This window comes from Aquibacillus halophilus (genome assembly GCF_009649745.1).
In the GTDB taxonomy this organism is placed as follows: domain Bacteria; phylum Bacillota; class Bacilli; order Bacillales; family Amphibacillaceae; genus Aquibacillus; species Aquibacillus halophilus.
Window position 1 is genome coordinate 576,713 of record NZ_WJNG01000002.1, and the last position, 57,051, is coordinate 633,763.

Sequence of the window (57,051 nt, forward strand, 5' to 3'; positions counted from 1 at the left end):
ATTTTGTAGTTATAAGCTTTCTAATAGTATATTTTTCTATAAATGATTAATGAAGTTACATAATATAACATGTATGAGGAAAACTATTAAAAAAATCCCATATGAAGTGTTGGTGAGGTGAATTAATGAAACTAAAATTAGTACTATTAATGTCTTTTGCTATAGCCTGTGCCGTTTCGATGAGCACAGTAGAGGCCAAGCACGCTGATTTAGACGAGGAAAGTAAGATAACAGTCTATGAAAAGGAAAGACAGTTAAACAAAACTCCGCATAATTGGAAGAAAACAAGTTCTCAATTTGAAATGGTACATGCAGATACACATGAATACACGGTTTGGCACAATTTCATAAAAAAAACTAGAAAATGTGATATCACTCATAGAATGAAAACGGATGTATGGTATTGCGAATTCCATAACCATACAAAATCGGAGACTTCATTAGAAGAGACAATTCATAGTAATAGACACTCTTAATAGTATTGTCTTAAAAAGAGTAGGGGAGAGGTTTAAATAGGTATGTTTTTACTGACATGATTACCTCATAGACTCTTTATTATGATGTCATGAAAATATTCACTGTAGATGTAAATAAGAATGCAAGTAGCATATGTAAAATAAGCTACTTGCATTCTTTTAATTGGCTATGGCTGTAACTACTAATCTTTCCTCATGTGTTCCTTTAAGAGGATTAAAGGTTCCTGTACAGGTAATCAACTGAAGTCTTGTTTTCGAAGTATAACCAAATATTTCTTCAATAGGACCTTGATCATAAGGATAACTTTGTTTTTTAATTACTTTATATACGACTTCTTCTTTTCCATTGGTAATTACAATTTCGTCGTTAGTAGATATTTTGTATAGATTGGAGAATACTCCTGGTCCAAGAAAACCATTTACATGTCCAACTAGAACTGTATTTCCTGTTTGGCCAGGCTTTGATCCATTACTAAACCAACCAACTATTTCAATATCGCTTGGAATTTCAACTGTACCATCATCTTTTAGACCAACAGGAATAGTGCTAGCTTCAATTTCCAAGGCTGGAATTGACAGATTCGATGGTTCAATACCAGGCTCAGGTGTTACAGTAATGGTCTCTAAAGGTTGCTCTTCTTTGACCGCTTTTTCCTGGTTTGTATTATCCTCTTTTACTGATTCAAGTTTAAACTTGTTTGAATCCGTTTTCTCTTCATGTGAGGAAGGCTCTATTTGTTGGCAACCAGTCAACAAAAATAAAAGTAAAGCAATTTTAGGATTGAGATACATTTCTTCTTTTAACAAGAAAGTAAGAAAATCCAATTCCTATAAGTAGGAGAGGCAATAGATAGATTGCTAATCCTGTAATACTTGCATTTCCTGTTTCGGGCATCTCACTAGGCATTGATGTTGATGATGGATCTGCAAGTACAATAACATCTAACGGTGGCTCTCCACTAGCTAATCCAACTGCAAGAACTGAATAAATAGTGTTTTCTTTTAATTTAGTACTCGGTAAAGATAGAACAACATCCTCAGTTCCAGAAACTCTTACTTCTAAGTCTAGAGTAGCTGGATCAAGCTCTGCGTAATCAGTAACATCTTTAAACTCTGCATTTTCAAATAACACATCGCCACCTGTTACGGCTACATCAACTGCGGGTGCATCAGGAGAAAAATGTCCTACACGTATTTTAGCTTTTCCCTCTGTTGTCATCATATCATCAGATAGTACAGATACTTCTAAGTTTTCTAGGTTGTTTATAGCAAGGGCTGTATAAGCTTGGTCTGACTCAACTGATAAAGTGGTGGTTAATACAGGTTCACCATCAGCAACGGTACCGGCAGCATAAATGCTGACCTCATGATCACCAGCAGGAACCATTAAGTAATCTGTTGCGATTTTAAATGTAGCATTCTCTACAACCGTATTTCCGTTTACAGTGATGTCTACTGCAGGTGCATCTGGGGATGCATGAACGATTCGAACTTTAGCCTGGTCGTGATTGTCTGCTAAAGTAGCACTTCCAAACATGGTACAAACTAACGCGAAAATTACTGTTACTACTAATTTTTTCATGTGTACACTCTCCTTTAGTTTTGTATAAGTAATGTATAATTTAATACAATAGTTATACATTACTTATACAAAGGATAACGGAGTAAGAATATTCTGTCAACTTAAAAGTTTGCAATTTATTAATTGCAAAACTCGTTATTAATATAAAAGAGTAAGAGAGGAGGGACGAAATAAAAAACAAATCCTCGATAACCGAGGATTTGTTTTTTTATGCTAAGCATGATAAGTGATTGTTAGTTGCCAATTTCTGAATATGGGGCATTCTTGACAGATCCATATTACCACCGCTTACTATAATACCACAATGGTTCGAATGAATTCTTTCACCATGAGCAAGTAATGCTGCAAAAGCAGCGGCACCAGCACCTTCAATTAATGACTTCTTTCGTTCCAACATGTAGACCATAGCTGAAGCGATATCTTCCTCAGTAACAGTAACCATATCATCCACGTATTTTTCGATTAGTGGAAAAGTTTGAATACCCGTTTTTTTCACGGCAATGCCGTCTGCAATAGTCGAGACGGAAGAAAGGGTTGATGGACCAGTATCATGAAACCGATTATACACCGCGCTAGCGGTGTGAGCTTGCACACCAATAATCTTAATGTTTGGATTAATGAATTTTGCTGCAACAGCGATTCCTGATATTAGTCCACCTCCACCCACAGGAACAATAATCGTATCAAGCCTAGGCCCTTGCTCAAGCATCTCTAAGGCGATTGTTCCTTGCCCTGCCATGACGTCAGGATCATCGAACGGATGGATAAACACACTGTGTGATCGCTTTTGTTCTTCCACAGCAGCCTCATATGCTTCTTGGAAAGAGTCACCTGTTAATACAACTGTTGCTCCGTAATTTCTTGTAGCTTCTATTTTTGCGTCAGGAGTATGTTCGGACATAAAAATTTTCGCTTCAATACCTCGTTTAGCTGCAGCAAGTGCAACCCCTTGAGCATGATTACCTGCAGAAGCGGCAATGACCCCTTTGTATGCCTCTTGGTTTGTTAGTTGTGCTACTTTATAGCTTGCGCCACGTACTTTGAATGCACCTGTCTTCTGTTGGTTTTCCATCTTAAAGTACACATTTTTCTCTGTCATATAATTAATTGCCGATGACGTTGTAAGGGGTGTACGATGAATTATTGGCTTTAAATGTTTCATCGCATCCGTGATTTTTGAACCTGTTAAGCAATTCCCAATGGTTTCACTCTCCTCTAGACTGTTGTAGTTCTGCTTCAAATTGATCAATCTTACTTTTGTGCGTTAGAGTTACTGCAATCTCATCCCAGCCATTTAATAGCATTTCCCTCTGATATTCAGGTATTTCGAAGGAAGCATGAAAATCGTCTGATCCGTTGACAGTTTTTTGTTCTAAATCGATAGAAATAGTGTAGGAGTCTGACTCGGAACGGTCAATCAGTACTTGTGTTTCTTCTTCGGTTAATTGAATGGGCACAATCCCGTTTTTTGTGCAGTTATTATAAAAAATATCGGCAAAGCTTGAGGCTATAATCACCTTAAATCCAAAGTCCTGAAGTGCCCAAGGAGCATGTTCACGAGAGGAACCACAGCCAAAGTTTTCTCCAGCAACAAGGATGGAGGCGTCCTTATATTTTGGGTCATTTAGTGAAAATTCCTTTTTGGGGGTACCTTCACTATCAAATCGCCAGTTAAAAAATAAGAATTGCCCAAAACCTTGTCTAGAGATTCTTTTTAAAAACTGTTTTGGTATAATTTGATCTGTATCAATGTTAGATCGGTTTAGTGGATACACAAGTCCAGTATGTTTACGAATCGGTTCCATCTTTATATACCCTCCTTAGAATTTAATAATCATATTTCACATTGAAAGTTAGCTAGGTGTTGGTTGTGTTAATTTCCTGACATCAACAAAGTGTCCTTCAATAGCAGCAGCTGCAGCCATTTCTGGGCTGACTAAGTGTGTTCTTGCACCCGTTCCTTGACGACCTTCAAAATTACGATTAGAAGTTGATGCACATCGCTCACCTGGTGGTACAACATCGTCATTCATCGCAAGACACATACTACAACCAGCATCTCGCCATTCAAATCCTGCTTGTTTAAAGATTACATCAAGTCCTTCTTTTTCTGCAGAAACCTTGACACTATGAGATCCGGGGACAACAATTGCAGTAACAGAAGGATTAACCTTTTTACCCCTAACAATTTCCGCAGCTCTTTGTAGATCACTTAGCCTTGAATTCGTACAAGATCCGATAAATACATGGTCAATTTTAACTGAAGAAATTGGTTGACCCGCTTCAAGTCCCATGTACTCAAGTGCACGACTGATCTCATCTTTAGCATTGGCAGAGTTTGCCTGGTCTGGACTTGGGATAGAGGCACTTACTGGAATACACATGCCTGGATTTGTTCCCCAGGTTACCTGTGGCTCTACTTCATCAGCATTTATTTCAACCGTTGCATCATAAGTCGCTCCTTGGTCAGTTGCTAGAGCTTTCCAATCTTTAGCAGCCTTTTCAAAGTCACTTCCTTTAGGGGCATGGCGCTTTCCTTTAATGAATTCTATTGTCGTTTCATCTGGGCTAATAAGACCTGCACGCGCACCAGCTTCGATAGACATATTGCAAATTGTCATACGTGCTTCCATTGATAGAGATTGAATTGCTTCACCAGTATATTCAAGGACGTAACCAGTACCAAAGCGAACTCCATATTTAGCAATAATAGCAAGAATAAGGTCTTTCGCAGTAACACCTTTGCCTAGTTGTCCATTTACTTTTACATTTAATGTCTTTGGTCGAGCTTGCCACAATGTTTGTGTAGCAAGTACGTGCTCTACTTCACTTGTTCCAATCCCAAACGCTAAAGCGCCAAAAGCACCGTGAGTTGAGGTATGACTGTCCCCACAAACGATCGTTTTTCCCGGTTGTGTAAGACCTAACTCTGGTCCAATTACGTGAACAATACCTTGATCAGGATGATCGATATCTGCTAAAGGAATGTTAAATTCATCACAGTTTTGTTTTAGCGTGTCCATTTGAGTTTTTGAAACTTGATCCTTAATAATATGGCGATGGATAGTGGGTACGTTATGATCCATGGTTGCAAATGTGCGATCTGGACGACGAACACCTCTAGATTTTAATCGCAACCCCTCAAATGCTTGAGGGGAGGTTACCTCGTGAACTAAATGTAGGTCAATATATAATAGGTCAGGTTTATCCTGTTCTTGATGAACAACATGCTGATCCCAAATTTTTTCGACAATTGTTTTTGGTTTATTCATTTTTTATCACTCCTTACTTATAAAAACTTAAAAAAAGTTAAAATCTAAGGTTGCTATTTATTTATTTTTAGAATCTATATAGTCTACAACAAGTTTGGTCATCTCGGCTGTATTTACTTTATTGCCATTGGTAATTTGTAAATCGGCTGTATGATATCCTTCATCAATGACAGCTTCTACAGCACTTTCTATTAAATTAGCTTCCTCTTCTAATTGAAAAGAATGACGAAGCATAAAAGCAGAAGATAAAATCATTGCTAATGGGTTTGCAATTCCGAGACCAGCGATATCAGGAGCAGATCCATGTGCCGGTTCGAATAAGCCAACTCCATTTTCCGCTAGACTTGCTGAGGGTAACATTCCAAGAGAACCTGTTAATACAGAGGCTTCATCACTTAATATATCTCCAAACATATTCTCAGTAACAATGACGTCAAACTGACTTGGATTCGTGATAAGTTTCATCGCTGCTGCATCGACTAAAACATGATCTACAGTTACATCTGGATAATCTGCTTTTTTCTCTTCAACAACTTCACGCCATAGTTTGCTAGATTCCAAGACGTTAGCCTTATCAACTGATGTCAGCACTTTGCGTCTTAACTGAGCACTTTTGAAACCTTTATCTACGATGCGTTCAATTTCATGTCTTGTATAGGTAAGCGTATCTACTACAGAATTTCCATTATCTCTTCGTTCGCTTGGGGTACCGAAGTATAGACCTCCAGTAAGCTCTCTGACAATAAGTAAATCACTGCCATTAATAATTTCTTCTTTCAAGGGAGAGGCATGGAGAAGCTTCGCATATCCTTTTACAGGTCTTAGATTGGCAAATAAGTCTAGTTCTTTGCGAATCCCTAGTAATCCTCTTTCCGGACGAAGATGGGAGGGGAGTTGATCCCATTTTGGTCCACCAACTGCACCTAGTAATACAGCATCCGCTTTTTTACAAGCATCAATTGTTTGAGGAGGGAGGGGGGAGCCGTGATTGTCAACGGCAATTCCACCTATATCATGAGATTCATAGGAAAATGTATGATTGAATTGTTTAGAAATAGCATCAAGCACAGCTTTTGCAGATTTCATAACTTCTGGACCAATTCCATCGCCAGGAAGTAGTACGATATTCTTTTGCATAGAGGAAATCCTCCCAATTCTCTTATATTTTTGCTTCTTGCTTACTCTCAAAATTTTTGTTGAAAAACACGCGATTTATTGCATTTAAAAATGCTTGCGCTGATGCTTCTAGAACATCTTGAGCAGAGCCACGTCCACTAACGGATTTACCATTCACTGTCATACTAACATGTACCTCCGCAAGGGCATCTCGACCTTTTCCAACCGAATTCAAATTGAAGTCAGTAAGGTGAATCTCTTCTTCAACAAGCTTTTCAATTGTATTGTACAATGCCTCCACACTACCCTGACCAGTACATGCAGTTTCTACACGGATTTCCTCAGGAGTATTTAAAGCAACAGTTGCGGTCGGTAAGTTATGCGACCCGTATTGTACTTGGAAAGACAGTAATTCATATTTTTTTACACCGGAAATGTCTGTTTGAATGTCCATTAAAATTACGAATAAATCATCATCAGTAACTTCTTTTTTTCGATCGGTTAGTAGTTTAAACGCTTTGAATGCTTCAGTAACTTTCTCATCGGTAAGGTCGAAGCCTAATTGAATTATTTTATCCTTAAAAGCATGACGACCGGAGTGCTTCCCAAGGACTAAATTATTGGATTGAATACCAACTAACTCAGGAGTGATAATCTCGTAGGTCAATGTGTTCTTTAATACACCGTCCTGATGAATACCAGATTCGTGAGCGAAAGCGTTTCTGCCAACGACTGCTTTATTTCCTGGAACTGACATGCCGGTAAACTTGCTAACAAGATCACTGGTACGCTTGATTTCTTTTAAAACGAGATTAGTAGTATAAGGATAAAAATCATTGCGAATATTCAAGGCAACTGCGAATTCTTCCAAAGCAGCGTTACCAGCTCGTTCACCAATTCCATTTATTGTACCTTCAATTTGTGTTGCCCCGTTTTCCATTGCTGCAAGTGAGTTTGCTACTGCCATTCCTAAATCATCGTGGCAATGAGCAGATAGAGATGCTTTATCTATATTCGAAACATTTTCACTAATATAACGGAACATTTCACCATATTCTTTAGGTGTTGTATATCCTACTGTATCAGGTAGATTGATTACAGTAGCGCCAGCATCAATTACTTTTTCGATAATGTTTACCAAAAAGTCTAGGTCGGAGCGTGAAGCATCTTCTGCGGACCACTCTACATGTGTGAATTTCTGTTTGGCGTAAGTTACCATCTCTACAGCAGTTTCAATTACTTGTTCAGGTGTTTTTTTGAGTTTGTATTCCATATGAATAGGGGAGGTGGCAATAAAGATATGCAAGCGAGGTTCTTTTGCAGACTTTAATGCTTCCCAGGCAATATCAATATCAGATTTTATAGCACGAGCTAGACCCGTAACAGATACATTTTTAATTGTTTCAGCAATCTTTTTAACTGCTTCAAATTCACCTTTGGAAGAAGCAGGGAACCCTGCTTCCATAATATCTACTCCAAAGCGCTCTAACTGTTTTGCTATTTCAAGTTTTTCTAGTTGGTTAAGATTAACTCCGGGTGATTGCTCACCATCCCGGAGTGTTGTATCAAAAATTTTAATTTGTCTCATTGGAGACCACTTCCTTCTTAGAGTTTGCCCTTTTCTTAACAAATGGCATTAACTCGCGAAGCTCTCTTCCAACCTGTTCGATTTGGTGTTCGTTTTCTTTAGCATTTGTAGCATTGAATTGTGGACGATTTGCTTGGTTTTCTAGGATCCATCCTTTTGCAAATACACCAGTTTGAATGTCTGTTAGAACTTCTTTCATGCGAGCTTTTGTTTCTTCATTAACTACGCGTGGACCGGATACAAAATCTCCCCACTGAGCTGTATCGGAGATAGAGTAGCGCATACCTTCTAGTCCACCTTCATACATCAAATCAACAATTAGTTTCAGTTCATGCATACATTCAAAATAAGCAACTTCGGGTTGGTAGCCTGCTTCTGTTAGTGTTTCAAAACCAGCTTTTACAAGACTAGTTAAACCACCACATAATACAGCTTGCTCACCGAATAGATCTGTTTCTGTTTCTTCTTGGAACGTTGTCTCAAGAATACCAGCACGGCCTGAACCAATTCCTTTTGCATATGCAAGAGCGACATCTTTAGCAGTACCAGTGAAATCTTGATAGATACCATATAATGCAGGAACACCAGCACCTTCTTCAAACGTTCTGCGGACTAGATGACCTGGACCTTTAGGAGCAACTAAGAATACGTCAACATCCTCTGGAGGTACAACTTGGTTAAAATGAATGTTAAAACCATGTGCAAAAGCAAGTACATTACCTGCTTGAAGATTAGGCTTAATGCTTTCTTCATAAATTTTAGGCTGGTACTCATCCGGAAGTAAAACCATTACTACGTCAGCAGCAGCTGTAGCGTTAGCAACAGATTTAACCTCAACACCGTCTTCAACAGCCTTATCCCATGATTTACCTTTTCTTAGACCAACAACTACATCAAAACCACTTTCCTTCAAATTGAGAGCATGTGCGTGCCCCTGTGAGCCATAACCAATTATTGCGATTTTTTTCGATTGTAGAACCTTTTCTTGAATGTCGTTGTGATAAAGTACTTTTGTCATAATGAATACATCCTCTCAAATTGTTTAATATATATAAATTTAGTGGTACATAGTTTAAAGATTCTGAATTATTTATTCAGAGTCCAAGCACCAAATTAGGCGCTTGTGATTATTTTAATAGGGAGTAGGGGGTTAGCTCAGTAACCTGTGGTTGCTGCCCTCTTAAGAAAGCGGTCATTCCAGTTCTGGCTAATTCCTTAATTCCATATGGTCGAAGGAGATCAATTAAAGCTTCGATTTTCTCTGGTTTACCAGTTACCTGAACACTCAGACTATCTTTACTAACATCTATTATCGTCGCGCGAAACGGTTCGATAATACCTTGGATCTCACTACGGAGCTGAGCACTACTAACTATTTTAATTAGTGCCAACTCTCTTGAAACTATTGCTTTATCGGTTATGTCTGAAACTTTCAAGACATCGATTTGTTTATTTAATTGCTTTGTTACTTGCTCCAATTTTTGACTGTCTACGACATCGACAACGAAAGTCATTTTAGAGATACCTTCAACGTCTGTACGTCCAACAGAAATACTTTCAATATTAAACTGTCGTTTTTGGAGCAATCCTGTTATACGGTTTAGTACACCACTTCTGTTTTGTACGGTAGCAGTTATTATACGCTTCATGGTTTCACCCCAATCATCTCGTTTAGTCCTTTTCCAGGTGCAATCATTGGATATACATTCTCTTGTTGTAAAACTCGGCAATCAACAACTACTGGACCTTCATATGCGAAAAGGTCAGGTAGTGAATGAATTAATTCCTCCTGGGTATCAATTCTCATTCCTTTTATTTGATAAGCTTCTGCTAGTTTTACAAAGTCTGGTTGAACATCTAATAACGAATGTGAATATCGTTTTTCATAGAAAGTTTCTTGCCATTGACGAACCATTCCAAGCGCTCCGTTATTGACGATTATCACTTTAACGGGAAGTCCGCGTTCTTGAAGGACCGATAACTCCTGCATGGTCATTTGGAATCCACCGTCACCGACAACCGCTACCACGGTATCCTTTGGAGCAGCCAGTTGTGCACCTATAGCGGCTGGGAATCCAAATCCCATTGTGCCCAGGCCACCAGAGGTTACCCAGCGGTTAGGCTTATTGAACGTGTAATACTGAGCTGCCCACATTTGATGCTGTCCAACGTCTGTAGTAACAATAGCGTTTCCGTCTGTCACTTTATGAATAGATTCTAATAACCATTGAGGTATCATTTCCTCTTTAGGGTTGTTATACCAAAGCGGATAATTGTCTCTGTTTCCATTTATGCCAATCAACCAATCGTCATGATCTGGACCTTCTTTGGCATGAGTTAGTAATGCTTTTATTGCTGCTTTTGAATCTGATACAACAGGGATGTGTGTTGTCACATTTTTCCCGATTTCAGCAGGATCAATATCAATGTGTGCCACCGTTGCATTAGGTGCAAAGTGTTTAAGATTACCAGTTAAACGGTCATCAAAACGTGCTCCAATATTTATTAACAAATCGCATTCATATAACGCTGTGTTCGCAGCGTATGTTCCATGCATACCAGCCATTCCAAGAGCAAGACTATGATTGCCAGGAAAACCGCCTAATCCAAGTAATGTAGTAGTTACTGGTAGTGAGAATTTCTCAGCTAATGCGATTAATTCTTCAGATGCTTTACCTATAATAATTCCAGCACCTGCTAGGATTACAGGTTTCTTTGCCTTAGCTAAAGAATCGGCTAGCTTTTTAATTTGCAAAGGATTTGGTTTTATTGTTGGTTGATAACCAGGAAGGTGAAAACTATCATCATAATTACCATCAGCCGGGTTAGCTGAAATATCCTTTGGAATATCAACAACAACTGGTCCTGGTCTTCCAGTAGAAGCAATATGAAATGCTTCTCTTACGATCCGAGGTAAGTCACTAACAGACTGTACCTGGTAATTGTGCTTTGTGATAGGTGTTGTGATTCCCATTATATCGGCTTCCTGAAATGCGTCAGTTCCAATTACACCACGAGCAACTTGACCTGTGAAAACTACTAAAGGTAACGAGTCCATCATGGCATCTGCAATTCCGGTAACTAAATTAGTTGCACCCGGACCTGAAGTGGCAATAACGACACCAGGCTTACCAGATACGCGTGCGTAACCTTCTGCAGCATGGATTGCTCCTTGCTCATGACGTGTAAGGATGTGGTCAAATGCATCACCAGCCCGATAAAGCGCGTCATAAATTGGTAAGACTGCTCCACCTGGATATCCAAATATTGTTTTAACCTCTTCTTTGATCAAAGACTCTACAAGAAGATCTGCACCTGTTTTTGATTTTGTCCCGGTATGGATTCCCGGTTTTACTTCTGCCCTCATTAGTAATCCCTCCTAAAAAAGAATGTCTAACTTTTAAATTTATTCGATAAAAAAAGGCCATTTTCTCCCATTAAACTGCACATATATAGATATGCAGAATAATCGGGGAGAAAAGACCTTCACTTTTCACGGTACCACCCTAAATTACAGTTCCCTTGCGGAATACTGCCTCATGAGGCTGTATAATAGCCTCTTTTGATAACAGGTGCTCAAAAAGAGCACCCGATTAAGCCTAGTAAGTTATTACCGTTCAGCTTAACACTCAGGGACGATGTCAGAGTAAGGTGTATTTCCGGGCTTCCAGCAACCCCGGCTCTCTGTAAATACATGTTCTTATTCCTTTATTCCCGTCGTCGTTTTTTCGATATATAATTATCATATCACAAAATTATATTTTTATTATTTCGCTAAATTAAAATTGTTTGTGAAATCCTTGATTGACGACAATCATACAACCATTTTTATCTAAGGTCAACAGTTTTATTGAAATTTTCAGACATTTGAGGTAAGGGCCTATAATAGTAAGCGATTACATCAGTAAAACAACAAGGATATTCATTTTAAAAAAATATTTAAGTTTTTTTGAATAGTATCTTCCACTTTATGGGTTTTTATGGTAAATGCTCTATATATTGGAAAATACTACCGATTATGAATTCTTAAAGAACAGTGTATCCGGAATCAAATTTTATTGGAAGTAAGCCTTCTTTAATAAAGGAGATTTTGCTAGAAAAATGGTACGATGATATACAGTCAGGAATTCTAAATAGGTAGGTGAAAAAGATGGGTCAATTATGTATCATTCCCTGTGGAACTAAAAAAATTTGGGATAGACGTGGGGATATTGGACCTGTCCGAGCACAGGAGGCATACATAGGAACATTTCATAATCTTTGTGAACGATATGCGGAAATGTTCTTTAATCAATGGGTAATCTTGTCCGCAAAATATGGATATCTATTGCCTGATGATATTGTCGATGCTAACTATGATGTTACCTTTAATCAAAAAAGTAATGAGATAATATCTACCGAAGAGCTACGAAAACAGGTTCAGAATAAGTTTCTATATAATAATGAAGGGATTGTGGTTTTGACTGGGAAAAAATATATCGACGTCGTCACATCAAGTTTTCAACAAGAAGATATTCAATTTCCTCTTACAAGTTGCAAAGGAATTGGCTATATGCAGCAGAAATTAAAATTTGCCATAGAGCACTCACAACCAATTCATTGTGTTAAATCAGAATGACATTTGTGTATTGTTCATAGTAAATGGGGTACTTACAGGTGAATGTTACCAAAGAAAGTCTATTTGTTGATGAGAAAGAACTTTCATATACACATATTAAGAATGGACAAAGCCAAGTTTGTTTTATGCTTTCAGGTGCTAGTTATACATATGACAAACCTTTATTTTACTACACTACGATGATGATGCTAGAGGAGAATTATGATGTCATCCACATTCATTATTCCTATCAATCTCAATTACTCTCTTTGCCCGTTGAAACACTTACTGAAATTACTAGCGGATGTATTGCCGGTTGTTGATCATGTACTAAGTCAAAATCAGTACCGAGATGTCATTTTTGTAGGTAAATCTTTGGGAACAATCCCTCTTATTAATGGCTTTATAAAAAAAGAAATTTACCCGACATCTAAAATGTATTATTAACACCATTATTAACTTATGATGAGGTTTATTATCATTATTAAATTGTAATAAGGAAGTTCTAATCATAATAGGGGATAGTGATCACCACTACGATGGTCAAAAAGTTGATAGTATAATAGAAAATAAACTAGTTGAGGTTAAGGTAATTACTGATGCGAACCATTCTTTAGATAAAAAACCACATAATACAAAAACATCGATAGCTGTATTGGGAGATATAATAGTTGCAATCATGTCCTATATCGATTAATCCAATTAAGTTATCACTCCTTGTATTAACTTCCTGTATTGATTTGTGAAATTTATTTGACAATTAGAAGGAACATGATATGATGATTACGAAAATTAAATATGAGTTTTAACCCACTAGGGGTGTCTTTCAAAGACTGAGATTAAAGTGACACTTTAAGACCCTTAGAACCTGATCTGGTTTGTACCAGCGTAGGGAAGTGGCGTAGTTGGATTAAGTTGAATTTATTTGATATTTCCAATACAACCACTTTCTTTGCGTGTTTCATAAGAAAGTGGTTTTTTTATGTCCTAAATTACCTAATCAGGTTACTTGGGAGTGTCCTACAACGTATGACCATCCTGAGTAGTGAACGATAAAACTTAAAAAAGAGGAGAGAGATTTATGAGATTTTCAGAGATTGTAAGACAGGAAGCAAACCATATTTGGCAAGCAAGCTTCGAGCATCCTTTTGTTCAAGGAATAGGTGATGGATCACTACCGCTTGAAAACTTTCGGTATTACGTCATGCAGGATTCTTATTACTTATCCCATTTTGCTAAGATTCAATCTATCGGGGCGGCAAAGGCTGATGATTTACATACGACAAGTAAAATGGCCTCTCATGCCCAGGGAACGTATGAAGCTGAACTAAGTTTACATCGAACGTTTTCTAAGCTGTTAGGTATTACAGAGGAAGAAGAGAAGAATTTCAAACCTTCGCCAACTGCATATGCTTACACATCTCACATGTATCGCGCAGCATATAACGGTCATTTAGGAGATATTATTGCAGTCATCCTTCCTTGTTACTGGTTGTACTATGAAATTGGTGAAAGATTACAAGGATGTAAGCCAGATGAACCGATATATCAGGAGTGGATTGGTGCATATGGTGGTGACTGGTTTAGAACACTTGTCGAGGAGCAGATTGATCGATTAGATGAACTTGCAAAGAAAGTAACGGAAGCTGATCGTGACAGGATGAAAGAACATTTTGTGATTAGTAGTCAGTATGAATATAGTTTCTGGGAAATGGCTTATCAATTAGAGAAGTGGCCTGTCGTAAAAAAATAGTAGAAAAGTAGAAGGATGTGGTTGGATTGAAAAAGGGATTAAAATTAACGGATATTTTAGTAACAATAATCATTTCACTTATATTTGGTCTTGTTTATAAACTTTGGGGACCTTTATATGGAGTTGTTTCAACATTTGGTTTACATGTTGAGCAGTTAATCTATGGTATGTGGTTTATTGCCGCTACGGTAGCATTTTTAATTATCAGAAAGCCAGGTGTAGCGCTATTAGCTGAGGTTGCAGCTGCTCATGGAGAATTCATTTTTGGTGGAGAATGGGGTGTAGTAACTCTTATCTTTGGAATTGGTCAAGGATTAGCTGCAGAACTAGTCTTCGCAGCATTTGGATACAAGCGGTTTAATGTATTCGTTGTATCTTTAGCTGGAATTGGTTCCGCATTCGCGTCGATTGCAATTGATTATTATTATGGATACATCGGTGATTTAGCGCTATGGAATCTACTATTAATGTTTGGTGCTAGAATTATTGGAGCGATTGTTATCTCAGGTATTTTTGCCTACCTAATTGTAGCTGCTTTAGAAAAGACAGGAGTTACCAACCTTGTGCGTCCAGCATCTAACAGTGATTATCGAGCATTAGATTAAAAAGGATGATTATATGACAGCTATAACTAGTGTGAAAGATTTACGTTTGAAGTTCCCCGGAGTAGAGTCTTTATTATTTAAAGATTTTTCCCTTTCTATTGAAAAGGGTGAAAAGGTACTGATTGTTGGACCTTCAGGTTCAGGGAAATCAACCCTTTTGCAAGTTTTAACGGGACTAATCCCGAACTCTGTTGAAATACCAATGAAGGCTGATCAAATCAGTATCCCAGATTCATGGGGGTTCTTGTTTCAAGATCCAGATACACAATTTTGTATGCCTTATGTGGATGAAGAACTTGCCTTTGTGTTAGAAAACCTTCAAGTGCCACAAGAAAAAATGAAACATTATATGATCCAATATTTAACTCAAGTCGGACTATCCTTTGATGATATTCACACTAATATCCAAACGCTGTCAGGTGGAATGAAGCAACGTCTGGCAATAGCTTCGGTATTAGCGCTAGAACCAGATGTATTATTTTTAGATGAGCCTACTGCGATGTTGGACCCAGATGGAACACAAGAAGTATGGGAAACAATAAAAGAAATAGGCGAAGATAAAACGCTCATTATTGTAGAACATAAGATTGAGCATATTGTAGATTTTGTTGATCGTGTGATAATTCTAGGTGAAAACGGTAAGATTATTGCTGATGGAACTACTCAGGAAATCTTCAAAAATTATAAAACTACATTAATTGAACAGGGAATTTGGTACCCAACGGTTTGGGAAGATTATCTTAAAGCCATTAATAAACCTACACCAATAGTAAATTCGATTAAGGACGGAAAACCAGCAGTTTCATTGGCCAACTTTTCAGGTTTTAGAAGAAGAGAGAAAAAAATAGATATAAAAGAACAAAATTTTTATCCTGGCGAATGGATTACAATTGTTGGCAAGAATGGAGCAGGAAAGAGCACGCTTCTCCATGCAATGATGAATCTTATAAAAACAAAAGGCAGCTACTATATTTTTAATCAAGATTATAGAAAAATAGATAGCCTGACAGATTATTTAACATTTGTCTTTCAAAACCCAGAATTTCAGTTTGTCACCAATTCTGTTTATGAAGAAGTAGCTTATACGCTTCGAATTGAGAAGTGGAGCGAGAAAAGGATTGATAAACGAGTAGAAGAGTTATTGGGAATATTCAATTTAACCAATGTAAAGCAAAACCATCCATATCAGTTATCCATGGGACAAAAACGTAGATTAAGTGTGGCTGCAGCGATTGTGAAAGAACAGCCCATCCTATTATTAGATGAGCCTACATTTGGTCAAGATGCAAAAAACACCTTTACGGTTTTGGAGCAACTTGAAAATTTAAGGAAATTAGGAACAACCATAATAATGGTAACGCATGACTTACAAATAACGGAACACTTTGCAACTAGGATCATTGAAGTTCATAATGGAAAAATTGTTGAGGATTGTTGTCCATCCGAATATCTATACAAATCAACTGACAAACTTGTCAACGTGAATTAGGGAGGACAAAAAGTGGAATTTAATTTTTCTTTTCAAGAGACTTGGCTGCACAAAACTAATCCTAGTCTAAAATTTATTATCATAGTCTTTTTGTTCATTTGTATGTTATTCGTCCATAATATCAATTTTTTGATTAATTTTATGTTAGGCACATTGTTGTTATATTTATTTTTCACCGGACATCCATGGAAGCGGCTAATTCTAATTTCCATTCCGTTTCTGCTCATCTTTTTGACTTCTTCCACTTCGATGATCTTTTTTGGGAAAGGGGATACTACCTGGTTAAAATGGGGGCTTGTCCATATTACAGAGGAAAGTTTTATCAGGGGGGTGCACCTAGGATTTCGTGGGATTGTGTTTGCGGCCCTCGGTATTATATTTGCCTTAACAACAAGACCTGTTTACTTGTTCTATTCCTTGATGCAACAATTAAAACTAAAACCGAAATATGCCTATAGCTTTATGGCAGCATTCAGGTTAATTCCAATTATGTTGGAAGAGTTACTAACATTACGTTATGCATTAAAGGTTCGTGGTGTAAAAAACCAAAGGGGAGTCAAAGGTTTTTATCAAAAAATAAAACATTATTCAATTCCAATGCTAGCTCAAAGTATTAGAAGAGCACACAGAATTGCTGTAGCGATGGAAGCGAAAAGATTTTCTGTGGCGACAAACCGAACCTTTTACTACCAAATAGGATTTACAAAATATGATTTGCTGTTTATTTTTTACTTCTTAGCTTTGTTCGGCTTATCTTTTGCGACTACTGCATATTTTCCTTACTTGCCAATTGAAGATGTGAGATACAATGGTTAAGAATATATCGACTGGGATATTTTATGTTCTAACTCTTTTATGATAAACTAGTATTAAATCATTAAAACTTAATAACAAAACACTAGGGGAGTCGTCTGACTGAGATGGAACTATTCCAGACCCTTTGAACCTGATCTAGTTAAAACTAGCGTAGGGAAGTGGCTTAGTTAAATCATTAATTTCAATATTTAACAAACCACTCTTTCTACTAAAGGGTGGTTTTTTTGTGTTTGGAGAGTGAAAAATGAGTAACAGAAAACTTCATGTAATTTCGACTGGAAACCAAACACCCGAGAATTTAGCTAAAATTGTTGGGGAAATTCATCCATTTATTGATGCTATCCATATCCGGGAAAAACATAGATCTGCAAGGGATATTTTTAATATTGTGACCCTTCTAGTTAATAGGAGTGTTCCTCTTGCAAAGATAATTGTTAATGACCGAATTGATGTAGCTCATGTAAAGAATGTAAAGGGAGTACAGCTTGGTTATAATTCCCTGTCGCCTGAAATTGTAAAACGAAATTTTCCATCTCTGCAAGTCGGATGTTCTGTTCATACTTTAGAGGAAGCTAGTTTAGCGCAGAAACAAGGGATAGATTACCTTCTGTTTGGACACATATTTCCTACAGATTCCAAGCTAGGATTAGTACCAAAGGGGTTAGAAGAATTAAAGGATATTACGATAGATTTAGAAATTCCAGTTATTGCAATAGGAGGAATTAAACCCCATCATGTTTGCGAAGTAATTGAAGCAGGTGCTGCAGGGATTGCTGTTATGTCAGGTGTGCTAGAAGCAAAAGATCCATTAGAACAAGTAAAATCATATTCTCAAAATCTATTAAACACATAGATAGATTTGAAAGGAGAATTAATTTGTATGAGTGATACGTACGATGCCATTGTTATAGGTGGTGGTGTCAATGGTGGTTCAACAGCTTATAACTTAGCCAAAAGAGGCAAAAAAGTTCTTTTATTGGAAAAGGACCGGTTAGCTAGTAAAGCTTCTGGTGCAGCTGCTGGAATGTTGGCTGCACAAGCTGAATTAGACGAGGACGGCCCCCTCTTCCAGTTAGCAAAAAAAAGTAGAGATTTATTTCAAGGGCTTGCTGGTGAAATCAAAACTCTAAGTGGAATCGATATTGAATTAATCAACAAAGGGATGTATAAGGTAGCCCTAACTAATGAACAAGTGAAAGAGTATAAACAGATCATCTCTATCCAACAAAAGTGCGGAGAGACTGTGCAGTGGCTAACTGGAGATGAAGTTAGGAGTAAGGAGCCTAATCTTTCTGATGCCATACTCGGGGCAATGTATATTGAAAAAGATGGCCAAGTGTCTGCCCCTCAATTAACTTTAGGATTACTGAAGTCAGCTGCAGCAATTGGAGTTGATATAAGGGAGTATATAAGTGTTGATTCGTTTTTATTTGAAAGTGAAAGAGTTTCAGGTGTTGTAACCAATCAGGGCAATTTTTTCAGTGAAAACATTATTGTTACAACTGGAGCTTGGAGCAAACGTTTATTAGAGGATACAGGTTTGCAGTTAGAAACTTATCCAGTAAAAGGAGAGTGCTTTTCCGTTGTAAGCCATCAACCTTTACTATCAGGAACAATATTTTCCCATGGCTGTTATCTTGTACCAAAAAAAGGTGGAAGAATTATTGTTGGCGCAACAGTTAAACCAAATACCTTTAATCAACAGGTAACTGTAGACGGTATTTCAAGCTTAATGGATAAGGCTAAGAAGCTGATGCCCTCGATAGCAGAGGCAGAATGGGAGAAAGCTTGGGCTGGTATTCGGCCCCAAACCTTTGATGGTTTACCTTACTTAGGCGAACATCCAATTTATCAAGGGTTATTCATCGCTACAGGTCATTTTAGGAATGGTATCCTACTAGCCCCCATAACAGGCGAAGTAATGGCAGATTTGGTAGAGAAAAAGCAACCGTCGGTAGATTTAACTCCTTTTCGAATAAATCGAACGCTGAAGACACTAGTCTGAAAAAACGGAGGGAATTGGATGGAATTAGTAATAAATGGCGACAAGGTGGAAGTTCCAAGTACAGTTGAAACGGTAACTAATTTGTTGCAAAATTTCGAAGTGGATCAAAAGGTCGTAATCGTAGAATTAAATGGAACAATTTTGGAAAAAAAGTCTCATCAAGAAAGCAGACTTTCTGATGGGGATAGAATAGAACTTGTACATTTTGTAGGAGGCGGATGATAGTATGTTAAAAATAGGTCCATATCAATTTTCATCAAGATTATTATTAGGTACTGGTAAATATCCAAATTTTGATGTTCAAAAGAAAGCAGTTGACGTGTCAGAAACAGAAATTTTAACGTTTTCTGTTCGACGAATGAACATTTTTGAAGCAAGCCAACCTAATTTTCTAGAAAAACTAGACGTTGAAAAATACACTTTACTTCCAAACACAGCTGGTGCAAAGACAGCCGAAGAAGCAGTCCGTACTGCGAAGTTAGCTAAAGCATCGGGTCTTTGCGATATGATAAAAGTCGAGGTCATTGGTTGTCAAAAGACATTATTACCTGACCCTGTTGAAACGTTAAAGGCTTCAGAGGAACTAATAAAGGAAGGATTTATCGTATTGCCGTACACTTCTGATGATGTTCTATTAGCCAGACGATTAGAAGAATTAGGTTGTCATGCGATTATGCCAGGTGCATCACCAATAGGTTCTGGTCAAGGTATAATTAATCCATTAAATCTGAGTTTTATCATTGAACAATCGAACGTACCCGTTATTGTTGATGCTGGGATTGGTTCACCATCAGACGCTGCGATTGCAATGGAATTAGGAGCGGACGGAGTACTACTTAATACTGCTGTTTCAGGTGCAAAGGATCCAGTTAAAATGGCTGAGGCTATGAAGCTTTCTATCCAAGCAGGTAGATTGGGTTATGAAGCGGGTCGCATACCTAAAAAACGTTATGCAACAGCAAGTAGTCCAGTGGAAGGACTGAGCATTGGGTGAGTGAGCGCTATTCCCGCCAGGAGCTATTCACACCAATTGGGGTGGATGGTCAGGCAAAAATAAGAAGTAAGCACGTGTTAATCATTGGTGCAGGAGCGCTTGGGACCGGAAGTGCTGAAGGTCTAGTACGTGCCGGTGTTGGAAAGCTTACACTGGTCGATCGAGATTACGTGGAATGGAGTAATCTTCAGAGACAGCAGTTATATAGTGAAGCGGATGCAACGAATCGAATTCCTAAAGCTGTTGCAGCAAAGAAACGTTTAGAGGACATTAATTCTGATGCTGAGATTGAATCACATGTGATGGATGTATCAGTAGAAGAGATGGAGCAACTCGTAAATAATGTGGATTTAGTTGTGGATGCTACTGATAATTTTGATATTCGGATGATTATTAATGATATATCACAGAAACATAACGTTCCATGGGTTTATGGAGCATGCGTGGGGAGTTATGGGATTAGTTATACGATAATTCCAAATAAAACTCCTTGTTTAGCCTGCCTACTTGAAAGTGTACCAATTGGAGGATTAACTTGCGATACGGCAGGGATCATTAGTCCTGCAGTGCAAATGGTCGTAGCCTATCAAGTAACAGAAGCATTGAAAATTTTGGTAGAAGATTATGAATCATTACGATCGAAACTCGTCTCGTTTGATTTATGGAAAAACCAACAAACGGGCATTAACGTTGATAAGATGAAGAAAATAAATTGTTTGTCGTGCGGAGATGACCGAACTTATCCGAACCTGGCTTTTTCAAAACGAACCAAAACAGCTGTTCTATGTGGGCGAGATACGGTGCAGATTCGCACTCCAAATCCAATAGAAAGAGACTTGGATAAATTAGCTTCCATTCTTTCTCAGCAGGGAAAAGTTTCACAAAATCCTTATTTACTTTCTTTCACTAAAGGACGTCACAGATTGGTCATGTTTAAAGATGGAAGAGTTTTAATACATGGTACAAAGGATATTGCTGAAGCAAAGACGTTGTATCACAGATATCTAGGGTGATAAACAGCTATTTATATTAATAGCATAAACCCATTAAGCCATCTTTTTGACACAAAATCTATAAACTCCGACGTAACTTTTAATTGTTTTTTTAAATTAACTCTATACGACCGCTTAGGCAGAATACTTCGCTTTCCATGGGCACGGCCTCAGCCTCCTCAGAATCAAAGAACGATTCTTCCGGGGTCTTCGGACACGCGCTGTTCCCATAGGAGTCTACGTATTCTGCCTAAGCTAGTAATAGTGTTCTGATTATCGAAGGGTGAAGCACATAACTCTATGTAGAGAGGATTTTCTCCTCTTGAACACATTTATTTTAAGGAAGGTTTTATATCCATCTTCCTTTCATTATTTTGGCAATAAGCTGGTGATTGGAGCGGTGGGCAGTCGACTCCTACGCGGAAAGCGACTGCCCGGAGCGCAAATCATGATACGCTACGCTGTATTTTATATCAATTACGAAAAGAACCTTTTAAAAAGGCCTTGTTTATTAACTGAAACAAGGTCTTTTATGAAAAATAAGAATTGGTCATATATAGACGGCAAAAATCATCACCTATTCCTCTCCTATTGAATAAATAAGTATAGGGTTAATACCTAGAAGAAAATAGGATGAGGAGTGGGTTATTTGTTTTACCATGTTAAAGAACTTCAATATAGAGCAAAACCAGAAAGACCAGACGCATTATATGCGAAAAAACTACAGGAGATATTAGGCGGGCAATTTGGTGAGATTTCCGTTGCCTTACAGTATTTGTTTCAAGGCTGGGGGGCAAGAGGTGATGGGAAATATAAAGATTTGTTAATGGATACTGGCGCTGAAGAACTTGCACACGTAGAAATGCTTGCCACGATGATTGCTAGATTATTAGAAAATGCACCAGTTGGTGATTTAGAGGTAGCAGCAAAAGACCCAGTACTTTCCGCTGTTTTAGGTGGGATGAACCCACAACATGCAATTGTCTCTGGCCTAGGAGCTTTGCCTGTAGATAGCGTTGGTAATCCATGGACAGCGAGTTATATTAATGCGAGTGGGAACTTATTGGCAGATTTTCGTATGAACTTAACCTATGAATCTCATGGTAGATTACAAGCGGTAAGGTTATATGAACAAACAACCGACCGTGGAGTGAAGGATATGCTTTCATGGTTAATTGCACGCGATACAATGCACCAGAATCAATGGTTAGCAGCAATTGCTGAACTAGAAGCAAAAGAAAACGTTGTTGTCCCGAGCACATTCCCAAGGGAACTTGAAAAACAAGAAGTGTCATACACGTTGTTTAACTATTCGGCAGGTAATGAAAGTGCAAAGGGACGTTGGGCCTATGGAACAAGTATGGATGGATGTGGTGTATTTAATTACGTTGAGAATCCGGTACCATTTGGGAAAAAGCCTAAGCTTAAGCCAGCGCCACCATATATTCATGATACACCACTAAGCGTATTACGTACTAACGTCCATCCAGACCCTGATACAATGTAATAAAAATATTATGCTAACGAGCATTCCCTTGATAAGGAAAGCTCGTTTTTTATCCAGTAAATACTTGGTCACTAGGATATCGTACCTTCGTACTATGTGGTTTAGCTAACAAAAACGCAAAAGTTAATGGACCAAGTCGACCAATAAACATGAGAAAAATAAGTAGTATTTTGCCAACAGAAGTTAAGTCAGGTGTGATCCCCATTGACAAGCCAACAGTACCAAATGCGGATACTGTTTCGAACATTACTTCCATAAATGATGCATCCTCAGTAATAGATAAGAAAAATAAAAATAGGAAAACGATGCTCAGGCTTATAATAATTATGGCTAAAGAACGTATAATCACTTCTCTTTTAATAGTTCTTTTAAAGATAACAGGTTCTGATTTTGAATTTAAGAAAGCGATTGTAGATAGCAGAACAACAATGACAGTGGTCAATTTTATCCCACTGGCTGTTGATGCAGTACCTGCACCAATGAACATTAATAACATTGTATAAAGAAGTGTTGCATCTTCCATAGAACCAATATTAATGGTGTTAAATCCAGCAGTCCTAGGCGATACGCCTTGAAAATAGGATGCTATCAATTTGCTATTCATGGATAATGAACCTAATGTATCTGGATTATTGTACTCTAATAAGAAAATCACGAACATGGAAATAATGTTGATGACAAGTGTACCAGTAATCATTAACTTCGTGTGCAACATTAGTTTTTTCCATCTTTTGTTTGATATTAAGTCAGTAACGACAGTAAAGCCTAATCCACCAATAATAAATAATGTCGTGATTGTAATATTAACAATCGGGTCAGCAACAAACCCGATGAGGTTATTGGACCATGTTGAAAATCCAGCATTATTAAATGCTGATATTGCATGAAATAGACTGTAAAACAATCCATCTTTCCATCCGAATATGGGTACCCAACGAATAGAAAGTATTACAAATGCAATTGTTTCTACAATGAAAACAAAGCAAACCAGTGATTTGACGAGTTTTACGACACCGCCTGATGTCTCTTGGCTAAAGGATGATGATAAATAAACTCGTTGTCTTAACGTAATTTTTCTACCCATAATCAAAAGTGTGAAAATAGCAAAAGTCATTAAACCAATTCCACCAAACTGTATCAGTAACATAATGATTGTCTGGCCAAACATGGTGAAATCGTGCTGTGTATCAAGCACACTTAAGCCTGTTACAGTAGTGGCAGATGTAGCTGTAAACAAAGCATCTATCCATGATACATAAGTTTCTGATGCATATGGAAGTTTCAAAAACAGTGTGCCTATAACGATAACGGTTAGCATACTTACTGCTAGTAAATGTGGTGGTGACATAGCAAGCGCATTTTTTCTAATCAATCAAATTCCTCATTCTCCCTAATTTTGATTATTATTATATACATTTTTAAGAAGAATTCTAGTAATCTTTTAATATTAATTTAAATTAAGTGAAAACTAATAAAAAGTACTGTTACTAGCATTTTTTAATGATCAAAGCTAAACAAATACTATTGTAATTATCTAAATATTAAGATGATTCACAGTAATAAGAGGATATTTTCCGTGATTGTCGAATAATAATATAATGCACAATCATTAAATAAATAGGGGGGACTACTTTGTTTAAACCTTATAAAACGGCACCTTTTTTTGATGAAATGCTAGACGGTGATGGGAAACCAAAATCTCATTATACTAAATTCCATCGTATCCTAACTGGGTTTGATGAAAATGGATTAAAGAAAAAGCATGAAACTGCGCAGCTGTCTTTCTTGAGACAAGGAATTACCTTTACTGTTTATAATGAAAATGAGAGCACGGAACGTACGATGCCTTTTGACTTTATTCCAATTATTATTCCTGATGAAGATTGGCGTAAAATCGAAAAAGGAATGATTCAGCGAACAGAGGCTTTAAACTTATTTTTAGAAGACATTTATCATGAACAGAATATACTAAAGGACGGTATCATTCCAAGAGAATTGGTAGAAGATAATCCATACTTTTATAATAAACAAGTTCACGGCATCAATATTCCCCTGAAAAATCATATTTTTCTAGCGGGAATAGATTTGATTCGAGATGAGAATGGTGAGTACCTCGTATTAGAAGATAATTTACGGAACCCATCTGGCATGTCCTATGTCTATCAGAATCGGTATGTTATGCGTCAGGTGTACCCGGAGTTTTTCTCAAAACATTCTCTTTTTACTTTAGAACATCAAATCTCTCACTTACACGATGCTGTCTTATCTCATGTTCCTTCAACACTTAAAAAGGGAGCTGATCCAAGAGCGGTTCTACTAACGCCAGGTATGTTTAATTCAGCTTACTATGACCATTTATTTTTAGCCCAACAGATGGGGCTTGAATTAGTGGAAGGACGTGACTTACTCGTCAGAAATGACAAAGTTTACATGAAAACCATTAAAGGCTTAGAACAGGTAGATATTATTTATCGAAGAATCGATGATGATTTTCTCGATCCTGAAGCTTTTCGTGAGGATTCAACACTTGGTGTTCCAGGTCTTCTTCAGGCTTTTAGAAAAGGAAATGTTTCAATTCTAAATGGAATTGGCAATGGTGTTGCTGATGATAAAGCTATGTATGCTTATGTTCCAGATATCATCCGTTACTATTTAAATGAAGAGCCTATTATCGCTAACGTAGATACCTATCGATTACGAGATAAAAAACAGCGTGATTGGGTGCTTGAACGACTGGATCAATTAGTCATTAAGAATGTAGGTGCTTCTGGTGGCTACGATATGTTAATTGGACCACACGCCTCCGAAGAAAGAATAGAAGAATTCAGGCAAAAGATAATAGAAGAACCTCATCAATATATTGCACAGCCAACTATTAAGCTTTCTCGAGCCCCGGCTTACCAGGGTGATCGTTTTTATCCTTGTCATGTTGATCTCCGTGTTTACGTTATGAGAGGAAAAGAAACACATGTACTACCAGGTGGTCTATCAAGGGTAGCATTAAAAGAAGGATCACTGGTGGTCAATTCTTCTCAAGGCGGTGGAGGAAAGGATACATGGGTACTAAAAGGAGAAGGGAGTGATATCTAGATGTTAAGCAGGGTAGCAGACTCTCTATTTTGGATGTCGCGAAATATTGAACGTGCAGAAAACAATGCAAGAGCTTTAAGTGTTCAATTGATACAAATCTTGGAGGCTTCCGATGAGGAAACCTTAGCTAATCAAGATTGGGAAGTAGTGTTAGAAATTTGTGGTTCATTAGAAGAATTCGAAAGGGCAGGTTATGTACTTTCGTCTGAGAAAGATATTATTGAATACTTAGTATTTTCAACTGCCAATCAGAATTCAATAACCAATTGTGTATCATCTGCTCGAGAAAACGCCAGAACAACTAGAGATCATCTTCCAGATGACTTGTGGGAAGCATGGAACGATTTCTTTTTGTATTTTCAGGATTTTAATACAACAGAGTGGACAAAGGATGAAATACAAGGGTTATTAAAAAGGATTAAACTGACTGCTTTAACAGTTCAAGGAATAGTTGAATCCTCCATGCCCAGAGGTGGAGTAGCCTATCGATTTATTAAAATAGGTAAGTGGCTTGAACGAGCAGAAAAAACAACGCGAATTCTAAACGTTGTATGTAACAACACAATAATAGCCGATAAAAAACATAATTTTCAAGGAAAGAATTATTACTACTGGAGGTCTGCTTTACAGCTAGTAAATGGTTATGAGGCTTTTTTAAAACAAAACCCGCCTCATATGAATCCAAAAGCTGTTTTATCATTCTTAATATCAAATGAGGCATTTCCTCGTTCCATTCTTTATTGCATTAATCATGTAAGACAAGCGGTTTCTGAAATGGAAAATGGCAAGGTTTCTCATTATTCTTGGAAAATGTACGCCTCTTTAGATCATTTAGCGGAAGAGTTCAACAAGGTGAAAATCAATGAGGTTGATTTAACTGAGTTAAGCGAGTTTTTAGATACTTTCCAGAATCGTTGTAACGAAATTGGAGTGATTTTTTCTAAAACATATTATTTAATCGAGCCAGATATCGAATTTAAAAAGAATAACAAACAAATCTTTCAAAACCAACAACCAAATATGGAGAGTAGATCTAGTATGAAATACCAAATTATACACACTAATAGATTTGATTATGAATCACCTGTAAACCAAAGTATGAATGCGATTAGGCTTAAGCCAAGAACAGACGAGTGCCAGCGGCTGCTATCCTATCGCACTGACATTCTTCCATCTTCCCTAACAAAGGAACATCTAGATTTATGGGGAAATCATGTGGAAACATTTTTTATCCCTGAACAGCACCACCATTTAGAGGTAACCACTACTTCTATCGTTAGTATTCAAAAAAGCCCCTTTATTCACCGGGTTGAATACTCACCGGAAATGCGAGCTATTTTTCACTCCAATCTGTTTCATAATCATTACTTATCATTTATAAATGAAACAGAATACACCTATTTAAAACCTGGACAAATTGAAGAAGTTATTAATGAAGTTGGTGAGATAGAAAATCCAGTTGAATTTTCGATTGCTATCATGAAGTACTTACATGAACGTTTTACCTATAATGGTGATGCTACACATGTAAATACTAAAGCACATGAGTCATTTGAACTAAAAAATGGTGTGTGTCAGGATATCACACATGTGATGTTAGGCATCGTCCGAGCGAAGAGTATCCCAGCTCGCTATGTGAGCGGCTATTTGTACGTAGGAGAGAATTCTGCTTTAGTCGGAGATTCCGCAACTCACGCATGGGTTGAAATCATGGTACCAGGCATTGGCTGGGTAGGTTTAGATCCAACTAATAATGTAGAGGCACTTGAGAACCATATCCGGGTTGGTACCGGAAGAGATTATGCAGATGTCAGCCCGCTTCAAGGTGTATACCGTGGAGGTGGACATACCTTAGATGTTAAGGTGGCAGTTACATTAATAGATCAGTAGTAGTTATTGTTAATTACTTAAAAGCACTCTTCGGAGTGCTTTTTTCTATCGACGATTTAGATTCCTTAGGAATTTTTCATTACTAGATGGGTCGGATATTTGATTGAGTTCATTCTAAAACTACTATTTTTCATTTAGCGGTTTTTCCATAATGATAAATTTCATGTTGTTATTTGTAAATGGTGAAGCCAAGATGAAACCGGCATCTTGATAAACTTTTATCGCTCTTTTGTTAAAACATGCAACACTTAACCGTAACTTTCTTGACTGAAATGTATAAAAAGCAAAGTTTATTCCGTGAATAATGAACGTTTTACCCAGACCTTTTCCGGTGAGGTCTGGCCTTAACGCAAGTCCAATATCTACGCCGTCTTCTTTATATAGTCTTTCCATAATAGCCCCAGGCACTTGTGCACTACTACCGAAACAAAAATAACCGACTACCTCGTTGCCATTTAGAGCAACATAGTAATCACCATTTAACAATTCATTAATTCCTTCATCACTATCATCTGGATTGTATAAATCATAAGGTTCATCATATTTCCACTGACTAATACTATTTGCTTGATCCAATTTCATAGGTCTGATTATCATAGTATTTTCCTCCATCGCTTTTTAATAGTGAACGATAACAACACGTAAAGGCTTATTCCACACCATTATAATAGCGAAAAGGAGGTTAGCCAAGTGAAGCCTATTCTAATTATTGATCCAGGGCATGGCGGAAAAGACCCAGGAGGAGGATCTAATCGTTATTGGATAGAGAAAGATATGAATCTACAAATCTCTCTTTACCAATATAATCGGTTTAAGAAACTCAATATTCCAGTTTCTATAACAAGACAGGAAGATCTAACATTAACTAATGATAAAAGAACAAAAATTGTTCGGAAAAGCGGAGCAACTTATTGTATCTCTAATCATATAAACGCTGGAGGTGGGGATGGTGCAGAAATTATATACTCTATTTACAGCGATGGAAAAATGGCAAAAAATATAGCTTATAGGCTGGAGAAAAAAGGTCAAAATGTCAGGCGTGTATTTACAAGAACTCTACCTACTAACAGTAGAAAAGACTATTATTTTATGATTCGTGAAACGGGTAATGTAATAACTAACATCATTGAATATGGATTCGCTGATTCTCTTCGTGACGATGTTGAACAGGTCAGGGAAAATTGGAATAATTATGCCGAGGCCGTTGTGCAGGGTTTTTGTGAGTTTTCAGGTTTCCGTTATTTGGCTCCAAGAAAAATTGATTATGTTGTTAACAAATATAAGAGGGATGAACCAGAATCCGACAATAAAACGTGGTTCATTGGCAAGAGGGTGGAAAGCAGAGTAGATGGGCTACGGTTTTACAACCGGCCATCATGGAAGGATGATGCATTAGTTAATGTAGTTAATAAGGGAATTGGCTTTCCCAAAATTTTAGCTAAAATTGAAGTAGATGATGGATATCAGTTCAAGGTAGAAAATTCATCAGGAATAATTTTCTATATTACAGCCAATGAAAAGTACATTCGTGTAATTTAATAAATCCATACCTATGGCTATTTCCTTTTTGGAATTGGCCTTTTTCTGTTTTGTACGTTTGAATGATGGGAACTATAAATTATGTATTGTTTTTGTTTTTAGTTATAATTGGAGAAGTCAATAATTCTAAAAAAAACCGTTGTTATGATTAATAAAAAGAGGAGAGGTACAAATGGAAAATCACTACAAAATGACCTGGGATTTAGATACATTGTTTGCTGGAGGGAGTAATTCAAGTGAATTAACAAATTATATAGCATCATTAGAAGAAAATATGGATAGCTTGTCGAGCTCGGTAGACGGAATGGATATTCCTGAAGATTCTAATGATATCAAAGACTTAGAAAATATTATTCATTTGCTAGAAAAAAATACTAAGCAGTTGAGTGAACTCTCAGCTTTTGTTAGTTGCTTATCAGCTCAAGACGTTAATGATAAGGGAGCAAAATTGCTCGTAGGCAAAAGAAATTCAATTTCTGCGGATTATTCTACAATAGTAACTAAATTTGATCAAAAGTTGATTCGTATTGACGAAACTGTTTGGAAGCATCTATTAGAGCATCCATCAATTAATTCTCTATCCTTTGTGCTCAATGAAAGGAGACTGCAGGCTAGAGATAAACTACCTTTAGAACAAGAAATACTGCTAAATGATCTATCTGTTGATGGTTATCATGCTTGGGGAGAAATGTACGACTCCATTGTCGGTAAAATGAGTGTAGATCTAGAAAAAAATGGGGAAGTAGAACATTTGTCGGTAGGACAGGCAGCAAACAGATTAAATGATCCCGATCGTGAAAATAGGAAAGAAGCTTTTATTCAACTTGAAAAGGCTTGGAAACATAATTCCGACTTATTAAGTGAAACTATTAACCACTTATCCGGGTTTAGATTGCAAACTTATAAACATCGAGGATGGGACAATGTTCTAAAGGAGCCCCTTGAATACAATCGAATGAGTGAAAAAACGTTGAACTCAATGTGGGAGGCAATCGAAAATAATAAGACACCTTTTGTCTCTTTTCTAAAAAGAAAAGCAGAACTAATGGGAGTGGATAAATTAAGTTGGTTTGACTTAGAGGCTCCAATATCTAACTCTACCAAAACGGTTAGCTATGATGAAGCAGCAAGAACAATTATTGAACAATTTAACCGTTTTAGTACTAAAATGGCAGAGTTTGCTCAAACTGCATTTGATAATCGATGGATTGAAGCAGAAGATAGATCAGGAAAACGCCCAGGAGGTTTTTGTACTAGTTTTCCTGATAGTAAGCAAACTAGGATATTCATGACCTATTCAGGTTCATCAGCTAGTGTAGCGACGTTAGCTCATGAGTTAGGACACGGGTATCACCAGCATGTCATGGATGAATTAAGTGTATTAAATCAGAACTATGCAATGAATGTTGCTGAGACAGCCTCTACTCTAGCTGAGATGATTATTGCTGATGCTGCTGTTAAAAATGCAACAAATGAAGAGGAAAAAATAGCTTTATTAGAAGATAAAATACAACGTAGTGTAGCCTTTTTCATGAATATTCATGCTCGTTTTCTTTTTGAAAATAAATTTTATCAGGAGCGGAAAAAGGGAATTGTGCCAACCGAAAGGCTTCATGAACTGATGGTTGAAGCTCAAAAAGAATCGTTCTCTCATGAATTAGATGCCTATGATCCAACGTTTTGGGCATCAAAATTACATTTCCATATAACTGATGTTCCTTTTTATAATTTCCCTTATACATTTGGCTACTTATTTAGTCTTGGCATTTATGCTAATGCGATTGAATCGGATGAGGATTTTGAAGAATCATATAATGAATTATTAAAAGATACTGGTCGCATGAATGTTGAGGATTTGGCTGAAAAGCACTTACAAGTAAATCTAGGAGAATTAGACTTCTGGGAAAGAGGAATACAGCTGTGTGTAGCTGATGTAGAAGAGTTTCTTCGGTTAACAGAAGAAAAAATAAATTAAAAGATTCTGAAGGTTGTCCCCCAAGGGGATAACCTTTTTGTTTATTCATATATTTAATCTATTCTAGTTCTAGTATGTTCTCTTCAACTTAACAAATTCTTCAATAAATTTGTCTGGGGGTGATTCCACTTTGTAAGTAAAAATACCCTGGTTTGTATGAAGGTAAAGTAAACAGTAATTGGTGGAAAGTAGTTTATAAGAAAGGTCAAGTACTTCTTCTATGTTGAACTTGTCTTTCGATGTAATTATCTGATCAACAAATAGGAAGATATACTTTTCTGATTGCAGATAAATTTGTTCGTTATTAATGATTTCACGGTTTACGATTAGGTACGGTTGGGAATAGATAGCTTTCAAATTTTGCCTCCTTGCATTACGATAATTTAAGTATGTCATAAATGTATATCATGCTCAATTTTTTAAACTTAACATTATTTTTTAATGTTTTCCTATTTTCACTATTTTTCATGACAAAATTAAATAATTGGGCGCATTTCACTGTTCGCTGAATACAATACAGTAGAGGTGATTCGTGTGAATAATACATTGATAGTTGCCATTGACGGCTCACAGCAATCATTAAGTGCGATTGACTACGCTGTTAAGTTGGCACGAGCGTCTGGGTACACGATTGAATTATTGCATGTTCAACCCAAAATTAATACGCATTATGCTAATAAGAAGATTGGAAAAAAGCAGCTACAAGAGTATAAAAAAGAGCAAGCAATGAAGGTACTAAAAAAGGGGAAAATGCGGGTAGACAAAGATGTGGATTTGAAGGTTAAATGGCGACAAGGGTTAACAGCTGAAGAGGTGTGCTGTGAAGCGAAGGATGTTCAGGCCCTTGGGATTATTATGGGAGCTAGAAGTGTTAAGAAAATCAAAGGAAGATTGTTAGGCAGTACCTGTTACAGTGTAATAAAGAATGCACCATGTCCTGTGACAATAGTATCTTAGTAAATTGTTTTAGTTTATCTGATTATTGCAAGTTTCAGGAGTTTTAGATATAATGCAAGTAGCAATGAAAGTATAGGAGTAAAGCCTTCAGGGGGAGCCGTAATGGCTGAGAGTGGACATTTGTTCAGACCCTTTGAACCTGTTAGTTAATTCTAGCGTAGGGATGGTGGCTTTTTTAATGGTGAAGTATGTATCGTGCATGCTATATACCGTTAAAAAGTTTCCCCTTGGCATTGCTTTTTTTGTTGCCAAAATTAAAGGGGAGGAATATTTGAAATGAATTCAAAACGCACGTTATTTCTTATTGAAGTGGCAATTTTTGCAGCACTAGCAATTGTATTAGATTTGGTACCATTCTTATCTTTTAAAATTTGGGCTCAGGGTGGCTCGGTTTCATTTGCAATGATTCCAATTTTTATTGTCGCTTTTCGTTGGGGGATAAAGGGTGGATTGTTAGCTGGTTTCCTTTTTGGTATTCTACAGCTAATTACTAATCCATTTATTGTTCACATCGCCCAAGCATTTCTCGAGTATGGATTAGCGTTTACCTTATTAGGGATGGCCGGTATATTTGCTAAACCTGTAAAAGAAGCATTACAAAATGGTAAAAGACGGTCTTATTTTACTTATATTACACTCGGTGTTTTTCTTGGATGCTTGTTTAGGTTCTTAGCTCACTTGTTAGCAGGAGTTGTCTTTTTCGCTGAATATGCTCCAGAGGGTCAACCAGTATGGTTATATTCAACAATCTATAATGGTTCTTACATGCTACCAGCATTTATATTGAGTACGATAGTTGTTGGTTTTGTGTTTTACAAACAACCACGTCTTATTAAGATTTCAAGTTAGCAAAATCTCAACAGAACCCCCTCTCACATTGTTTGTGAGAGGGGAATTTTAATTTCATTGATATTTTTGAGTAGGAAAGAGATAATTATTTCGATGACTTTTAAAAATATTTTGTTAAAACAACAAATTTGAAAATGGAGGAACTAGGATGAAGAAAAAAGATATTGTAGCAACTTTTTCAATTGTTGGTTTTGATCCAGCCACGGGCGAGGTAGGAGTAGCAGTACAGTCAAAATTTATTGCGGTTGGTTCGGTTGTTCCTTGGGCGAAGGCTGGAGTGGGTGCTATTGCAACACAGGCATTTGCTAATCCTGCATATGGTCCAAAAGGGTTGGAGTTGCTCGAAGCTGGAAATACTCCAGAAGAAATAGTGGAAATTTTGACTGGAGAAGACCCTGATAAGCACGAAAGGCAGATAGGTATTGTTGATATAAAAGGAAATGCTGCTAGCTTTACAGGCAATAACTGCTATGACTGGGCAGGCGGAATAACAGGTGAAAATTTTGCCGCACAGGGTAATATTTTGGTTAACAAGGAAACGGTAACCTCACTCGGACAAGCTTTTAAAAACAGTAAAGGGCCACTAGCTGATAAATTGTTGTCAGCATTAACAGCTGCCCAAGAAGCTGGTGGAGATAGTAGAGGTAAACAATCTGCTGCAATTTATATCGAGAAAGCTAAAGGTGGATATGGTGGGTTAAGTGATAGGTATCTAGATCTTAGAGTAGACGATCACCCAGATCCTATCGAGGAATTGAAAAGATTGTACAGACTGCAACAATTGTACTTTGGTGAAACCAAAGAGGAAAACGTTCTACCTATTACAGGTCAGGTGAAAAATGAAGTAATTGAAGGGTTAATTAAGTTTGATTACTTATCCTCAGAAAAGCCGTCTGAAGAAGAACTACTCAATCAATTCACAAAATTTCTACATACAGAGAATTTTGAGGAAAGAGAATTAGATAAAGGTTTTATTGATAAGGAAGTACTTGATTTTATGAAAACAAATGAAATAATTGTTAAATGACCTTCTCCTTAGTAGGAGGTCTTTTTTTTATGGATACTATTTACATTTTAGTATTGTTTGGCCACACACCTATTTACTCCGTATTGCATAGGTTATAGCACAATTATTAAATACCTAATTAAGGAGGCAATGTGACGTGGACTTAACAATTTCTCACTGGATATACGGATTGTTCACCTTGATAATTATTATTACAATGATATTCCGAAGAGGTGTTGTACTACCTACTTTACTTGGGACATTTTTGGTTGCCTGGATCTATCAAGGTAGTGTTATCGATGGTTTTACTGCTGTATTCAATGCGAACTTAGTCGCGGCAAAAGAACTGTTTAACATATTCCTGATTATTACGTTTATGGTGGCTTTATTACATTCATTGAGGGACCTTGGTGCTGACAAAAGAATGATTCAACCAATTGAAAAATTCATGGTGAATGGTCATATAGCATATTTTGTTTTAATAGCAGTAACATATATTATTTCGTTATTTTTCTGGCCAACGCCTGCTGTGCCTTTAATTTGTGCTTTACTAGTTCCCGCTGCCATTCGTGCTGGATTGCCAGTTATGGTCGCAGCAATGGCTGTAGCATTAGCTGGTCAAGGGATGGCTTTATCTTCTGACTACGTTATACAAGTAGCCCCAGGATTATCTGCAACAGCTGCTGGTGTTGAGACAGCTGAATTGTTAGATCAAGCGTTAATTTTATCACTAATAACTGGAGGAATAGCCATAGGCCTAGCATACCTGATTAACAGAAAATCAATTCGAAAGAAAGATGATCCTAGAATTGATAGAGAGTTAGCAGCCATGCAGGGAATAGAGGAAGAGAAACAAAATAAAACAGAAAGCAAAAACCTCCCTCTGTGGAGTAAAACATTTGCTATTTTGGTTCCTGTTTCAATGTTAGTTGTCATGATTTACATGGTTTCAACAAAATTGACGGCTGGCCGTATGGGAGGTTTTGAAGGTGGAGATGGAGCAGCATTTATTGGTGGAGTAGCTATTGTCCTACTTCTCTTATCAACAATTGCGTTTGGTAAGCATCGAGCCTTGGATTACATTAGTGAACATATAGTGGATGGTTTTACCTTTGCATTTAAGGCTATGGGTCCTGTTATTCCAATTGCTGGTTTCTTCTTTTTAGGTAGTTCCGATTTTGCTGGTAACATTTTGTCGGTCGGTGATTCTGCACCCCCTGCGTTTTTATTTGATCTAGTTCAATCGACTCAAGAATTTTTACCACAGAGTGCTTTTTTGGCTGCTTTTAGTATTTTAATAATTGGAATTATCACAGGGTTAGATGGCTCCGGATTTTCTGGTTTACCACTGACCGGGGCTTTGTCAGGTGCACTTGCAGATGGGTCAATAGACGCGACAACATTAGCCGCAATTGGCCAAATGGGTTCAATTTGGACTGGAGGAGGGACGATCATCGCATGGTCATCTTTAGTTGCTGTTGCAGGTTTTTGTGGGGTACCCGTGATGGAACTAGTCCGGAAAAATTTTGGTCCAGTTATGTTAGGTTTGATAATATCGACAGTATTGGCGTTAATTATATTTTAATCTGAAACGAAATAAGAAAGCTGAGTCTTCTGTGTGATTGGAAGTGCTCAGCTTTCTTGTTGTAAAATTCACTATGAGTTCATGCCAATTATTTTAGAAATAGATCTTTAATATGGTACGATAACTTTATTAAAGAGATGAAACTAGTTTTTAAAGTTGAAAGGATGAAAAGTGTGAAAGCGTTCGTACATATTGGAACAGAACTAAAATACACTGATATTGAAGAGTTGGCTATCGGTAAGGGACAAGTAAAAGTAAAGTTGAAGGTGGCAGGCTTAAATCATCGAGATTTAAATATACCTAAAAGGCGTGGGGAATCACATGAACCACTAGTCTTAGGTTCAGACGGTGCTGGCATAATTGAGGAAGTAGGGGAGGGCGTCGAAAAGTTTCAAATTGGAGATGAGGTTATTCTTAACCCTGGCCTTGGCTGGGGTGCAAACAGTGATGCTCCTCCAGAAGGGTTTGAAATATTAGGTATGCCAGGTCACGGGACCTTTGCTGAGCACATAGTTATACCTGAAGAAAATATTGAAAAGAAACCTCAATACTTATCCTGGCAAGAGGCTGGAGTATTAGCATTACCTGCCTTAACTGGGTATCGTGCCTTGTTTACGAAAGCCCAGGTTGAGTCAGGAGACACGGTATTCATTCCGGGTGCTGGTAGTGGAGTAGCAACTTTCCTAATTCAATTTGCCAAAGCTGCAGGGGCTAAGGTCATTGTTACATCAAGAAGTGAAGAGAAAAGAGATAAGGCAATAAAGTTAGGTGCTGATCTAGCAATTGACACACATAGTGACTGGAAAGAAGAACTAAAACAAGAAAAGATTGATATTGTAATCGATAGTGTTGGAAAAGCTACTTTAAATAGGTCGCTAGGTGTTCTAAAAAAGGGTGGAAAGTTAGTAACTTTTGGTGCAACAACGGATGATGAAATCACTATAAACATCCGTCAATTTTTTTATGGTCAGTATAAACTGCTTGGTTCGACGATGGGAAGCACGCAAGAATTAAGAGAAATGTTAGTGTTTATTGAAAACCATCAAATCCATCCTATGGTCAGCAAAGTATTTAATCTCTCAGAAGCACAACAGGCATTTGATTTTTTATCGGAAGCAAAGCAATTTGGTAAAGTAGCTCTTAAAATATAGCTCTAGTTTTGTAGATATTGTTCCACTTTGGTTATAGCATTTTGTAATTTTTGGCTGTTAGTCGTGTACATTTTTTTAGCATCTTTATTTTGTGTTGAAAGTGCAAATACTTCCATATCAGCTTGACACTTTTTCAATGTAGCCAATAATAGTGGTTTCTCTTGTGGAGAAGGAACTTGTAGCTTGTCATCAAACAAGTCCACGTTCAATTGTCCATAAGAGTCCACTTGGGCTAAATAGACATTTTCAATACTAACACCGAGCTTATCTAGTTCGGTTTCGAGCCAATTCAGGCTAAGTCCTGCAGTGGATAGCGGTTCATGAAGCACCTCACCGTCCATGACAACAGACTGAGGCTCTTTTATTGGTGCAACCTTCATGCCCATATCTTTTGGTGTTAAAGGTTGATTTTCTTTTTTAGGTAAAACACTTAACCCACCATCCGGTTCTAAAACCGCAAATTCAACATCTGCTGCTTGAAATACGTTTTTTGCTCTTAGTTTCTCTAGGAGGTCATCGGAAGAAAAGCGTTCTTTTTTTAAATTGTCTTCCATGATTTTACCATCTTTGATTAATACTGCACCTTTTCCTTCAAGTAAATTTCGGATAGGTTTACTTTTTATAGCTAATAATCCGAGCAGCATTGGAATAATAAACCAGATACTTAACCCCACTAGACCATGAGTAATAGGTGTACCCAAACCGATAGAAATATTTGCAGCTATCACAGCGACTACAATTCCTGCAATGAATTCAAATAGACTTAGTTGTGCTAGCTGTCTTTTTCCGAACGCTTTGGATACTAAGAAGACGATAATCAACAAGCTTGTTGATCTTATTACTATTTCTAACCAGTCCGGCATATGCAAAAGCTCCTTATTTAAAGGTAAAGTTGTTTAAAAACCTTTGTATTGTTCTTCTTCTCTTTCCATTTCCCCGACCCGTTTTTGTAAATCATTCTTAACCTCATCCATTACAATCATTGTATCGTGAAAGACTCGTTTTGCTTCTTCACTTTGTGTTCGAATAGCTAAACTTGAAAAACTCGATTGCAAACTTTTAATACTCGATAAACTTTGTTTTACTTGTGAAGCAACTGTCATCTAAAACACACTCCTTTTTTTAGCCTTTTGGTTTAAAAAATATTGCTCCAATCATCCCAAAAATAATGGCTGCTGAAATACCTGAACTAGTGACTTGAAACATCCCTGTAATAACACCAATTATTCCATGTTTATCAGCTGCTTCCATCGCACCATTCACAAGTTGATTACCAAAACTTGTGATTGGTACGCTTGCTCCAGCACCTGCGAAATCAACTAATTTATCATACAAGCCGAACCCGCTTAGAACAGATCCTGATGCTACTAAAATACTTAATGTATGACCAGGAGTTAGTTTAAATACATCAAACATAATTTGCCCAATCACACATATTAATCCTCCAACAATAAACGCCCAAAAGAATTCCATTATCTCGCACCTCCATTTTCAATAGACACAGCATGAGCTATACAGGGGATACTTTGATTTTGCTGTACAGTCAAGGGAGAGAGAAGGGCACCTGTTGCGACGACTAATATTTTATTTAATTCGCCTTTGTTCATTCGATTTAAAAAGTGACCATATGTTACGACGGCTGAACAGCCAGCACCACTTGCTCCAGCTTGTACAGGTTGATCTTCACGATAAATAGTTAAACCGCAGTCAACGAATTTTTCTTCGTTTATTGTAGTACCGTGTTTTTTAAATAAATCAATAGCAATTTCACGTCCTATATGAGCTAGATCTCCAGTAATGATAAGGTCGTAATAAGATGCATCCACTCCGCGTTCATGGAAATGTGCTTCAATGGTGTCGACGGCAGCAGGAGCCATGGCACCACCCATGTTAAATGGGTCAGATAGTCCCATATCTATGACTTTTCCGATGGTAGCTGAAGTAATTTGTGGACCAACTCCTTTATCACTAACAAGTGCAGTTCCAGCACCTGTTACTGTCCACTGGGCAGTAGGTGGTTTTTGACTACCATATTCAGTGGGGTAACGGAATTGCTTTTCCACAGCTGCATTATGACTTGATGCACCTGTTAAAATATAATTAGCACCTTTGCCGTTAATCAAAAAGGCACTTAAAGCAAGTCCCTCCATTGATGTTGAACAGGCACCAAACAATCCTAAATAGGGAGCTCCTAAAGTCTTCGCTGCAAAACTTGTTGGAGTAATTTGATTAATAAGATCTCCGCCTAAGAAAAACTGAATCTGTTCTTTTTGTAGATCTGCTTTTTCGATTGCTTTTTGGCATGATTCATCCATCATTATTTTATGGGCTTTTTCGAATGAGTCCTGCTCTAGCCACATATCAGAGTGGAGTAGGTCAAAGTCTTTAGCTATATTACCTTCGGCCTCGAAAGGACCACCTACGGTACCTGTAGAAATGATGACCGGTTTATTTTCAAAAATCCAGGTTCTGTGTCCTGTTAACATTACAATCCACCCCATTGTATAAGGATTGTTTTAATTAGAGCTACAATAAATGCAGAAAACACCCCAAATAAGATTACTGTACCTGCAAGTTTAAACATGTTCCCACCTACGCCTAACACAAAACCTTCAGTTCGGTGTTCAATCGCTGCAGAAATAACGGCATTACCAAAACCTGTAACTGGAACGGCTGTTCCTGCACCAGCGAATTGAGCAATATGGTCATAAATACCAATTCCAGTTAAAATCATTGTAATAAAAATTAATGTTGCTACAGTTGGATTACCGACATTTTGTTCTGTGAATTTAAAGAAGTACATATAAAATGTTGCAATTAACTGACCTATAACACATATAGTTCCACCAACTAGAAAGGCCTTTATGCAGTTTTTAAAAAGAGGCCGTTTCACTTCACGTTTACCTGCAAGTGCCTGATATTCTTGTTGGGTCGGTGTTAGATTCTTTTTTTTATTGTTTGACATGATATTCCCTCACTTATGCCTCATCATTAATCAACTTTTCTAGACTTTCAACCCTTTTAGTTAATTCATCCCTTTTAATCTTGTTATTTTGAACTTGTTTTTCCAATTCATCTAATTCAAAAAAAAACTTTTGATCAGATGAAACAATTATTTTTTTGTTGGGATATTTTTTTTCTAATTCTTTTTTTACTTTCTTTTCATGATCCTGTTCATTAAATTGACTTAGGTGTGCTACTTCAATGGCCAACAATATCCTTGTCTCTGTGTTTACACCTCTGACGCCTGTCACTTCGTCTTTTTTCATAACAAAGTCTTTTACTTCATTTGAGAATGATTGATCCACGGGAGAAGTATTGCTAATCTTTGTAATATCATTATTTGCATCTTCACTCGTAAATCGGTTATCTTCTTCAGTATTACAACTGGACAATATTAGAAGTGGAAAAATGATGGAATATAATAATTTGTTTAATTTAAGCACTGTCATCACCTGTATTATTAAGTATTAAAAGGTTGGTGTTACCCAACCTTTTATTATTGCTATCCGTCATGATAAATGGAGGTATAGATTGTATCTATTCTTGTTTATATTGTGGTTCTTCATTTTCAATTTCTGTTACTCTAGGTTCTAGTGATTGTACAATAGTCTCGGTCTGTTGAGCTGCATTTTGGTACATTTGTTTAGCTTGTTGGTTTTGAGTTTGAAGAGCGAAAGTCTCTAAGCTTGCTTGTGCACTCTTTAAACCTGCTACGGCCTGTTTCACTTGGCTAGCTACTGTCATCATAATTCCTCCTCTATTTTTTAGAACATTACTGTTAACGGGGGATCACAAGTTTAGAATGTTCTTTTTCAAACTTATTTATTCCACCTCTAACTAATTGGTAGTACTTGGCTTAAAAGTAAGATTGCGTTTGAGAGGAAGAGGGACTGGGAATTAGAGTAAAGATTTATAAAATGAAGCTATTCCATTTATTTTTAAAAATTTCCAGTTTTTATGAAACTTATAGAGTATGCTATACGTCTATAGTATATAAACATAATGATTAGAGGAGGGGATGAAGATAAAGCGTTTAACTTTATTAATTATACTGATGTTATTGTTCATCTCTGTAACGATATATTGGTTTATGGATACAAGTAGTGCTAAATTAGTGGAAATTGTTGAAATTCAACAGCAGAAGGATGACTTTATCGTACATATTAGAGTGGAGACAAATGATAAGGGCTTTCAAATACTTCGTTCCCTTGAATATACAGGCGATGAACCAATAACCATCGATCATAGAACACCACTGATTTCAGTGTCTATAATCCAGAAAAATCATGATTTTACCGGTAGTCACGTCAACAAAGTATTAAATCCAGGTAATATTTATCATCCGCAAAAACCTCAAAGTTATAATTCGCTAGAAGAAGGTGATTATAACCTGTATATGCATTCCCAATTTTTTATAGATGGGGAAGAAGTAAATATATTTGCGGAAAAAGAAATTTCTTTTCAATAAAATTAAAAATGCAAGATTCTCTTAAAGAGAATCTTGCATTTTTAATTAGTTAATCTCTTCAATCGATAAAAGCTGTTCTTTAGTACTTTTCTCAGAAGAATTGTACCATTCCATTAAATTTTCTTCAGTAGGTGAATCAACATTGGGAACAGTAACAGTAATAGAATCATCTTCATTCCAAATAGCATCTAAAATAGGGGTTTGATAATTATTAGTAAATTTTTCACCAGTACTTGATGAATAAGGTAATTTTACCCAAGAATCTATATCCATAACTACCAAATTGTCCTTTTGTATTAGTGTTTCATTTACGATACTGACTCTTCTAAATATCATTAATAGTTTATTATTTTCCTCAGATAAAGAAAACTTTAATAACTTAGATAAATCGCTAACTAAAAATGATCGACCATCTTCATTCTGATCTAATAGCAAATAAGAGCAATTGTCGTTGTAACAAGAAAATTGAAGTAAATATAATGTTTCATTTAATTGAAGATTGATGGGTGTTAATTTCATGTTACTGATTTGCTGCTGAGTATCGCTGACTCCTGATAAATACTCTTTTAAAATGTCTACCTCTTCTAAATTTATTGTAACTTGCTCGCTGGGTAGATTGAATTCCAATAACATTTCTATTTGTTGTTCGTTATTTTCTTTCGTTTCATTCTCAATTAACTCTGGCTTTGAACTAGGCTCTTCAGACACCACATCTTTTTTTGTAATAGCTGGTGATTCTTCGGAAGAGCAGCCCATAAGAAAAAAAATCAATACAAACAATAACCATCCATTTTTCATTAAAAACAGCTCCTGATATTTATTTAGTGGACTGATTATCATTATACTTCTTCACGTATCTCTTTAAGTGGATTGAATGAATAATTCGAATTAGAGGTCTAATACCTAATTGGGCGCTTGCAATAATAAAGATCCAAATACCTATATTTCTCCAATTATCAAATAAAAAACACACACTACCCAGAAAGAACCATAATGATATAAGAAAGTCATTAATATTATACAGGATTTCATAGGGCTTTTTAAAAAATAAATCATAATTACCCATTTTTATTTCTTTATATTCTGAATCGTTGTTTGAAATCATCATTACCATCCTTTTAGTGAGTGATTAAATTGTATAATTGTATATTCCACATTACAAACTTAAAAAACATACCAAAAGGAGGGAGACAAAGTAAACAAAATAGATTTGAGCAATTAAATTTTATAGTTTATCTGAGTCCTCAGTTTCGTTTTTCTCTCCTTTTTTTATATAATCATTGTCTAGTTGGGACTTCTCATCAATTGTTAAATCCCCCTCATTGAACTTGTTTTCGCGTTTTTTCTCTATATAAACCGCGATACCAATAATCAGTACAAGTGAAATGATTGTAAATAACCAAATCATAACTAAGAGTCACTCCTTTTTATATTCAAACGTTTTTGATGGATTGTTAGTTGAAGTAAAGATATCATTTCATTTTGATGTTGAACAACCAATGAAATAAAACTATATATTTATTGTTGCATCAAATAACAAATTAATACTAACGAAGAGAAGTGAAGATATAAGATTTATTATATTATTTTTACTGATTTTATTTAAAAGAGACGAGAAAACTCCAAGATGAAGAAGGTCGTATCGTGAACGCTACAATTAGACGGACCCATCGGGCAAATACTTCATTTCAATTATAAATGAAACAGAGGTTGTGTCTTTTGAGAAGACTGGGTCAGCAGTTGGTATAAATGGGTTCCTCTGATTGCTTTAATTCAAGAAAAGATATGTTAGACAAAATTTCAACCGAAAATGTCAAAAACCACGACATCATTGGTACTGAAGATTGTTCTATTAAAAGCATGTTAAAGAATCATAATCTTGCAAAAGCCTTTAGTGAAGTGTCATGGGTACAATTAAGAACCAGGTTTGAATACAAAGTGAAATGGTATGGAAAACAAGTTGTGACCGTAGCAAAAACCTTTCCGAGTAGTCAGCTATTCTCGAATTGTGCACCAGAATAAAGACGTTAAAAGCTTTGCGTGAATGAACTTGTTCATCTTGTAATAGCCATTATCAAAGGGATAATAACACAAGTTTGAATCTTCGTAAGTGAAGCGTTACGATTAACTGCCAGTATCGCAGGGATAGCCCAATCTATTCTAACCGTTAATTTGCTGTTCTTAGGTATTACCCACTTACAATCTGAACGTAAGTCGATAAGAGGTGGGTAGTTCAATTTAATAATCTGACTGTCTTGTTTTAAAATTTAGCTCTAAAAAATTCTAAATGTAGACCAAATTCTGTTAAAATGAATATAGAAAGAATAGGTAAGAGGGATTTCAAGTTTCTTTCCCAGTAAAATATATTGTTAATTCTATTTGATAAATATCCAAGGAGAAGGAGGGAGAATTATGAAAACATTTAAGCTAATTTCATTAGATGTTCTTGAGGATACTAGCAATGAATTATTGACTCGCACAATCCCATTGCTTGATGGTCTAATTATTGACCGTGAGGATGAAAAAAGCCAGTGGGTTCTGGAGTGTTTACTTGATAAGAAATATTTTAAATACTTTTCTAAGATAAAAGAGAAAAACGATGCGATTATGCTACAAGCGAAGATTACGAAAGAAGCTAACAAACCTGCAACATTTATGACATCAATCATAGAAATTAATGATATAGAAGATCATATTAACGTCTTATTTCTAGGAAAAATAATTGACCTTAAAAAAGGTCAAATTGAAAAGACGCTTAAGTCTTTAATTGAAGAGGGTTACCAAGGAGATCAATTGCTGGATAAATTTAAAGACAGTGTATAGTTGTTTTTATTTGATAATTCTTTTTATCAGTATTCTAATAGAATATACTGGAAATAGTGAAGGGAAGGAATATCTATGAAGGAACAACAAGTGTCTAACAACGGAGTTACAATAAATTACTTGTGTTGTGGTGATTTCAATTCTCATCTAACCCCTATCATTATAGTTCCAGGACTAGAGGCTGCCGAAGACTACATAGAGTTAATGCAAACACTCCTTCCCCGCCCATCCATAACTATATCTTTAAGAGGGAGAGGGAAAAGTATTCAACCTAAAGAGGGGTATATGTTGTATGATCATATTCAGGATATCGAAACGGTAATAGAAGACATGGAGATACAACGGTATATCATGTTTGGTTATTCCTTCGGTGTAAGTTATATGTTGGGATATGCATTGGGGAATCTGGAAAAAATGGTTGGTATGATAATTGGTGATTTCCCCGCTGTTCATCGCAAATTACCAAAAGAATGGTTACAACAATTTAATCAAAAGACAGTAAGCATTGACAGACCCAAACAACAGAATAAATCCTTTCATAAATTTTTAAATGCTTTACAAAGGGAGTCTCACGAAGTAGTTTTTTGGGAAGTGTTGCAAAGTTTTCATTTTCCAGTATTGGTTGTTTCCAAAGGGGAATTATCTAAGCAGGAAATTCGGAAGTACGAGTGGTACTTACCTAATTGTCATTCACTAGTCCTGAAAAACGGTAGTAAAGGTCATTTGAGGGGAAACCAAGACTTTATTAAATCTATGGGATCTTTTTGCTCCAGTCTAGACCTTTAAAATTTGTTTATAGCTAAAAATAAAGATGAAGTGCAAACCCCATTCTATAGGGTTTGCACTTTTTGAACCTTAGGAACTGTTTCACTGTTAGACGTAAAAAGTAGCTCCAACTATGATGAGTAAAATGAAAAGTACTACAATCAAAGCGAAAGAGTTTCCAGCGCCGTATCCTACACCTGCACCTGCTGCAGTGTATCCTCCGCAATAACCAGCACCATAACCTGCTGTTTCATATCCTGCAACTGCTCCATAAGGGTATCCATATCCAAAGTGTGACATATACATACTCACCTCCTGAAAGATTACACTATTTACTATATGGGTATAGGGATAAATGTGTATAGACGTTTACCCAGTTTTACAAGAAAGGATGAAAAATTAGGCTCGACAAGAGTTTGATTAATACGCAAAAAGATACAAGGGGAAAGGTATAAGTGTTGTTATCGTAAGAATCTGAACGCCCATTATTATTATAAATATCATTACTACTATGTAGTGGTGGATTATAAAATTCTTAATGAGACAGGTTATCATGATTGGAGAGCCCTAAGTGAGTGAGACATAGGAAAAAGGCCCCCCTTAGTCGATTATAATTAAACGACAGCGGAGGTGCCCTCTTATTAATAGACAAATGTTTATTCAGATGAAGAAATTAATGTTTGATCACCATCAAGAATTTTTAGCTGGCCGTTTTCATAGCCTACATAGAAAAAATATTGATATTGTTCATTTTTGACCTTTTGATTAGAATTTCTCACTAATTTATCTGCGACTAAGCTTACTTTAACTAAGCCGGTATCTTCTACAAATGAACTTTCCATTTGTGAAATTTGCGTTTCTACCACATGGATATAGTTTTCCCTAAAAGTTTGATAACTCGTTTGAGTTTGCCATTCACTACCGAGAAGGGCATAGGCATTAATATAATCACGTATCGCCAGGCTATCAAAAAGGTAACTTATAATATATTCTGAATCATCTTCTAGTTGCTGAGGTGAAACGTTCTGAACTTCTTCTATTAAACTATCATAATCTAATTCATCCTCGCTAACACCATCAGACCAAAGTCTAACATCCTCTAATACCGTGGATATTGGAATACTAAACCCAATACCCCCCTCATCAGTACCTGCAGAGTTTATTGCTATGACTTTCCCAGTAGACCGTTCAATTAATGGACCGCCACTATTCCCATGTGTAATATTTGCGGAGATTTGATAAACATTCTCGTATTCAAACTCATCGATTGAAAAAGAGCGGTTAGTACCAGAAATAATGCCAAGCGTTACCGAATTTTGGAATCCTAACGGGCTACCTACAGCTACTATTTCATCACCAATTTCAGCGTGGAATTCATCATCGAATACTGCAGGCGTTTGGTTGGCTAATTGGGGTACTCTAATAACAGCTATGTCCGTCTCTTCGCCAATTCCAACTAAAGCAGCTGTGTAGGTTTGGGCATCTGCAGTTTTGATATAAATATGTTCAGCTTCTTTTACAACATGTGCGTTTGTGATAATATCACCCTTGTTGTTATATAGAAAGCCAGACCCGATTTTTTCACTCCATTTAGTAATAGCCTCTACTTGGACTACATTTTTTTGTGCCTCATGGATTATCGATTTTAAGTCCTTAGATGTTTCCTCAGCAGCAACTTGGTTAGCCAAAGTATTCTTTACTTCAATTGGTTCATTTGCCCACTGTTTGTGTATAAATGAAACAGTTACAATACATATCACTACAAGGATAGCTGTTAACAGGATAGGGAAGTAAATATGTCTTTTATTCATTATCTCACTCCAGTTATTTGTCTAATCTAGGAACCATTTAATTTTTTCTATTTTTACTTTTAAATTACCATTTTCATTCCCGACGTCATAATGGGTGAAATCAAATTTACCTTCTTCACTAGGATACAGTGTATCAGGATGTACATAAACTTCATTTGTAAGAATTTCTTCATCGTTTTCGTCTATTAAAATATACTCAACGGACACAGAATTGATTGGTATTGTAGCTACACTCTTAATAACCCCAGAAACAACTAAATTATCTTGATCATCTTGGATAACTTTAATATCAACAATTTCAACTGCGTCATTTTTATTCATTTCACGTTCTTCTTCAGCAGCACTCATTGCTTGTTCAATTCTTTGTTCTTGGGCCGTTTCAAAAGCAGTTTTTTCTTTTTCAATCGTTGTTTGCAGACTTTGAAGCTTTTCTGATTCAGGAGCATACTTTAATCCTTCATCAACGATATCTCTTGCATTTGTAAATTGCTTATTTTTAAGTTGATCACTAGCTGTCGAGAATATATAGGATATAATTTGTTGTCTAATATTACCTGCGATAACTTGTGCTTCGTCACTTTTTATTGCTTCAGCCTCCCATAGAAGGTTTTTTAATTCGTCTATATTGGGTTGCTCGCTCATCTTGGATGACAGTTGTTCCAACTGGGTTGCTTTTCGTTGCCCAACAATTTTGTTAATTAGCATATTGACTATTTCACCATTATAGTTCTTTATTTTACTTTCTGCAGTGTTTATCAGTTCAAGTGACTCCTGAAATTTCTTGTTCTCAGATAAATTTGCTGCAGTTTCTAGCTCGGACTCTATTTCGATGGCAATTTGGATGAATTCCTTATTAGTAACCGCAGATGGGAAGTTTCTTTTTACTGCTAATGCATCCTCAAAAGATGCTAGTGCTTTTGGGAAATTTCCTTCTAAACCTAATTCTTCACCCTGTTTAAAAAGTTTTTTTGCCTGTTTATTTTGATTTTCAAGATGGAGGTAATAGCTTCCAATTACTATTAAAAAAATGATGATAGCAATAACAGGCAAATACCACAAACGATAATCTTGTTTTTCATTAGGCATTCGATCATAAATATCTTCAGGAATTTTCTTTCCGCATTGCGTACAGAAAGTTTCATCCGCTTTGATTTTTGCTCCACAATTAGGACAATGTGGCACATTGAACACCTACTTTCTTACCATACAGGATATGAGTAAAAGTAAACTATTATTGCAAAATTTATTGAGAAAACGAGTGGATACTCTTTTTCTATTACCAATAGTTTACCATATTAACAGTTTTACAATAATTATCCGTTTTTTTTATATAAAAAAGTGAAAAATGTATAAAACTTTGTTAAAATAATAGTGAATTACTTTTATATACATAAGGTATATTCTTTAGATTTTATTATAAAATAACAATTGATACCACTGATAAATCTTATAAAAGTGGTGAAGAGGGGGCGAGTAAAGTTGACAGAGGTAATATTTTTCATCGTTTCATTGGTGGTTCTAGTCACTCTAATGGGGTTCAACATCTTTGATAGAGGTTAAAAAATGGCAGTCTTACTGTCATTTTTTTAGATTACCTTAGATCTTGTCAGTGTCCTATAGTTTTAACCACTATCGAGTTTGGCCAATATCCTCAAATGGAAACAAAATTAGTTCCGACCTACCTATAATTTCTTCTTTGGTGATAAATCCAAGACCATTTCTACTGTCAATACTTATATCTCGGTTATCACCCATTACAAAATAACTTTCCTCTGGAATTGTGATTGGTCCAAATTCATATATATTGTCTCGTCCTTCTTCTAAAAAGTTTTGATTATAGCTTTCCCCATTAATATATAAGTCATTTTCCTTTACTTCAATAACCTCATTTGGAAGTCCGATAATACGCTTGACATAGTTTTTTACGGGTTTTTTAATTACCACAATGTCACCACGACTGGGTTCTTCCAAAAAGTAGATTGCTTTGTTAAATATTACTTTATCTCCATCTTGTAATGTTGGTGACATACTTCCTCCTTGCACAAGTGAAGTGGAAAATATTAAAGATAGCAACGTAAAACCAAAAAGAACTATAAGTATAACAGATATGAGCCATTCACGTTTAGTTGGAATTTTATATTTGTACAGAATAATAATCACCTTTTCTATTCTCAATATCTTAGAATAATTGTTCGGTATAAAGTGAAATTAATAGCATATATAGGATATATTATAAATGACCGAAGTCTATTTTTACTAGTTGTTGTTATTATCGGCTTAATATGACTTGTGATGAACACTGCAAAGATATAATCTGTCCTCCAATAGATAAACGAGAATATTAATACAACTGTCATCATTGCCAATCCTGTTAAACTAAGCTTGCATATGTTAGAATTAATCAATCATTTCATTAGTAGGAGGTAACTCGGAAATGAATAACTTAAATAATTTACTACAAAGAATTGAATTTCTAAGAAGAAAAATGACCGAGGTTGCCTTAGAAAAGGGATTTACCAGCTTAGAATCTATTTACATTAGTCAAGAATTAGATAAGTTATTAAATGTGTATGATTATAAAGTGAGACTAGGTAATGAAGAACAAAATAGATAAATTACAAAGGTGCTTCCAACATAGAGTTCGGAAGCACCTTTTTTCATTAAAATTCGCTTAAACAACAAGCGGCTAAATTGGAAAACTAAAATAATGATTCAGGAAGTTTCTACTTCTAGTGCTCGTAGCTCAGGAGTGAAATTGTCATCTTTTAAAGTTAAAAAGACGGTACTTTTTTATGATAAAATAGTTTTATTTAGAAATAGTTCCAAGCGATTCATTCCATTTTCTAATGTCTCCATATCATAAGCGTATGAAAGTCTTAGATAACCTTGCCCATATATAGAAAAGGCATCTCCAGGCACGAGAGCGAGCTTTGCATCATTTACTAGTTGCACTGCTAGGTCAAATGAAGTCTTAGATGAGATTGGGAATTTGAGAAAGAAGTAAAATGCCCCATCAGGTTTAATTACTTCCACACCCATTTGAATTAGGCGTGAATAAACATATTCTCGTCTTTTTTTGTACTCAGCTTTCATTATTATTGGATCGTTTAGTCCGTTCGTTAAAGCTTCCAATGCAGCATATTGGCTAATTGAAGTTGCGCAAGAAACGTTATATTGATGAACTTTTAATATGTGCTGGGACAACCAAGCTGGTGCTAGTATAAAGCCAATTCTCCATCCAGTCATTGAATGAGATTTAGACAATCCATTTACAATAATAGTTTTGTCTTTAACCTCTTCAAAAGTACCAATAGAAGTATGCTCTTGTTCGTAAACTAGTTCACTGTATATCTCGTCTGCCAGAATGAAGATATCACAATCTTTTAGTTCATTTGCTATTTCTTGCAATTCTATTTTTGTTAAAGTAACTCCAGTTGGGTTAGAAGGGTATGGAAGAATTATACATTTAGTTTGATTAGTAATGTGTTTTTTTATCAATTCACTAGTTAGTTTAAAGTTATTTGATCTCGTATCGGCATAGACAGGTATTCCGCCAGCAAGTTTTATTAAGGGCTCGTAGCCTGGATAGACAGGTCCAGGGAGGATAACTTCGTCCCCTTGATTGATTATAGTTCTTAGTGTTGCATCAATTGCCTGTGATGCACCTACTGTTACAATTATTTCCGTACTAGGGTCGTATGCTAAATCGTAGTTCTTTTTGACAAATGAACTGATTCCGTTTCTTAAGGGTAATATTCCTGCATTATGTGTATAGGTTGTTTTGTTATTGTCTATAGCATGTTTGGCTGCATCTTTAACGTGTTCAGGTGTAGGGAAATCTGGTTGACCTATAGTAAGCGAAAGAACATCATCCTTATCACTTACCATGTTAAAAAATTTACGAATCCCTGATATTTGAATGTTTTTGATATTATCGTTAATTAAATTTTCCAAGAGACTTTTCCTCCGTTTATATTTGTTACAAAAATGTTCACAAAATTTAGATTTTTTAAAAATAAAAATTGTTGTATAATGAAAGCGATTAATTACAGGGAGTGATAAGTAATGAGACTACGGAAATTATCTTTAGAACAATTAGTTGATAACAACAAAAAAGAATTATTAAATGATAAAGAAGCAATGAAGAAACTTGAAGAACAAATTGAAATCAAACGTCTAATAAACTTTCAAAGAGATAAATTAAGTATCTAAACTGATAATACCATAGGTGTGATCATTGAAACAAAAAATAACATATATACAAAATCCTCCTACTATTGAATAGTAGGAGGATTTTGTATAGTTTAAAACTCTAAATTAAAGAATATCTTAGGATGTATAAAATTTAGTAATGAAAGTATAGTAGAATTGCTATTCGTTAATAATAGAACTAGATTTTAGAAAAAGGTGGGATTTGATGGGAAATTGGCTAGTTAATTATTCTCAACTGATACCGTTTGGTATAACCGAACAGCATGTTCATTTTATTATAGGGTTCTTGGGTGTTATAATTTGTTACTATTTGTTGTATCCCATTATAAAATTACTTATGCTTTTAAATTGGAACCGCGTACTTACTTACTTTATAGGCAGTTTTCTTTTATTAATTACGTTTGGTACATTAAAGTTAAGAGATATCGTAAATGGAAGAGAGGAAGAACCATTTGTAAATTTAGCTAATGTAGCACTAGGAATTGTTTTCTTTGGAGGAACATTAATTGTTTACCATATAGCACATACAATTGTTATACAGATAAAATCTCATAGCTCAAAATCTACTTAATTCTCTTGAAAAATGGTTTCATTGATATTTGTTAGTACACAGTTAGCGCATTTAAAATCCAAACAGTTAGGCTTCAATCATAAAAGTAAGTAAAAGAGAAAAGTAAATGTCTATTTTAACTCAATGATTGGTTATTAATTTAATTTATAATTTATTGCATAGGTGAAACCATCCCCTTCATTAAATCGTATAGTAAAAAGAAGGGGGAGAGACTGTGGAATATTTTTATGTATTTGGATTTGGTTTGTTTTTTGTATTGGTATTATTACTATTAAATATTTTAACGAGTGTTTGGTCTTATCGTGATGCCCTTAGAAAGGGAAACAGTAAGGAGTACGCCGTTATAGTACTAATTGGCACCATATTTTTTCCTATAATTGGTCTAATTGTGTACTTAATCATTCGTAATGATTAAGTATTTTGGCAGGTCAATTAAAAAAAGACCGTTAAGGCAAAAACCTAAACGATCGAAATAATTAATATCTTTTTCCTCTTTTTTTTGAAAGTGGCCGAGTTAATTGACCAAGGGAAGAGGGAGTAAAATAGGAAGAATATGTCTTTTTTTCTTCTGTGTGCTGTGGATCCGGATAGGTCCAGTTTAAAAATCGACTTAATATCTTTTTTGCTTGTGATAAAGACATTTGTGGTTTTGGATTACGGTAATTTTGATCTACATTTCCTAAATGCTCCATAGTTTTGAAGTCCTGTTTTGTTGGAGGTATATGAAAGTAGTAATTGCTCACTTTGACTAACAATGTGGAGTGTTGATGGCTAAACTTGGGGTGGTCAGAAAAGTGAAGCCCTATCTTTGTTGCCGAATTTTCTTGTAACAATTTATGAATAGCTTGTTTTTTCATGTTATATAAATATCGAGGGTTGAGGGCTGTTTTTGCATGCCGATTTACAATAAATAGTGCCTTAGCTATATGTTCAGTACTATTACTATTGTCCATACTAATAGTCACTAGATTTCCTCCTTCTTTATGATTGCTTATTATCTTACACAAACTTTTAATAATTAGCAACCTATCAACACGGAAACTCAAGACCTTTATCATTTTGCCACTGAGTTTCTAGTTGATAGGGAAACAAAATAAAATTAATCCTAATTTATCTCATTTGCTTAATATCTTCGACAATTTGATCCATTTCATCAGCTTTAGTTCCATCATACCGCTTGATTGCATTTCCATCTGGTGAAACCAGATAGAATCTATTTGTGTGTAACATTTGGTTAGAATCATCTAGTTTCTCTACTGGTGCTTTAAAGGATTTAATAGCAAACTCCTTAATCACTTGAAGCTCATATCCTGTAAGTAGGTTCCAATTATCGAAATCTGCTCCTCTTTCTTCGCTATATTGCTTTAACACTTCTGGAGTATCGTTTTGTGGATCAACAGAAAAAGAAACAAGTTCCACATCTAAATCTTCTTCTTGAAATTTATCCTGCAAACGAACCATGTTGGCGGTCATTGGTGGACAAACAGTGTCACAGTTGGTAAATATCATATTTGCAACCCAAAATTTATCTTCAAGTTCATTACTACTAAACATTTGACCTTCTTGATTCATGAATTCAAATTCTTGTACTTCAAATGAAAACTCACCTTCATAATTTGACCCGCAAGCAGACAAAAATACTACTACTAAACTCATGAAGAATAATTGAAATGTTATTTTCATATGATGTGCCCCCAAATATCTCTATATTATAATCCAAATCTATTTTATCATTAGATAAGAGATAAGACTATGCAATAAGAGTTAAAACATAAAAAACTAAAGGGAAACAATTAAACATCAAGAGTATTTAGTTTGTTAATGTAAAAATGGTTATCTCTGGTTTGCATAAAAAACGATAGGGGAGCCTAGTTGTCCCAATTCCTCTACTAACGTATAACTGGAGAGGTGTATTGCCTATAGAATAATTACCCTCCACATATTTTTCCGCAAGAATTGGTGTATAGACGTGACCGATGAACGGTATTTGAATTTGCCCTCCGTGGCTATGTCCAGATAGTTGAACATCAACTTCGTAGTTTTTTACTAAATCTGCATAATCAGGCTCATGCACAAGTAAGATTGTTAAGTTTTCTGGACTAACATGTTGCATGCCATGTTCAATATTCGGATTTCCAAGCATAACATCATCTAACCCAACCAAAACTATGCTATCATCATTTTTTTTAATGGTTGCATTTGTATTTTTTAATAGAGTAAACCCACTTCTATCCATTGTTTCTTTAACGATATCAGTGCCGTACCCCCCGTGGTCATGGTTGCCGTAAATCCAGAATTTCCCGTAAGGAGCATTGATATCAGATAATATTTGGATTAACTTGTCATTCCAATTAAATTGATTGGGGGCATCAACAAGATCTCCTGTAAACACAACTACATCTGGTTGTTGACTATTTAATATCTTGATCAAATCTGTTAATTGATCAAGTGTATAATGAAAACCGAGGTGAGTGTCACTAAATTGGGCAATAGTGAAACTATTGAAATTATTACTTAATTTATGCGATTTTATTTGTTCTTGATGGATCGTTAACATGCTGGGTTCAATCTCTCTAGCATAGTAGTAGGTTCCACCCCCGGAACCTAGTAACGCAACAGTGCTAGCAACCATTTTTTTTAAAAAAGAGCGTCGGTTCATATAAGTCCATGCCTTTCAGTGTACAAATTATAAATTCGATTTATTTCTAGTATATAAAGATCTTTTCTTGATTTAAACTGTAACAAAAATGAGTCCTTGATCCAATTGATCAAGGACTCATCTATTATAATTATATTACATAAAGAAAGATAGTGAAAAAGTGAAAAACGGAACCGGCAATAACAAATAAATGCCAGACGGCGTGGTGATAATAAAAACTCCGCCAGACATAAAATATTGAACCAACTGTGTAGAGTACTCCGCCAATGATTAAGTATAATAAACCGCTTGTAGGTAAAACGTCAGTTAAAGGGCCCCATGCGAAGATTATCATCCAACCCATCAACACATAAAATACAGTTGACAAAACGAGAAATTTTTGCACGAAAAATATTTTGAAAACAATACCAATCAAAGCAATTCCCCAAACTATTCCGAATAGCGTCCAGCCTAACTCACTTCTTAAGGGAACTAATAACAAAGGAGTATAGGAACCAGCAATGAATAAATAGATTGAAGAATGATCAAATATTTGGAAAATATCTTTCCATTTTCCAGCTGGCAATCCATGAGATACTGTGGAGGCAATATACATTAAAAGCATTGTAACACCAAAAATTATTGAGGAGACGATTTGCCATGCGTCACCTTGTAAACTTGAAAATATGATTAACAGAATCAAGCCTACAATGCTAATTAGCACACCAAATCCATGTGTTATTGCATGAGCGAGTTCTTCTTTTTGTGTAAATGTATGAGTAGTCATTATTTAAAACCTCTTTTCGATTCTTCTTTTTATTATAGCTTTTAAATAATCCTAAAAAAATTGACATTTGTCATGTAATTATTAGTATATCCATAATTAAGTGGAGGAAGATTGGTAATAATTTAACCAACGCCTAAAGTTGTCATGGTTTACCTATGATATTTATGATAAAATATGATTGGGTAGTGAATAACGTGAATGAACTCCTTCAACTGCCTTTGTAAAGGAGTGTTATGAATGAGTAATGTAGAGAGTAAAGAATTTACTGAAATCCTCGCGGAAGAATTAATGATATCTTCAGAAAAAGTAGCCCATGTACAAGTTGGCAATCCATTGGAACATGCGCTGTTAGTATTAGTTAAATCTGGTTATTCAGCAGTTCCAGTTTTAGATTCCACTTACAAGTTTAAAGGGACAATAGGGAAAACAGTAATTTTAAACAGTATTCTTGGTCTTGAGCGTTTTGAAATGGAACAACTTTCAGAAAAGAAAGTATCTGAAGTAATGAATACGGATATTCCTTGTATTAATAAGAATGATGACTTTTTAACCTGCTTAAAAGCAGTAATTAATTATCCATTTGTCTGTGTTGTTGATGAAGACGGCTATTTCGATGGAATTTTAACTAGAAGAGCAATCTTGAAGCAGTTGAATAAATATCTTCACGTGAATAAACACAAACCTCAAATTGCAAAGTAGCAAGAAATGAACAAGGAGTCTGGTAGATATCATACGTAGACTCCTTGTTTATGTTTTTACCGGATAGAATGAAGTCGATAATGTTAATTACTTGTCAATATTTATTTATTTTTGGTACAGTATAGAAAATGAACTAGATACATTGGAGGAAATAATAGTGAAAATGATGGATGCAAACGAGATTATCTCTTTTATCTCAAATAGTAAAAAATCTACACCAGTTAAGGCTTATATCAAAGGACAAAATCTAAACCAAATTAACTTTAATGAAAACGTTAAGGATTTTGTTAATGGTGAATCTGGAGTTCTCTTTGGTGAGTGGAAAGATATTAAAGAAGTATTAGGTACATATAAAGATCAAATCGATGACTATGTAATAGAAAATGATCGAAGAAACTCAGCTATTCCTATGTTAGACCTTAAAGGAATCAATGCCCGGATTGAACCTGGAGCAGTAATTCGTGATCAAGTTGAAATTGGTGACGGTGCAGTGATTATGATGGGTGCTTTGATTAACATTGGAGCTGTAATTGGTGAAGGTACAATGATAGATATGAATGTAACATTAGGTGGACGTGCGACCGTTGGAAAGAATTGTCATGTTGGTGCGGGCGCTGTACTTGCAGGTGTAATTGAGCCACCTTCAGCTGATCCTGTTGTTATTGAAGATGGTGTCGTAATTGGAGCTAACGCAGTAATTCTTGAGGGAGTTAGAGTAGGTGAGGGTGCTGTTGTAGCAGCTGGCGCTATCGTAACCAAGGATGTAGCACCTCATACCGTTGTGGCGGGTACACCTGCAAAATTCATTAAAGATATTGATGATCAAACTAAATCTAAAACTGAAATCATGCAAGCTCTAAGAAAATTAGACGAAGAATAAGAGGTTAAAGCAGGGGAGTTTCTCTCCTGCTTTTTTTAAAGCGAAAAATAACAAGCAAAGGAGGAGAGCATTTGAATGATAGAAAGCTTCAAAAAATAAGACGAGAGTTGCATCAAATACCTGAATTGGGTTTTAAAGAGTTTAAAACACAACAATATTTGTTAGAGAAAATAAGAACATATCCCCAAGAACATTTAAATTTAAAAACATGGGAAACGGGCGTTTTAGTTTTAGTGAAAGGTACAAATCCTAAGAAAACAATAGGATATCGTGCTGACATAGATGGTTTGCCTATAGTTGAACAAACTAGTTATGATTTTAAGTCAACGCATGAGGGAAATATGCATGCCTGTGGACATGACTTTCACATGACAATTGCACTTGGAGCATTAGAGAAGTTAGCCATTGATCCAGTGCAAGATAATGTTTTATTTATATTTCAACCGGCTGAAGAGGGTCCTGGAGGAGCAATGCCATTACTTGAATCAGAAGAGTTTAAGAGCTGTAAACCAGATGTCATCTTTGCTTTACATATTGCACCCGAGCTCCCAGTAGGAACA

At 36.0% G+C, this 57,051-nt stretch carries 65 protein-coding genes, 1 pseudogene and 3 riboswitches (1 of these 69 running past the window's edge); of the genes and pseudogenes, 33 read left to right on the plus strand and 33 right to left on the minus strand.

Going from position 1 to position 57,051, the window contains the following annotated elements; genetic code table 11:
* Positions 1-125 precede the first annotated feature (125 nt).
* Positions 126-476: a hypothetical protein gene (locus tag GH741_RS03900; protein WP_153735434.1), complete on the plus strand. Its 351-nt coding sequence runs from the start codon at positions 126-128 to the stop codon at positions 474-476.
* Positions 477-635: 159 nt separating this feature from the next.
* Here GH741_RS03900 and GH741_RS03905 read toward each other — a convergent pair whose 3' ends face one another.
* The 10 genes from GH741_RS03905 to ilvB all read right to left on the minus strand — a co-directional run bounded on the left by GH741_RS03905 (position 636) and on the right by ilvB (position 11,401).
* Positions 636-1,268 (minus strand): class F sortase, encoded by a 633-nt coding sequence (locus tag GH741_RS03905; RefSeq protein WP_170287553.1) that lies wholly within the window; start codon positions 1,266-1,268, stop codon positions 636-638.
* Complete coding sequence (locus GH741_RS03910; protein ID WP_153735436.1) at positions 1,252-2,058, minus strand: DUF4397 domain-containing protein; 807 nt, start codon at positions 2,056-2,058, stop codon at positions 1,252-1,254. Before GH741_RS03910 ends, GH741_RS03905 begins: the two co-directional genes overlap by 17 nt.
* A 208-nt stretch (positions 2,059-2,266) precedes the next feature.
* On the minus strand, positions 2,267-3,220 hold the full coding sequence (ilvA, locus tag GH741_RS03915) for a threonine ammonia-lyase (protein ID WP_153735576.1): 954 nt from the start codon (positions 3,218-3,220) through the stop codon (positions 2,267-2,269).
* Positions 3,221-3,263: 43 nt separating this feature from the next.
* Entirely contained in the window at positions 3,264-3,863 is a 600-nt protein-coding gene (leuD, locus tag GH741_RS03920) for a 3-isopropylmalate dehydratase small subunit (protein ID WP_153735437.1), read from the minus strand.
* Positions 3,864-3,911: 48 nt separating this feature from the next.
* Positions 3,912-5,330: a 3-isopropylmalate dehydratase large subunit gene (gene leuC / locus GH741_RS03925; RefSeq protein WP_153735438.1), complete on the minus strand. Its 1,419-nt coding sequence runs from the start codon at positions 5,328-5,330 to the stop codon at positions 3,912-3,914.
* A gap of 57 nt (positions 5,331-5,387) precedes the next feature.
* Entirely contained in the window at positions 5,388-6,467 is a 1,080-nt protein-coding gene (leuB, locus tag GH741_RS03930; RefSeq protein ID WP_153735439.1) for a 3-isopropylmalate dehydrogenase, read from the minus strand.
* A gap of 22 nt (positions 6,468-6,489) precedes the next feature.
* The gene (locus GH741_RS03935) at positions 6,490-8,034 is read right to left on the minus strand and encodes a 2-isopropylmalate synthase (RefSeq protein ID WP_153735440.1); all 1,545 of its coding nucleotides are present in this window, start codon (positions 8,032-8,034) and stop codon (positions 6,490-6,492) included.
* On the minus strand, positions 8,021-9,052 hold the full coding sequence (gene ilvC, locus GH741_RS03940; protein WP_153735441.1) for a ketol-acid reductoisomerase: 1,032 nt from the start codon (positions 9,050-9,052) through the stop codon (positions 8,021-8,023). Before ilvC ends, GH741_RS03935 begins: the two co-directional genes overlap by 14 nt.
* Positions 9,053-9,161: 109 nt before the next feature.
* Complete coding sequence (ilvN, locus tag GH741_RS03945; RefSeq protein ID WP_153735442.1) at positions 9,162-9,683, minus strand: acetolactate synthase small subunit; 522 nt, start codon at positions 9,681-9,683, stop codon at positions 9,162-9,164.
* Entirely contained in the window at positions 9,680-11,401 is a 1,722-nt protein-coding gene (ilvB, locus tag GH741_RS03950; RefSeq protein ID WP_153735443.1) for an acetolactate synthase large subunit, read from the minus strand. The genes ilvN and ilvB overlap by 4 nt, the downstream gene beginning before the upstream one ends.
* Positions 11,402-12,184: 783 nt before the next feature.
* On the opposite strand from ilvB, the gene GH741_RS03955 reads away from it, so the two are divergent.
* Positions 12,185-12,652: a DUF6884 domain-containing protein gene (locus GH741_RS03955; RefSeq protein ID WP_153735444.1), complete on the plus strand. Its 468-nt coding sequence runs from the start codon at positions 12,185-12,187 to the stop codon at positions 12,650-12,652.
* A gap of 38 nt (positions 12,653-12,690) precedes the next feature.
* Positions 12,691-12,954 (plus strand): hypothetical protein, encoded by a 264-nt coding sequence (locus GH741_RS03960; RefSeq protein WP_153735445.1) that lies wholly within the window; start codon positions 12,691-12,693, stop codon positions 12,952-12,954.
* Positions 12,955-13,174: 220 nt separating this feature from the next.
* On the opposite strand, the gene GH741_RS21760 is transcribed toward GH741_RS03960, so the two are convergent.
* On the minus strand, positions 13,175-13,312 hold the full coding sequence (locus GH741_RS21760; RefSeq protein ID WP_205677312.1) for a hypothetical protein: 138 nt from the start codon (positions 13,310-13,312) through the stop codon (positions 13,175-13,177).
* A gap of 124 nt (positions 13,313-13,436) precedes the next feature.
* A riboswitch (TPP riboswitch) is annotated at positions 13,437-13,543 on the plus strand.
* Positions 13,544-13,712: 169 nt separating this feature from the next.
* Here GH741_RS21760 and tenA point away from each other — a divergent pair.
* From tenA to GH741_RS04010, 10 genes are all read left to right on the plus strand, one after another.
* Complete coding sequence (tenA, locus tag GH741_RS03965) at positions 13,713-14,384, plus strand: thiaminase II (protein ID WP_153735446.1); 672 nt, start codon at positions 13,713-13,715, stop codon at positions 14,382-14,384.
* 26 nt (positions 14,385-14,410) lie between these two features.
* Positions 14,411-14,989, plus strand: a complete 579-nt coding sequence (locus GH741_RS03970; protein WP_153735447.1) for an ECF transporter S component — start codon at positions 14,411-14,413, stop codon at positions 14,987-14,989.
* A gap of 13 nt (positions 14,990-15,002) precedes the next feature.
* The gene (locus tag GH741_RS03975; protein WP_153735448.1) at positions 15,003-16,478 is read left to right on the plus strand and encodes an ABC transporter ATP-binding protein; all 1,476 of its coding nucleotides are present in this window, start codon (positions 15,003-15,005) and stop codon (positions 16,476-16,478) included.
* 12 nt (positions 16,479-16,490) lie between these two features.
* Complete coding sequence (locus GH741_RS03980) at positions 16,491-17,294, plus strand: energy-coupling factor transporter transmembrane component T family protein (RefSeq protein ID WP_338079224.1); 804 nt, start codon at positions 16,491-16,493, stop codon at positions 17,292-17,294.
* Positions 17,295-17,368: 74 nt separating this feature from the next.
* A riboswitch (TPP riboswitch) is annotated at positions 17,369-17,468 on the plus strand.
* A 70-nt stretch (positions 17,469-17,538) separates the two neighbouring features.
* Positions 17,539-18,147 (plus strand): thiazole tautomerase TenI, encoded by a 609-nt coding sequence (tenI, locus tag GH741_RS03985; RefSeq protein WP_153735449.1) that lies wholly within the window; start codon positions 17,539-17,541, stop codon positions 18,145-18,147.
* Positions 18,148-18,174: 27 nt separating this feature from the next.
* Positions 18,175-19,299 (plus strand): glycine oxidase ThiO, encoded by a 1,125-nt coding sequence (thiO, locus tag GH741_RS03990; RefSeq protein ID WP_153735450.1) that lies wholly within the window; start codon positions 18,175-18,177, stop codon positions 19,297-19,299.
* 18 nt (positions 19,300-19,317) lie between these two features.
* Complete coding sequence (gene thiS / locus GH741_RS03995; protein ID WP_153735451.1) at positions 19,318-19,521, plus strand: sulfur carrier protein ThiS; 204 nt, start codon at positions 19,318-19,320, stop codon at positions 19,519-19,521.
* Positions 19,522-19,525: 4 nt separating this feature from the next.
* The gene (locus GH741_RS04000) at positions 19,526-20,293 is read left to right on the plus strand and encodes a thiazole synthase (RefSeq protein WP_153735452.1); all 768 of its coding nucleotides are present in this window, start codon (positions 19,526-19,528) and stop codon (positions 20,291-20,293) included.
* Complete coding sequence (locus GH741_RS04005; RefSeq protein WP_338079225.1) at positions 20,290-21,306, plus strand: thiazole biosynthesis adenylyltransferase ThiF; 1,017 nt, start codon at positions 20,290-20,292, stop codon at positions 21,304-21,306. The genes GH741_RS04000 and GH741_RS04005 overlap by 4 nt, the downstream gene beginning before the upstream one ends.
* Positions 21,307-21,934: 628 nt before the next feature.
* Entirely contained in the window at positions 21,935-22,792 is an 858-nt protein-coding gene (locus tag GH741_RS04010) for a manganese catalase (protein ID WP_153735453.1), read from the plus strand.
* Between the two features lie 49 nt (positions 22,793-22,841).
* Here the strand turns inward: GH741_RS04010 and GH741_RS04015 are convergent, their stop codons facing one another.
* Positions 22,842-24,140, minus strand: a complete 1,299-nt coding sequence (locus GH741_RS04015) for a TrkH family potassium uptake protein (RefSeq protein WP_153735578.1) — start codon at positions 24,138-24,140, stop codon at positions 22,842-22,844.
* A 284-nt stretch (positions 24,141-24,424) separates the two neighbouring features.
* Here GH741_RS04015 and GH741_RS04020 point away from each other — a divergent pair, with 284 nt between their 5' ends.
* Together GH741_RS04020 and GH741_RS04025 are read left to right on the plus strand one after the other, a co-directional pair.
* Entirely contained in the window at positions 24,425-25,882 is a 1,458-nt protein-coding gene (locus GH741_RS04020) for a circularly permuted type 2 ATP-grasp protein (protein ID WP_153735454.1), read from the plus strand.
* Positions 25,883-27,772, plus strand: coding sequence for an alpha-E domain-containing protein (locus tag GH741_RS04025; protein ID WP_153735455.1), 1,890 nt, complete (start codon positions 25,883-25,885; stop codon positions 27,770-27,772).
* 123 nt (positions 27,773-27,895) lie between these two features.
* Here the strand turns inward: GH741_RS04025 and GH741_RS04030 are convergent, their stop codons facing one another.
* On the minus strand, positions 27,896-28,369 hold the full coding sequence (locus GH741_RS04030) for a GNAT family N-acetyltransferase (protein ID WP_153735456.1): 474 nt from the start codon (positions 28,367-28,369) through the stop codon (positions 27,896-27,898).
* A gap of 93 nt (positions 28,370-28,462) precedes the next feature.
* Between GH741_RS04030 and GH741_RS04035 the strand changes: the two genes are divergently transcribed.
* A complete protein-coding gene (locus GH741_RS04035) occupies positions 28,463-29,311 on the plus strand; it encodes an N-acetylmuramoyl-L-alanine amidase family protein (protein WP_338079226.1) in 849 nt (282 codons plus the stop codon).
* Between the two features lie 172 nt (positions 29,312-29,483).
* A complete protein-coding gene (locus GH741_RS04040; protein WP_153735457.1) occupies positions 29,484-31,286 on the plus strand; it encodes a M3 family oligoendopeptidase in 1,803 nt (600 codons plus the stop codon).
* Between the two features lie 69 nt (positions 31,287-31,355).
* Here the strand turns inward: GH741_RS04040 and GH741_RS04045 are convergent, their stop codons facing one another.
* Positions 31,356-31,643 (minus strand): hypothetical protein, encoded by a 288-nt coding sequence (locus GH741_RS04045; RefSeq protein ID WP_153735458.1) that lies wholly within the window; start codon positions 31,641-31,643, stop codon positions 31,356-31,358.
* A 177-nt stretch (positions 31,644-31,820) separates the two neighbouring features.
* Here GH741_RS04045 and GH741_RS04050 point away from each other — a divergent pair, with 177 nt between their 5' ends.
* From GH741_RS04050 to GH741_RS04070, 5 genes are all read left to right on the plus strand, one after another.
* Positions 31,821-32,243 (plus strand): universal stress protein, encoded by a 423-nt coding sequence (locus GH741_RS04050; RefSeq protein WP_170287554.1) that lies wholly within the window; start codon positions 31,821-31,823, stop codon positions 32,241-32,243.
* 80 nt (positions 32,244-32,323) lie between these two features.
* Positions 32,324-32,424: riboswitch (TPP riboswitch) on the plus strand.
* 95 nt (positions 32,425-32,519) lie between these two features.
* Positions 32,520-33,092 carry an energy-coupled thiamine transporter ThiT gene (thiT, locus tag GH741_RS04055; RefSeq protein ID WP_153735460.1) on the plus strand — a complete coding sequence of 191 codons (573 nt, stop codon included), beginning with the start codon at positions 32,520-32,522 and terminating at the stop codon, positions 33,090-33,092.
* Positions 33,093-33,240: 148 nt separating this feature from the next.
* The gene (locus tag GH741_RS04060) at positions 33,241-34,119 is read left to right on the plus strand and encodes a DUF1028 domain-containing protein (protein WP_153735461.1); all 879 of its coding nucleotides are present in this window, start codon (positions 33,241-33,243) and stop codon (positions 34,117-34,119) included.
* Positions 34,120-34,255: 136 nt separating this feature from the next.
* Entirely contained in the window at positions 34,256-35,683 is a 1,428-nt protein-coding gene (locus GH741_RS04065; RefSeq protein WP_338079227.1) for a hypothetical protein, read from the plus strand.
* Between the two features lie 173 nt (positions 35,684-35,856).
* On the plus strand, positions 35,857-36,834 hold the full coding sequence (locus GH741_RS04070; RefSeq protein WP_338079228.1) for a zinc-binding dehydrogenase: 978 nt from the start codon (positions 35,857-35,859) through the stop codon (positions 36,832-36,834).
* Between the two features lie 2 nt (positions 36,835-36,836).
* Here the strand turns inward: GH741_RS04070 and GH741_RS04075 are convergent, their stop codons facing one another.
* The 7 genes from GH741_RS04075 to GH741_RS04105 form a co-directional block, all read right to left on the minus strand.
* Positions 36,837-37,697 (minus strand): DUF421 domain-containing protein, encoded by an 861-nt coding sequence (locus GH741_RS04075; protein WP_153735463.1) that lies wholly within the window; start codon positions 37,695-37,697, stop codon positions 36,837-36,839.
* 33 nt (positions 37,698-37,730) lie between these two features.
* Positions 37,731-37,937: a DUF1657 domain-containing protein gene (locus GH741_RS04080; protein ID WP_153735464.1), complete on the minus strand. Its 207-nt coding sequence runs from the start codon at positions 37,935-37,937 to the stop codon at positions 37,731-37,733.
* Between the two features lie 19 nt (positions 37,938-37,956).
* Positions 37,957-38,307 (minus strand): stage V sporulation protein AE, encoded by a 351-nt coding sequence (gene spoVAE / locus GH741_RS04085; protein WP_153735465.1) that lies wholly within the window; start codon positions 38,305-38,307, stop codon positions 37,957-37,959.
* Positions 38,307-39,320, minus strand: a complete 1,014-nt coding sequence (gene spoVAD / locus GH741_RS04090) for a stage V sporulation protein AD (RefSeq protein WP_153735466.1) — start codon at positions 39,318-39,320, stop codon at positions 38,307-38,309. Before spoVAD ends, spoVAE begins: the two co-directional genes overlap by 1 nt.
* On the minus strand, positions 39,320-39,799 hold the full coding sequence (gene spoVAC, locus GH741_RS04095) for a stage V sporulation protein AC (protein WP_153735467.1): 480 nt from the start codon (positions 39,797-39,799) through the stop codon (positions 39,320-39,322). Before spoVAC ends, spoVAD begins: the two co-directional genes overlap by 1 nt.
* A 13-nt stretch (positions 39,800-39,812) precedes the next feature.
* On the minus strand, positions 39,813-40,280 hold the full coding sequence (locus GH741_RS22065; protein WP_170287555.1) for a YhcN/YlaJ family sporulation lipoprotein: 468 nt from the start codon (positions 40,278-40,280) through the stop codon (positions 39,813-39,815).
* A 94-nt stretch (positions 40,281-40,374) separates the two neighbouring features.
* Positions 40,375-40,581 (minus strand): DUF1657 domain-containing protein, encoded by a 207-nt coding sequence (locus GH741_RS04105; RefSeq protein WP_153735469.1) that lies wholly within the window; start codon positions 40,579-40,581, stop codon positions 40,375-40,377.
* A 274-nt stretch (positions 40,582-40,855) separates the two neighbouring features.
* Here GH741_RS04105 and GH741_RS04110 point away from each other — a divergent pair, with 274 nt between their 5' ends.
* Positions 40,856-41,305: a hypothetical protein gene (locus GH741_RS04110; RefSeq protein ID WP_153735470.1), complete on the plus strand. Its 450-nt coding sequence runs from the start codon at positions 40,856-40,858 to the stop codon at positions 41,303-41,305.
* A gap of 45 nt (positions 41,306-41,350) precedes the next feature.
* Here GH741_RS04110 and GH741_RS04115 read toward each other — a convergent pair whose 3' ends face one another.
* The 3 genes from GH741_RS04115 to GH741_RS04125 all read right to left on the minus strand — a co-directional run bounded on the left by GH741_RS04115 (position 41,351) and on the right by GH741_RS04125 (position 42,713).
* Positions 41,351-42,103 carry a hypothetical protein gene (locus tag GH741_RS04115; protein WP_153735471.1) on the minus strand — a complete coding sequence of 251 codons (753 nt, stop codon included), beginning with the start codon at positions 42,101-42,103 and terminating at the stop codon, positions 41,351-41,353.
* Between the two features lie 19 nt (positions 42,104-42,122).
* On the minus strand, positions 42,123-42,419 hold the full coding sequence (locus tag GH741_RS22405; RefSeq protein ID WP_153735472.1) for a YrhK family protein: 297 nt from the start codon (positions 42,417-42,419) through the stop codon (positions 42,123-42,125).
* Between the two features lie 111 nt (positions 42,420-42,530).
* Entirely contained in the window at positions 42,531-42,713 is a 183-nt protein-coding gene (locus tag GH741_RS04125; RefSeq protein WP_153735473.1) for a hypothetical protein, read from the minus strand.
* 209 nt (positions 42,714-42,922) lie between these two features.
* Here GH741_RS04125 and GH741_RS21880 point away from each other — a divergent pair.
* The 3 genes and pseudogenes from GH741_RS21880 to GH741_RS04140 all read left to right on the plus strand — a co-directional run.
* Positions 42,923-43,537, plus strand: a pseudogene (locus GH741_RS21880) (zinc ribbon domain-containing protein); the annotation flags it as partial.
* Positions 43,538-43,717: 180 nt separating this feature from the next.
* The gene (locus GH741_RS04135) at positions 43,718-44,128 is read left to right on the plus strand and encodes a YwpF family protein (protein WP_153735475.1); all 411 of its coding nucleotides are present in this window, start codon (positions 43,718-43,720) and stop codon (positions 44,126-44,128) included.
* A gap of 75 nt (positions 44,129-44,203) precedes the next feature.
* On the plus strand, positions 44,204-44,914 hold the full coding sequence (locus GH741_RS04140) for an alpha/beta fold hydrolase (protein WP_153735476.1): 711 nt from the start codon (positions 44,204-44,206) through the stop codon (positions 44,912-44,914).
* A gap of 87 nt (positions 44,915-45,001) precedes the next feature.
* Here GH741_RS04140 and GH741_RS22070 read toward each other — a convergent pair whose 3' ends face one another.
* The 4 genes from GH741_RS22070 to lepB all read right to left on the minus strand — a co-directional run bounded on the left by GH741_RS22070 (position 45,002) and on the right by lepB (position 48,864).
* Positions 45,002-45,193, minus strand: coding sequence for a YjcZ family sporulation protein (locus GH741_RS22070; RefSeq protein WP_153735477.1), 192 nt, complete (start codon positions 45,191-45,193; stop codon positions 45,002-45,004).
* Between the two features lie 356 nt (positions 45,194-45,549).
* A complete protein-coding gene (locus GH741_RS04150; protein ID WP_153735478.1) occupies positions 45,550-46,704 on the minus strand; it encodes a S1C family serine protease in 1,155 nt (384 codons plus the stop codon).
* 21 nt (positions 46,705-46,725) lie between these two features.
* On the minus strand, positions 46,726-47,886 hold the full coding sequence (locus tag GH741_RS04155; RefSeq protein ID WP_153735479.1) for a zinc-ribbon domain-containing protein: 1,161 nt from the start codon (positions 47,884-47,886) through the stop codon (positions 46,726-46,728).
* A 447-nt stretch (positions 47,887-48,333) separates the two neighbouring features.
* Positions 48,334-48,864, minus strand: a complete 531-nt coding sequence (gene lepB, locus GH741_RS04160) for a signal peptidase I (protein ID WP_338079239.1) — start codon at positions 48,862-48,864, stop codon at positions 48,334-48,336.
* A gap of 274 nt (positions 48,865-49,138) precedes the next feature.
* On the opposite strand from lepB, the gene GH741_RS04165 reads away from it, so the two are divergent.
* Positions 49,139-49,318 (plus strand): aspartyl-phosphate phosphatase Spo0E family protein, encoded by a 180-nt coding sequence (locus tag GH741_RS04165; protein ID WP_153735480.1) that lies wholly within the window; start codon positions 49,139-49,141, stop codon positions 49,316-49,318.
* 176 nt (positions 49,319-49,494) lie between these two features.
* Here the strand turns inward: GH741_RS04165 and GH741_RS04170 are convergent, their stop codons facing one another.
* Complete coding sequence (locus tag GH741_RS04170; protein ID WP_153735481.1) at positions 49,495-50,658, minus strand: aminotransferase A; 1,164 nt, start codon at positions 50,656-50,658, stop codon at positions 49,495-49,497.
* A 111-nt stretch (positions 50,659-50,769) separates the two neighbouring features.
* On the opposite strand from GH741_RS04170, the gene GH741_RS04175 reads away from it, so the two are divergent.
* The 3 genes from GH741_RS04175 to GH741_RS04185 all read left to right on the plus strand — a co-directional run bounded on the left by GH741_RS04175 (position 50,770) and on the right by GH741_RS04185 (position 51,902).
* Positions 50,770-50,916 carry an FbpB family small basic protein gene (locus tag GH741_RS04175; RefSeq protein ID WP_153735482.1) on the plus strand — a complete coding sequence of 49 codons (147 nt, stop codon included), beginning with the start codon at positions 50,770-50,772 and terminating at the stop codon, positions 50,914-50,916.
* Between the two features lie 205 nt (positions 50,917-51,121).
* The gene (locus GH741_RS04180) at positions 51,122-51,487 is read left to right on the plus strand and encodes a Got1/Sft2-like family vesicle transport protein (RefSeq protein WP_153735483.1); all 366 of its coding nucleotides are present in this window, start codon (positions 51,122-51,124) and stop codon (positions 51,485-51,487) included.
* A 214-nt stretch (positions 51,488-51,701) separates the two neighbouring features.
* Positions 51,702-51,902 (plus strand): PLDc N-terminal domain-containing protein, encoded by a 201-nt coding sequence (locus GH741_RS04185; RefSeq protein ID WP_338079229.1) that lies wholly within the window; start codon positions 51,702-51,704, stop codon positions 51,900-51,902.
* 61 nt (positions 51,903-51,963) lie between these two features.
* Here GH741_RS04185 and GH741_RS04190 read toward each other — a convergent pair whose 3' ends face one another.
* From GH741_RS04190 to trhA, 4 genes are all read right to left on the minus strand, one after another.
* The gene (locus tag GH741_RS04190; protein ID WP_153735582.1) at positions 51,964-52,440 is read right to left on the minus strand and encodes a YkyB family protein; all 477 of its coding nucleotides are present in this window, start codon (positions 52,438-52,440) and stop codon (positions 51,964-51,966) included.
* Between the two features lie 157 nt (positions 52,441-52,597).
* Positions 52,598-53,170 carry an SCO family protein gene (locus GH741_RS04195; protein ID WP_153735484.1) on the minus strand — a complete coding sequence of 191 codons (573 nt, stop codon included), beginning with the start codon at positions 53,168-53,170 and terminating at the stop codon, positions 52,598-52,600.
* A gap of 127 nt (positions 53,171-53,297) precedes the next feature.
* Complete coding sequence (locus GH741_RS04200) at positions 53,298-54,119, minus strand: metallophosphoesterase (RefSeq protein ID WP_240795392.1); 822 nt, start codon at positions 54,117-54,119, stop codon at positions 53,298-53,300.
* Between the two features lie 157 nt (positions 54,120-54,276).
* Positions 54,277-54,912 (minus strand): PAQR family membrane homeostasis protein TrhA, encoded by a 636-nt coding sequence (gene trhA / locus GH741_RS04205; protein ID WP_153735486.1) that lies wholly within the window; start codon positions 54,910-54,912, stop codon positions 54,277-54,279.
* A gap of 237 nt (positions 54,913-55,149) precedes the next feature.
* Between trhA and cbpB the strand changes: the two genes are divergently transcribed.
* From cbpB to GH741_RS04220, 3 genes are all read left to right on the plus strand, one after another.
* Positions 55,150-55,611 carry a cyclic-di-AMP-binding protein CbpB gene (gene cbpB, locus GH741_RS04210; RefSeq protein ID WP_153735487.1) on the plus strand — a complete coding sequence of 154 codons (462 nt, stop codon included), beginning with the start codon at positions 55,150-55,152 and terminating at the stop codon, positions 55,609-55,611.
* Positions 55,612-55,768: 157 nt separating this feature from the next.
* On the plus strand, positions 55,769-56,491 hold the full coding sequence (gene dapD, locus GH741_RS04215) for a 2,3,4,5-tetrahydropyridine-2,6-dicarboxylate N-acetyltransferase (protein WP_338079230.1): 723 nt from the start codon (positions 55,769-55,771) through the stop codon (positions 56,489-56,491).
* Between the two features lie 71 nt (positions 56,492-56,562).
* Positions 56,563-57,051 carry the 5' end (the start) of an N-acetyldiaminopimelate deacetylase gene (locus tag GH741_RS04220; protein ID WP_153735488.1) on the plus strand. It continues 627 nt past the right edge of the window, so only the first 489 of its 1,116 coding nucleotides appear in the window; it begins with the start codon at positions 56,563-56,565; its stop codon lies beyond the right edge, outside the window.

What these genes read in the sequence shown, in the direction of transcription:
- GH741_RS04075 (WP_153735463.1), bottom strand. Translation starts at nt 37,697, where the DNA reads ATGCCGGACTGGTTAGAAATAGTAATAAGATCAACAAGCTTGTTGATT.
- GH741_RS03975 (WP_153735448.1), top strand. Translation starts at nt 15,003, where the DNA reads ATGACAGCTATAACTAGTGTGAAAGATTTACGTTTGAAGTTCCCCGGA.
- GH741_RS04190 (WP_153735582.1), bottom strand. Translation starts at nt 52,440, where the DNA reads ATGGACAATAGTAATAGTACTGAACATATAGCTAAGGCACTATTTATT.
- leuC (WP_153735438.1), bottom strand. Translation starts at nt 5,330, where the DNA reads ATGAATAAACCAAAAACAATTGTCGAAAAAATTTGGGATCAGCATGTT.
- GH741_RS04080 (WP_153735464.1), bottom strand. Translation starts at nt 37,937, where the DNA reads ATGACAGTTGCTTCACAAGTAAAACAAAGTTTATCGAGTATTAAAAGT.
- leuB (WP_153735439.1), bottom strand. Translation starts at nt 6,467, where the DNA reads ATGCAAAAGAATATCGTACTACTTCCTGGCGATGGAATTGGTCCAGAA.
- tenA (WP_153735446.1), top strand. Translation starts at nt 13,713, where the DNA reads ATGAGATTTTCAGAGATTGTAAGACAGGAAGCAAACCATATTTGGCAA.
- GH741_RS04180 (WP_153735483.1), top strand. Translation starts at nt 51,122, where the DNA reads ATGGGAAATTGGCTAGTTAATTATTCTCAACTGATACCGTTTGGTATA.
- GH741_RS21760 (WP_205677312.1), bottom strand. Translation starts at nt 13,312, where the DNA reads ATGATTGCAACTATTATATCTCCCAATACAGCTATCGATGTTTTTGTA.
- GH741_RS04015 (WP_153735578.1), bottom strand. Translation starts at nt 24,140, where the DNA reads ATGTCACCACCACATTTACTAGCAGTAAGTATGCTAACCGTTATCGTT.
- GH741_RS22070 (WP_153735477.1), bottom strand. Translation starts at nt 45,193, where the DNA reads ATGTCACACTTTGGATATGGATACCCTTATGGAGCAGTTGCAGGATAT.
- GH741_RS04105 (WP_153735469.1), bottom strand. Translation starts at nt 40,581, where the DNA reads ATGACAGTAGCTAGCCAAGTGAAACAGGCCGTAGCAGGTTTAAAGAGT.
- spoVAD (WP_153735466.1), bottom strand. Translation starts at nt 39,320, where the DNA reads ATGTTAACAGGACACAGAACCTGGATTTTTGAAAATAAACCGGTCATC.
- GH741_RS04165 (WP_153735480.1), top strand. Translation starts at nt 49,139, where the DNA reads ATGAATAACTTAAATAATTTACTACAAAGAATTGAATTTCTAAGAAGA.
- GH741_RS04030 (WP_153735456.1), bottom strand. Translation starts at nt 28,369, where the DNA reads ATGATAATCAGACCTATGAAATTGGATCAAGCAAATAGTATTAGTCAG.
- ilvA (WP_153735576.1), bottom strand. Translation starts at nt 3,220, where the DNA reads ATGAAACATTTAAAGCCAATAATTCATCGTACACCCCTTACAACGTCA.
- trhA (WP_153735486.1), bottom strand. Translation starts at nt 54,912, where the DNA reads ATGACTACTCATACATTTACACAAAAAGAAGAACTCGCTCATGCAATA.
- GH741_RS04110 (WP_153735470.1), top strand. Translation starts at nt 40,856, where the DNA reads ATGAAGATAAAGCGTTTAACTTTATTAATTATACTGATGTTATTGTTC.
- GH741_RS04200 (WP_240795392.1), bottom strand. Translation starts at nt 54,119, where the DNA reads ATGGTTGCTAGCACTGTTGCGTTACTAGGTTCCGGGGGTGGAACCTAC.
- thiS (WP_153735451.1), top strand. Translation starts at nt 19,318, where the DNA reads ATGGAATTAGTAATAAATGGCGACAAGGTGGAAGTTCCAAGTACAGTT.
- cbpB (WP_153735487.1), top strand. Translation starts at nt 55,150, where the DNA reads ATGAGTAATGTAGAGAGTAAAGAATTTACTGAAATCCTCGCGGAAGAA.
- spoVAC (WP_153735467.1), bottom strand. Translation starts at nt 39,799, where the DNA reads ATGTCAAACAATAAAAAAAAGAATCTAACACCGACCCAACAAGAATAT.
- GH741_RS03905 (WP_170287553.1), bottom strand. Translation starts at nt 1,268, where the DNA reads ATGTATCTCAATCCTAAAATTGCTTTACTTTTATTTTTGTTGACTGGT.
- ilvN (WP_153735442.1), bottom strand. Translation starts at nt 9,683, where the DNA reads ATGAAGCGTATAATAACTGCTACCGTACAAAACAGAAGTGGTGTACTA.
- GH741_RS04175 (WP_153735482.1), top strand. Translation starts at nt 50,770, where the DNA reads ATGAGACTACGGAAATTATCTTTAGAACAATTAGTTGATAACAACAAA.
- GH741_RS04060 (WP_153735461.1), top strand. Translation starts at nt 33,241, where the DNA reads ATGAAGAAAAAAGATATTGTAGCAACTTTTTCAATTGTTGGTTTTGAT.
- GH741_RS04025 (WP_153735455.1), top strand. Translation starts at nt 25,883, where the DNA reads ATGTTAAGCAGGGTAGCAGACTCTCTATTTTGGATGTCGCGAAATATT.
- GH741_RS04195 (WP_153735484.1), bottom strand. Translation starts at nt 53,170, where the DNA reads ATGAAAATAACATTTCAATTATTCTTCATGAGTTTAGTAGTAGTATTT.
- ilvC (WP_153735441.1), bottom strand. Translation starts at nt 9,052, where the DNA reads ATGACAAAAGTACTTTATCACAACGACATTCAAGAAAAGGTTCTACAA.
- leuD (WP_153735437.1), bottom strand. Translation starts at nt 3,863, where the DNA reads ATGGAACCGATTCGTAAACATACTGGACTTGTGTATCCACTAAACCGA.
- GH741_RS03910 (WP_153735436.1), bottom strand. Translation starts at nt 2,058, where the DNA reads ATGAAAAAATTAGTAGTAACAGTAATTTTCGCGTTAGTTTGTACCATG.
- GH741_RS04115 (WP_153735471.1), bottom strand. Translation starts at nt 42,103, where the DNA reads ATGAAAAATGGATGGTTATTGTTTGTATTGATTTTTTTTCTTATGGGC.
- GH741_RS03935 (WP_153735440.1), bottom strand. Translation starts at nt 8,034, where the DNA reads ATGAGACAAATTAAAATTTTTGATACAACACTCCGGGATGGTGAGCAA.
- GH741_RS04040 (WP_153735457.1), top strand. Translation starts at nt 29,484, where the DNA reads ATGGAAAATCACTACAAAATGACCTGGGATTTAGATACATTGTTTGCT.
- GH741_RS04140 (WP_153735476.1), top strand. Translation starts at nt 44,204, where the DNA reads ATGAAGGAACAACAAGTGTCTAACAACGGAGTTACAATAAATTACTTG.
- GH741_RS04125 (WP_153735473.1), bottom strand. Translation starts at nt 42,713, where the DNA reads ATGATTTGGTTATTTACAATCATTTCACTTGTACTGATTATTGGTATC.
- GH741_RS22405 (WP_153735472.1), bottom strand. Translation starts at nt 42,419, where the DNA reads ATGGTAATGATGATTTCAAACAACGATTCAGAATATAAAGAAATAAAA.
- thiT (WP_153735460.1), top strand. Translation starts at nt 32,520, where the DNA reads ATGAATTCAAAACGCACGTTATTTCTTATTGAAGTGGCAATTTTTGCA.
- GH741_RS04000 (WP_153735452.1), top strand. Translation starts at nt 19,526, where the DNA reads ATGTTAAAAATAGGTCCATATCAATTTTCATCAAGATTATTATTAGGT.
- GH741_RS04135 (WP_153735475.1), top strand. Translation starts at nt 43,718, where the DNA reads ATGAAAACATTTAAGCTAATTTCATTAGATGTTCTTGAGGATACTAGC.
- ilvB (WP_153735443.1), bottom strand. Translation starts at nt 11,401, where the DNA reads ATGAGGGCAGAAGTAAAACCGGGAATCCATACCGGGACAAAATCAAAA.
- thiO (WP_153735450.1), top strand. Translation starts at nt 18,175, where the DNA reads ATGAGTGATACGTACGATGCCATTGTTATAGGTGGTGGTGTCAATGGT.
- tenI (WP_153735449.1), top strand. Translation starts at nt 17,539, where the DNA reads ATGAGTAACAGAAAACTTCATGTAATTTCGACTGGAAACCAAACACCC.
- GH741_RS03955 (WP_153735444.1), top strand. Translation starts at nt 12,185, where the DNA reads ATGGGTCAATTATGTATCATTCCCTGTGGAACTAAAAAAATTTGGGAT.
- GH741_RS03900 (WP_153735434.1), top strand. Translation starts at nt 126, where the DNA reads ATGAAACTAAAATTAGTACTATTAATGTCTTTTGCTATAGCCTGTGCC.
- spoVAE (WP_153735465.1), bottom strand. Translation starts at nt 38,307, where the DNA reads ATGGAATTCTTTTGGGCGTTTATTGTTGGAGGATTAATATGTGTGATT.
- GH741_RS04150 (WP_153735478.1), bottom strand. Translation starts at nt 46,704, where the DNA reads ATGAATAAAAGACATATTTACTTCCCTATCCTGTTAACAGCTATCCTT.